The organism is Rhodococcus sp. RS1C4, assembly GCF_002258225.1.
In the GTDB taxonomy this organism is placed as follows: Bacteria; Actinomycetota; Actinomycetes; order Mycobacteriales; family Mycobacteriaceae; genus Rhodococcoides; species Rhodococcoides fascians_E.
In genome coordinates this window covers 1-57,671 of record NZ_NOXZ01000042.1, presented here as the reverse complement: position 1 = coordinate 57,671, position 57,671 = coordinate 1, and the positions used below count along the sequence as shown (strand labels likewise).

At 64.9% G+C, this 57,671-nt stretch carries 52 protein-coding genes and 1 riboswitch (1 of these 53 running past the window's edge); of the genes, 21 read left to right on the top strand and 31 right to left on the bottom strand.

Going from position 1 to position 57,671, the window contains the following annotated elements; genetic code table 11:
* The 4 genes in view from CH289_RS22165 to CH289_RS22150 are tightly spaced (each overlapping or abutting the next) and all read right to left on the bottom strand, a layout consistent with a single transcriptional unit that may run on beyond the window.
* Positions 1 to 1,189, bottom strand: the 5' portion of a protein-coding gene (locus CH289_RS22165; protein ID WP_094728612.1) for a hypothetical protein. Its footprint begins 137 nt before the window's first position; 1,189 of the gene's 1,326 nt are visible here — the first part of the coding sequence; the start codon lies at positions 1,187 to 1,189; the stop codon falls past the left edge of the window.
* Positions 1,186 to 1,599: a hypothetical protein gene (locus CH289_RS22160; protein WP_094728610.1), complete on the bottom strand. Its 414-nt coding sequence runs from the start codon at positions 1,597 to 1,599 to the stop codon at positions 1,186 to 1,188. Before CH289_RS22160 ends, CH289_RS22165 begins: the two co-directional genes overlap by 4 nt.
* Entirely contained in the window at positions 1,596 to 1,829 is a 234-nt protein-coding gene (locus CH289_RS22155) for a hypothetical protein (RefSeq protein ID WP_094728608.1), read from the bottom strand. Before CH289_RS22155 ends, CH289_RS22160 begins: the two co-directional genes overlap by 4 nt.
* Positions 1,826 to 3,724 carry a hypothetical protein gene (locus CH289_RS22150; protein WP_094728606.1) on the bottom strand — a complete coding sequence of 633 codons (1,899 nt, stop codon included), beginning with the start codon at positions 3,722 to 3,724 and terminating at the stop codon, positions 1,826 to 1,828. Before CH289_RS22150 ends, CH289_RS22155 begins: the two co-directional genes overlap by 4 nt.
* Positions 3,725 to 4,009: 285 nt before the next feature.
* Here CH289_RS22150 and CH289_RS22145 point away from each other — a divergent pair, with 285 nt between their 5' ends.
* Positions 4,010 to 5,419 carry an NAD(P)/FAD-dependent oxidoreductase gene (locus CH289_RS22145; protein ID WP_094728604.1) on the top strand — a complete coding sequence of 470 codons (1,410 nt, stop codon included), beginning with the start codon at positions 4,010 to 4,012 and terminating at the stop codon, positions 5,417 to 5,419.
* Positions 5,420 to 5,447: 28 nt separating this feature from the next.
* Here CH289_RS22145 and CH289_RS22140 read toward each other — a convergent pair whose 3' ends face one another.
* From CH289_RS22140 to CH289_RS22100, 9 genes are all read right to left on the bottom strand, one after another.
* Positions 5,448 to 5,831 (bottom strand): ArsR/SmtB family transcription factor, encoded by a 384-nt coding sequence (locus CH289_RS22140; protein WP_094728602.1) that lies wholly within the window; start codon positions 5,829 to 5,831, stop codon positions 5,448 to 5,450.
* Positions 5,828 to 6,505, bottom strand: a complete 678-nt coding sequence (locus tag CH289_RS22135; protein WP_094728600.1) for an urease accessory protein UreD — start codon at positions 6,503 to 6,505, stop codon at positions 5,828 to 5,830. The genes CH289_RS22140 and CH289_RS22135 overlap by 4 nt, the downstream gene beginning before the upstream one ends.
* A complete protein-coding gene (ureG, locus tag CH289_RS22130; RefSeq protein WP_094728598.1) occupies positions 6,495 to 7,187 on the bottom strand; it encodes an urease accessory protein UreG in 693 nt (230 codons plus the stop codon). Before ureG ends, CH289_RS22135 begins: the two co-directional genes overlap by 11 nt.
* A gap of 63 nt (positions 7,188 to 7,250) precedes the next feature.
* Complete coding sequence (locus tag CH289_RS22125) at positions 7,251 to 7,880, bottom strand: urease accessory protein UreF (protein ID WP_179276855.1); 630 nt, start codon at positions 7,878 to 7,880, stop codon at positions 7,251 to 7,253.
* A 23-nt stretch (positions 7,881 to 7,903) separates the two neighbouring features.
* The gene (locus CH289_RS22120) at positions 7,904 to 9,625 is read right to left on the bottom strand and encodes an urease subunit alpha (RefSeq protein WP_020113199.1); all 1,722 of its coding nucleotides are present in this window, start codon (positions 9,623 to 9,625) and stop codon (positions 7,904 to 7,906) included.
* Entirely contained in the window at positions 9,625 to 10,257 is a 633-nt protein-coding gene (locus CH289_RS22115) for an urease subunit gamma (RefSeq protein ID WP_094728594.1), read from the bottom strand. The genes CH289_RS22120 and CH289_RS22115 overlap by 1 nt, the downstream gene beginning before the upstream one ends.
* Positions 10,258 to 10,352: 95 nt before the next feature.
* On the bottom strand, positions 10,353 to 11,651 hold the full coding sequence (locus CH289_RS22110; protein ID WP_094728592.1) for a DUF6986 family protein: 1,299 nt from the start codon (positions 11,649 to 11,651) through the stop codon (positions 10,353 to 10,355).
* A gap of 48 nt (positions 11,652 to 11,699) precedes the next feature.
* Complete coding sequence (locus CH289_RS22105) at positions 11,700 to 12,161, bottom strand: PaaI family thioesterase (protein ID WP_020113196.1); 462 nt, start codon at positions 12,159 to 12,161, stop codon at positions 11,700 to 11,702.
* Positions 12,162 to 12,371: 210 nt separating this feature from the next.
* Complete coding sequence (locus tag CH289_RS22100; protein WP_230594196.1) at positions 12,372 to 13,088, bottom strand: hypothetical protein; 717 nt, start codon at positions 13,086 to 13,088, stop codon at positions 12,372 to 12,374.
* A gap of 246 nt (positions 13,089 to 13,334) precedes the next feature.
* On the opposite strand from CH289_RS22100, the gene CH289_RS22095 reads away from it, so the two are divergent.
* The 3 genes from CH289_RS22095 to CH289_RS22085 are packed head-to-tail and all read left to right on the top strand — an operon-like array spanning position 13,335 to position 16,782.
* Positions 13,335 to 14,810: an iron chelate uptake ABC transporter family permease subunit gene (locus CH289_RS22095; protein ID WP_094728590.1), complete on the top strand. Its 1,476-nt coding sequence runs from the start codon at positions 13,335 to 13,337 to the stop codon at positions 14,808 to 14,810.
* Positions 14,807 to 15,925: a FecCD family ABC transporter permease gene (locus CH289_RS22090; protein WP_462052416.1), complete on the top strand. Its 1,119-nt coding sequence runs from the start codon at positions 14,807 to 14,809 to the stop codon at positions 15,923 to 15,925. The genes CH289_RS22095 and CH289_RS22090 overlap by 4 nt, the downstream gene beginning before the upstream one ends.
* Complete coding sequence (locus CH289_RS22085) at positions 15,922 to 16,782, top strand: ABC transporter ATP-binding protein (protein ID WP_020113193.1); 861 nt, start codon at positions 15,922 to 15,924, stop codon at positions 16,780 to 16,782. Before CH289_RS22090 ends, CH289_RS22085 begins: the two co-directional genes overlap by 4 nt.
* Here the strand turns inward: CH289_RS22085 and CH289_RS22080 are convergent.
* Positions 16,779 to 19,319 (bottom strand): bifunctional lysylphosphatidylglycerol flippase/synthetase MprF, encoded by a 2,541-nt coding sequence (locus CH289_RS22080; RefSeq protein ID WP_371828073.1) that lies wholly within the window; start codon positions 19,317 to 19,319, stop codon positions 16,779 to 16,781. The genes CH289_RS22085 and CH289_RS22080 overlap by 4 nt on opposite strands.
* Before the next feature lie 80 nt (positions 19,320 to 19,399).
* Positions 19,400 to 20,701 carry an alpha/beta hydrolase gene (locus CH289_RS22075; protein WP_033188818.1) on the bottom strand — a complete coding sequence of 434 codons (1,302 nt, stop codon included), beginning with the start codon at positions 20,699 to 20,701 and terminating at the stop codon, positions 19,400 to 19,402.
* Between the two features lie 173 nt (positions 20,702 to 20,874).
* Here CH289_RS22075 and CH289_RS22070 point away from each other — a divergent pair, with 173 nt between their 5' ends.
* The 4 genes from CH289_RS22070 (at position 20,875) to gndA (ending at position 25,668) form a co-directional block, all read left to right on the top strand.
* On the top strand, positions 20,875 to 21,282 hold the full coding sequence (locus tag CH289_RS22070) for a BlaI/MecI/CopY family transcriptional regulator (protein WP_019667611.1): 408 nt from the start codon (positions 20,875 to 20,877) through the stop codon (positions 21,280 to 21,282).
* 24 nt (positions 21,283 to 21,306) lie between these two features.
* Entirely contained in the window at positions 21,307 to 22,269 is a 963-nt protein-coding gene (locus CH289_RS22065) for a M56 family metallopeptidase (RefSeq protein ID WP_094728588.1), read from the top strand.
* A 264-nt stretch (positions 22,270 to 22,533) separates the two neighbouring features.
* On the top strand, positions 22,534 to 24,042 hold the full coding sequence (locus CH289_RS22060; RefSeq protein WP_462052414.1) for a DEAD/DEAH box helicase: 1,509 nt from the start codon (positions 22,534 to 22,536) through the stop codon (positions 24,040 to 24,042).
* A gap of 174 nt (positions 24,043 to 24,216) precedes the next feature.
* A complete protein-coding gene (gene gndA, locus CH289_RS22055; RefSeq protein ID WP_026348219.1) occupies positions 24,217 to 25,668 on the top strand; it encodes an NADP-dependent phosphogluconate dehydrogenase in 1,452 nt (483 codons plus the stop codon).
* Positions 25,669 to 25,764: 96 nt separating this feature from the next.
* On the opposite strand, the gene CH289_RS22050 is transcribed toward gndA, so the two are convergent.
* Positions 25,765 to 26,289: a DUF4262 domain-containing protein gene (locus CH289_RS22050; RefSeq protein ID WP_230594195.1), complete on the bottom strand. Its 525-nt coding sequence runs from the start codon at positions 26,287 to 26,289 to the stop codon at positions 25,765 to 25,767.
* Positions 26,290 to 26,467: 178 nt separating this feature from the next.
* On the opposite strand from CH289_RS22050, the gene CH289_RS22045 reads away from it, so the two are divergent.
* From CH289_RS22045 to CH289_RS22005, 9 genes are all read left to right on the top strand, one after another.
* Entirely contained in the window at positions 26,468 to 27,781 is a 1,314-nt protein-coding gene (locus CH289_RS22045) for a DEAD/DEAH box helicase (protein WP_033188814.1), read from the top strand.
* Positions 27,778 to 28,644 (top strand): DMT family transporter, encoded by an 867-nt coding sequence (locus CH289_RS22040; protein ID WP_037161777.1) that lies wholly within the window; start codon positions 27,778 to 27,780, stop codon positions 28,642 to 28,644. The genes CH289_RS22045 and CH289_RS22040 overlap by 4 nt, the downstream gene beginning before the upstream one ends.
* Before the next feature lie 18 nt (positions 28,645 to 28,662).
* Positions 28,663 to 30,099, top strand: a complete 1,437-nt coding sequence (locus tag CH289_RS22035; RefSeq protein ID WP_020113184.1) for a GuaB1 family IMP dehydrogenase-related protein — start codon at positions 28,663 to 28,665, stop codon at positions 30,097 to 30,099.
* A 318-nt stretch (positions 30,100 to 30,417) separates the two neighbouring features.
* Positions 30,418 to 31,800 carry a hemolysin family protein gene (locus CH289_RS22030; protein ID WP_019667603.1) on the top strand — a complete coding sequence of 461 codons (1,383 nt, stop codon included), beginning with the start codon at positions 30,418 to 30,420 and terminating at the stop codon, positions 31,798 to 31,800.
* Positions 31,793 to 32,899, top strand: coding sequence for a hemolysin family protein (locus CH289_RS22025; RefSeq protein ID WP_033188812.1), 1,107 nt, complete (start codon positions 31,793 to 31,795; stop codon positions 32,897 to 32,899). The genes CH289_RS22030 and CH289_RS22025 overlap by 8 nt, the downstream gene beginning before the upstream one ends.
* The gene (locus CH289_RS22020; protein ID WP_033188811.1) at positions 32,896 to 33,795 is read left to right on the top strand and encodes a hypothetical protein; all 900 of its coding nucleotides are present in this window, start codon (positions 32,896 to 32,898) and stop codon (positions 33,793 to 33,795) included. Before CH289_RS22025 ends, CH289_RS22020 begins: the two co-directional genes overlap by 4 nt.
* A 62-nt stretch (positions 33,796 to 33,857) precedes the next feature.
* On the top strand, positions 33,858 to 36,062 hold the full coding sequence (locus tag CH289_RS22015; protein WP_094728618.1) for a malate synthase G: 2,205 nt from the start codon (positions 33,858 to 33,860) through the stop codon (positions 36,060 to 36,062).
* 99 nt (positions 36,063 to 36,161) lie between these two features.
* Positions 36,162 to 37,904 (top strand): substrate-binding domain-containing protein, encoded by a 1,743-nt coding sequence (locus CH289_RS22010; RefSeq protein WP_230621077.1) that lies wholly within the window; start codon positions 36,162 to 36,164, stop codon positions 37,902 to 37,904.
* Between the two features lie 3 nt (positions 37,905 to 37,907).
* Complete coding sequence (locus tag CH289_RS22005; RefSeq protein ID WP_033190248.1) at positions 37,908 to 39,047, top strand: metallophosphoesterase; 1,140 nt, start codon at positions 37,908 to 37,910, stop codon at positions 39,045 to 39,047.
* On the opposite strand, the gene gcvP is transcribed toward CH289_RS22005, so the two are convergent.
* The 12 genes from gcvP to CH289_RS21945 all read right to left on the bottom strand — a co-directional run bounded on the left by gcvP (position 39,044) and on the right by CH289_RS21945 (position 50,648).
* Entirely contained in the window at positions 39,044 to 41,956 is a 2,913-nt protein-coding gene (gcvP, locus tag CH289_RS22000) for an aminomethyl-transferring glycine dehydrogenase (protein ID WP_094728616.1), read from the bottom strand. The two genes, CH289_RS22005 and gcvP, sit on opposite strands and share 4 nt — an antisense overlap.
* Before the next feature lie 184 nt (positions 41,957 to 42,140).
* Positions 42,141 to 42,238: riboswitch (glycine riboswitch) on the bottom strand.
* A 12-nt stretch (positions 42,239 to 42,250) separates the two neighbouring features.
* Positions 42,251 to 42,940: a MerR family transcriptional regulator gene (locus tag CH289_RS21995; protein WP_371828046.1), complete on the bottom strand. Its 690-nt coding sequence runs from the start codon at positions 42,938 to 42,940 to the stop codon at positions 42,251 to 42,253.
* A gap of 297 nt (positions 42,941 to 43,237) precedes the next feature.
* Positions 43,238 to 43,711, bottom strand: a complete 474-nt coding sequence (locus CH289_RS21990) for a bifunctional nuclease family protein (protein ID WP_026348282.1) — start codon at positions 43,709 to 43,711, stop codon at positions 43,238 to 43,240.
* 116 nt (positions 43,712 to 43,827) lie between these two features.
* Complete coding sequence (gene ftsR, locus CH289_RS21985; RefSeq protein WP_019667959.1) at positions 43,828 to 44,565, bottom strand: transcriptional regulator FtsR; 738 nt, start codon at positions 44,563 to 44,565, stop codon at positions 43,828 to 43,830.
* A complete protein-coding gene (gene garA, locus CH289_RS21980) occupies positions 44,562 to 45,059 on the bottom strand; it encodes a glycogen accumulation regulator GarA (protein WP_019667960.1) in 498 nt (165 codons plus the stop codon). Before garA ends, ftsR begins: the two co-directional genes overlap by 4 nt.
* 251 nt (positions 45,060 to 45,310) lie before the next feature.
* A complete protein-coding gene (gcvH, locus tag CH289_RS21975) occupies positions 45,311 to 45,715 on the bottom strand; it encodes a glycine cleavage system protein GcvH (RefSeq protein WP_094728586.1) in 405 nt (134 codons plus the stop codon).
* A 51-nt stretch (positions 45,716 to 45,766) separates the two neighbouring features.
* A complete protein-coding gene (locus tag CH289_RS21970; RefSeq protein ID WP_094724858.1) occupies positions 45,767 to 46,525 on the bottom strand; it encodes a DUF881 domain-containing protein in 759 nt (252 codons plus the stop codon).
* Positions 46,522 to 46,836 carry a small basic family protein gene (locus CH289_RS21965; RefSeq protein WP_094653437.1) on the bottom strand — a complete coding sequence of 105 codons (315 nt, stop codon included), beginning with the start codon at positions 46,834 to 46,836 and terminating at the stop codon, positions 46,522 to 46,524. The genes CH289_RS21970 and CH289_RS21965 overlap by 4 nt, the downstream gene beginning before the upstream one ends.
* A 101-nt stretch (positions 46,837 to 46,937) precedes the next feature.
* A complete protein-coding gene (locus tag CH289_RS21960; protein WP_019667964.1) occupies positions 46,938 to 47,729 on the bottom strand; it encodes a DUF881 domain-containing protein in 792 nt (263 codons plus the stop codon).
* A gap of 43 nt (positions 47,730 to 47,772) precedes the next feature.
* A complete protein-coding gene (locus tag CH289_RS21955; protein WP_019667965.1) occupies positions 47,773 to 48,390 on the bottom strand; it encodes a CDP-alcohol phosphatidyltransferase family protein in 618 nt (205 codons plus the stop codon).
* Positions 48,391 to 48,439: 49 nt separating this feature from the next.
* Positions 48,440 to 48,844 (bottom strand): nitroreductase family deazaflavin-dependent oxidoreductase, encoded by a 405-nt coding sequence (locus tag CH289_RS21950; protein WP_019667966.1) that lies wholly within the window; start codon positions 48,842 to 48,844, stop codon positions 48,440 to 48,442.
* Positions 48,845 to 48,986: 142 nt separating this feature from the next.
* The gene (locus tag CH289_RS21945; protein WP_027499065.1) at positions 48,987 to 50,648 is read right to left on the bottom strand and encodes an FAD-binding dehydrogenase; all 1,662 of its coding nucleotides are present in this window, start codon (positions 50,646 to 50,648) and stop codon (positions 48,987 to 48,989) included.
* Positions 50,649 to 50,796: 148 nt separating this feature from the next.
* Between CH289_RS21945 and CH289_RS21940 the strand changes: the two genes are divergently transcribed.
* Entirely contained in the window at positions 50,797 to 51,984 is a 1,188-nt protein-coding gene (locus CH289_RS21940) for a M4 family metallopeptidase (protein WP_094728584.1), read from the top strand.
* A gap of 17 nt (positions 51,985 to 52,001) precedes the next feature.
* The gene (locus CH289_RS21935) at positions 52,002 to 52,298 is read left to right on the top strand and encodes a protealysin inhibitor emfourin (RefSeq protein ID WP_019667969.1); all 297 of its coding nucleotides are present in this window, start codon (positions 52,002 to 52,004) and stop codon (positions 52,296 to 52,298) included.
* A gap of 45 nt (positions 52,299 to 52,343) precedes the next feature.
* Here the strand turns inward: CH289_RS21935 and CH289_RS21930 are convergent, their stop codons facing one another.
* Together CH289_RS21930 and CH289_RS21925 are read right to left on the bottom strand one after the other, a co-directional pair.
* A complete protein-coding gene (locus CH289_RS21930; RefSeq protein ID WP_019667970.1) occupies positions 52,344 to 54,575 on the bottom strand; it encodes a heavy metal translocating P-type ATPase in 2,232 nt (743 codons plus the stop codon).
* A gap of 2 nt (positions 54,576 to 54,577) precedes the next feature.
* Positions 54,578 to 54,862, bottom strand: coding sequence for a DUF1490 family protein (locus CH289_RS21925; RefSeq protein WP_019667971.1), 285 nt, complete (start codon positions 54,860 to 54,862; stop codon positions 54,578 to 54,580).
* 198 nt (positions 54,863 to 55,060) lie between these two features.
* Here CH289_RS21925 and CH289_RS21920 point away from each other — a divergent pair, with 198 nt between their 5' ends.
* Positions 55,061 to 55,828: a PIG-L family deacetylase gene (locus tag CH289_RS21920; RefSeq protein ID WP_094728582.1), complete on the top strand. Its 768-nt coding sequence runs from the start codon at positions 55,061 to 55,063 to the stop codon at positions 55,826 to 55,828.
* A gap of 180 nt (positions 55,829 to 56,008) precedes the next feature.
* Positions 56,009 to 57,163: a lipase family alpha/beta hydrolase gene (locus CH289_RS21915; protein ID WP_019667973.1), complete on the top strand. Its 1,155-nt coding sequence runs from the start codon at positions 56,009 to 56,011 to the stop codon at positions 57,161 to 57,163.
* On the opposite strand, the gene CH289_RS21910 is transcribed toward CH289_RS21915, so the two are convergent.
* Positions 57,152 to 57,671: MCE family protein (locus CH289_RS21910; protein WP_179276854.1), on the bottom strand; the 520-nt coding region annotated here is incomplete at its 5' end. The genes CH289_RS21915 and CH289_RS21910 overlap by 12 nt on opposite strands.

Genomic DNA, 57,671 nt, shown 5'->3' with positions numbered 1-57,671 from the left:
CGTGGCCGAGCAGAACACACAGAACCTTGATCGAGGACACGACGCCGGGGTGCTCGGACAACACGTAGGACACTTCCCACCCCTGCTGCCCGAGCAGAGACCACCCGTCACCGAGCGGATCGGTCAGTAGCAGAACGGTGCTCTGGCCCTTCTCGACGAAATAGGTCAGGTAGTGAGCCAGCACGTAGCCGAACGCGATCGGGATGAGCGAATGCGCCAACGCCCCCGGGAGCGCTCGACGTTCGGTTCGGGACACTCCGCCGGTGGCCTGGCAGCAGAGCCAGAACGCGGCCCCCACGATCGACACCAGGGCGAGCAGACCGACCGTGCGGAACGCGACCGCTCCGTCGCTGGATCCCGATACGTCGTCGACGACATTGCGCCAGGCCGGTAGCTGCGACGCACTGTCGAACGCAGTCGATCCGAGGAGAACGGCCACGACCCCCACCGAACCCGGAAGCACCGGGAACGTCGGTAGACCGTCGAGCGGATTTCGCAGCACGAGCTGGCCTTCGGGTGATCTGGCGAGCGGGGCCAGACGTGCAATCGTGTCGCTGTACTTCTCGAACGGATCGCCGCTGTCGAACCACGTGTCTCCGAACGTCATAGCCCCGGCGAGCATCAGAATTGCGTACGCCGAACACCACGTCCGAATGGCGTCCACAGACCCTGGATCGGAGTACGCGAGCTCGAGCCAGACGAATGCGAACAGCCCTACGACGGCAGGCCATGCACCCAACCGAGCGGGATACTCGATCAGTCCGGTAGAGGTGGGGCGGCGTAGCGCTCTGCACACGACCGCGTGAATCGTCCGGACCGGCGACACAATGCGCCACACCGGGCCCAGGAACGCCGACGCGATCGGCAGGCCGACCCACAGGAGAACGTAGAACACCCCGGGGAGCGCGTTCGTCGCATCTTCCGGCCCTGCGTACGCAGCCCACCCTACGTACACCGAGAAAGCGAGCGCCACGAGACGCAGCGTCCACCGAGTGGCGGGTGCATCGACGAAACGCTGCGCCGTAGGAGGAACGGTTGCCCACCGCCTGCGCGGATCCAGTCGTGGTGTGCGCCAAGCGAAGATCAGAACGGCGAACGAAATCGACAACGCCCAGGCTCCGCCGATCAGGACGAACGTGACCGGCAGGGGTAGATCGGTGGAACCGCCCAACCCGTGGGCGAGGATCACGGCCTGACAGCGAGCGTCGCGACGGTGCGATCGGCGTGATGAAGCTCGATCGCCACCGAACCGGGCACGTCCACGGTGAACTCGAAGGTCTGATCGGCTTTCGCCTCCACCTCGAACGTGTGGTCCGGCACGGAATGTATGTGCAGTTCGTCCGTCGTGTCGCTGTTCACCCGCAGCGTGATGGGCTCACCTACGACTGCGTCCAGACGCTCGTTCGTGGGTGAGATGTCACCGCCCGTGATGGTGACATCGATGACCGTGCCGACAGGTTGCGGATCGGCCACCGAGGACTCCTCGGCGGCCGAGGACGTCGCCGCGGTGCTGCTGCCGGTGTCCGAAGCGGACGAGCATCCGACAGAGAGGAACAACATCGCAGCGCCCGTCACAGCGGCGCAGCGGACGTACTTCATTTCTTCTTCCCATCGTCGTGGTTACTGGGCAGGTCGTCCGAACTCCGGTCGGGCAAGTCGGCGGATTCGTTCTCGGCGTTCTCGTTTCTCTCCGCACGTCGGTCCTTCGCGACGATGTACAGAACGACTGCGACGATGATGAACGCCGGTATCAGAGCCGGCAGCGCCAGCACGACCGAGTGATCCGCGAGGTAGACGACGTCGTGCGAGCTCGAACGATGAACTGTCATGTGCGACTGGGTGTTCTGTGCTCACTCGAGGTGCGCAGCGAGTTTCGGGGGGTCACCGAGCTGATACGCACCGTGCCCCAGGAAAGAGCCCAGACCAACAGCAGTGTGCACACGAGAACTACGAGCGACGCCGCGGCGAACAACCACGTCGGATGGTCGAAGTTCCGTTCTCGCTGCAACAGGGTGATCTCCGAGACCAGGTCACGAGTGAACGACGCGTCGGCGGACACCTCCTCTGCTCCGATGCCCTCGTCGGCCGCCATGAACACCGGTGCCGCCGTCAGGGTGCGACCGTCGTGAATGCGGAGGACGGTCTTCCATGTGCCGTCGACCGGGACCGGCTTCGTGGACCGGAAGGTGCCGGGTCCGGTGGCCTCCAGTCGGTCGACCACCAAGCCGCGTAACGTGTCTCCCCCGCCCTGCCACGCGAGAATCGATACCCATTCGGGGTCGTCGCTGACGAGATCGACCGGATCGATCTCCACCTCGGCGGTCACCATGCGGAAACCATCGACAGGTTCCGCGTCCGTCAACCGCACTGTCGCAGTGGCGTCCGTCGGCACCTCGAAGGAAAGGCCGTTGGCCACGGTTCCGCCGAGGGCGAGAATCATCGCGAACACGACAGTTCGGCGAACGGCCGGTCCGGGCAGCCCGTCGCCGCTCAGCGCTTGCGCGAACAGACCCGCGGCGAGGCCGGTGGTCACACCGACCGGGACGGTCATCAGCAGCGTGTCGAGCCACATGCTCGATGTCCACGGAAACAGATGAACGGCGTCGACCCAGAGCGATTCGCCCCAGATTCCGACGGTTCCGACTCCCAGGCCGGCGACTGCACCGAACAGCAGACGGCGTTTCACCAGCGGGGTGAGCGCGATAACCTCGACGACGATCGCTGCACCCAGGTACAGAGCGAACACGTTGTGAGGCTCCCCGAACACCGGTCCGACGAGCAGAGCGGTGATTTCCCGAACGACGGCGGCGAACGCCACAGCGAACACCGCGGCACCGGGCCCGACCATCAAGCGGGCGGCGATCAACGCGAAGGCACCCGCACCCGCGATGAGCATCGGCTGGAAGATCAGCTGGAACTGCTCGACGCCGAAGTCGTATTCGATCTGGAACACCGACAGACCGATAAGCAATCCGCCGAACGCGGAGCTGCGCAACAACCACGTCAGGACCGGACTCCGATGCCAGCGCGGATCGGGGCCATCGGCGTCCGAGCCCATGGAGATTCGACCTTCGTGCTCGAGCAGAATCACACCGACGAGGGACAGTCCGGCGCCGCCGATCAACATCAGGTGAGTCGGTCCCCAGAGCGTCACGTCCTGACCGAAGATGCGGTGCCAGATGTCGTCGAGAGGAAATCCGATGAGGGCGTACAGGCCGGCCCCCATGATGAGCACTCCACCGGTCGGGACGTACCACGTGCGGGTCAACTTGATCGCGGCGCGGCCGGGCTTCTCGTCGAGCGGCAGGATCATTGCGAGCGCACCGGCGATGAACAGGAAGAACAACCCGACCAGGATGAAGTAGTGCGCCGGGTTGGCGAGCGGCCCCTCGTCGCGTCCGCGTCCGATGTGCAGGCTGACGTCCCAGATGAAGCCAAGGAACGCGGTCAGAATCGTGGATATGAACATCACCAACGGCAGAGCTGCCCACCCGGGGAGGTTGGTCTTCGCGCCGGCGTAGTCCGCAAGTCGGCCCAGCCAGGTGATGCGGCGAGTACGGTGCAGAAAGGCAAGGTAGAGCAGGCCGAGTGAAATCACTCCCGCCGCGGCGCTCATGCCGAAGACCTGGTCGAGTGCGGCTCCCCCGCCCTGACCGCCGCTCCCCTGAGCGACGGTGACGACCGACGTGTTGAGGTTACTCTCGGTAACACTTATCTCGAACATGGTCAGAGTATGAACCCCAGCGAACCGAAAAACCAGGCTTTGGGCCAATCACGTCGACTCCTTGTGTTCCGCCACAGAATCGGAGCCGCTTCTGAAGCGATCAAGAGCGCACTCACCACACATCCTGCCGCTTTCGCAACCACCGAGGGTCGGCGCATCCCAGGTCACCGCGTGTGCGAGCCGAACTGCCGGGCGTGACGAGCCGCCGCATGGGAACCTTGCCGAGACGCCCTGATCGGCGGCGACTACCGTTGCAGCTACATCTAATTTTCAAGGGAGCAGGTAATGAGCATCCAACCGGTCGAATCGAAGCGCCATCACGTCGTTGTCATCGGTTCCGGGTTCGGCGGTCTCTTCGGCGTCAAGGCACTCAAGAAGGCCGACGTCGACATCACCCTCGTGGCCAAGACCACGCACCACCTCTTCCAGCCACTGCTCTATCAGGTCGCGACGGGCATTCTCTCGGTCGGTGAGATCGCTCCCACGACTCGAGTCATCCTGCGCAAGCAGAAGAACGCCGAAGTACTCATGGGTGAAGTCCTCGACATCGATCTGTCGGCGAAGACGGTGACGTCCAAGCTCCTCGAGCGCGTGACGGTGACGCACTTCGACAGCTTGATCGTCGCAGCGGGCGCTCAGCAGTCCTACTTCGGCAACGACCACTTCGCCGAGTTCGCGCCGGGCATGAAGACCATCGACGACGCTCTCGAGCTCCGCGGCCGCATCCTGGGCGCATTCGAGCAGGCCGAACTGTCCAACGATCAAGAAGAGCGCGACCGACTGATGACGTTCGTCGTCGTCGGCGCCGGACCGACCGGAGTCGAACTGGCAGGCCAGATCGCCGAGCTCGCAGACCGCACGCTGGACGGGGCGTTCCGCAACATCGACCCCCGCGACGCTCGCGTGATCCTTCTCGACGCGGCCCCCGCTGTGCTCCCACCGATGGGCGAGAAACTGGGCAAGAAGGCCGCGGACCGGCTCGAGAAGCTCGGCGTGGAGATTCAGCTCAACGCGATGGTCACCGACGTCGACAACGACGGACTCACCGTCAAGGAGAAGGACGGCACGACGCGCCGCATCGAAGCACAGTGCAAGGTGTGGTCCGCCGGCGTCCAGGGAAGCGCGCTCGGCAAGCAGCTCGCCGACCAGTCGGAGTCCGAGACCGACCGTGCAGGCCGCGTCATCGTGGAGCCGGACCTCACGGTCAAGGGCCACCCGAACGTGTTCGTCGTCGGTGACCTGATGTCGGTCAAGGATGTTCCCGGAATGGCGCAGGGCGCGATCCAGGGTGCGAACTACGCGGCCAAGCAGATCAAGGCGTCGCTCAAAGGCGAGGATCCGAGTCAGCGTCAGCCCTTCAAGTACTTCGACAAGGGATCGATGGCCACCGTCTCGCGCTTCAACGCGGTCGCCAAGGTCGGCAAGCTCGAGTTCGGCGGTTTCATCGCGTGGGTCATGTGGCTCGCGCTGCACCTGTACTACCTCGTCGGGTACCGCAGTCGCATCACCACCGTCATCTCCTGGTTCGTGACCTTCCTCGGACGCGGACGCGCACAGATGGCGTCGACCGAACAGCAGGTCTTCGCGAGGTTGGCCATCGAACAACTCAATTCGATCGAAGCGTCGGAAAGTCCGGGCGACAGCGAATCGGGTCGCAAGGCCAGAGCGGAGCAAGAAGAGAAAGCAGCCGGCTGACCCCGTCTGCAATCACTCCTCCTCGGCGTCACTCGTGCACTTGATGTGCATGGGTGGCGCCGAGTTCGTGAAGCATGCGATGAACGGTGTCGTCGTCGAGTCGGTACGTCATCTTCTTGCCGTCCCGCTGCACTGCAACCCACCCCTCGTTCCTGAGCAGTCGCAGCGCGTGCGAGACCGAGGTCGACGTCATCGACAGCGCAAGCGCCAGGTCGGTGACGCAAATTCCCGGCGCGCGGTGCATGCAGAGCAGAATGCGCAGCCGCGTCGGATCACCCAATAGATCGAACCGCTGCACCCAATCGTCCAGATTGTGTACCGCGTCCACCGCGGCGCGCGCTTGCTCCACGTGCTCGGGTTCGAACGGGGCAGTGCCGGGCGACTGCGCGTTGCGCACATCTCCGTCCGTCATGTGGGCAACGCTAGCGTGTCTATTCTGCTGCCGGTTGCGGTGGAGAGGCTGCCGCCGGCCGCCAGTGGCATCCGAACCCACGATCGTCCGGCTTCCGCAGTGCGATCGTCTGGGAAACGGATGGTGCTCGACATCGCCATCGGTGCGGAGATGACGTCGTGTCCCGATGTTCCGACGCCGAGTTCCACACGGTGCCGCAAGTGCGGGCGGACTCGGCCCTCGCCGCAGTCGACATCCGAGAAGACTGTGCCGTACCAGGAACCTGCACGCTCCCCGGCCCGGCCGATCTGTATTCGCTCACGGATGTGGAGCGACCCCGAGTCCGAGAAGCGAACGTCGGTGCGCGAGTGGTGCCGCGCGTCGGCCGCGACGATCATGGGTTCCGGGTCGAACAGCAGCCTGCCACCGTCCTCGACGTGGAACGACCACCACGAATGCGACTCGGTAGTCGCGGCGCTCGGCAATGCCAGGGTCGCCGCAACACTGTGGACTGTCAGGCTTGCACCTTTTCCCACCTCGACGCGGATTCGCATCTCGTCGCCACCCAAAGGTGTTGCGGCCGTGCCGATCATGTGTACTGTGTCCGGACCGGTCAATCGCCCGGACAGTCCGCCGGACGAGATGATCCGCGGACTGCGCTCGGCACTGGCGACGATGACGAGCTCAGTGCGCATCGGCCGCGGCCGTCTCCTTCAGCCGCGCCCGGACCCATTCGAGCACTGTCGATGCCGACGGGTCGTCCGTCAGGGAGATCATCGCGGTCGGTCGGCCCTCGCGTACCTTTTCCGCATCACCTCGCATGACCTCCAGATCGGCACCCACGTACGGCGCCAGGTCTGTCTTGTTGATCACCAGGAGATCCGAGAAGGTAACGCCGGGACCACCTTTACGCGGTACCTTGTCGCCGCCGGCAACGTCGACGACGAAGATTTGGACGTCGATGAGACCGGACGAGAAGGTCGCCGTCAGGTTGTCACCGCCGGACTCGACCAGAATCAGATCGAGTGGCGGGTTCTCGTCGACGAGGTCGTCGATGGCATCGAGGTTCGCCGTGATGTCGTCGCGAATCGCGGTGTGCGGGCATCCGCCGGTCTGAACCGCAGTGATTCTCTCGTCGGGTAGGACGGCGTGCCGACGGAGGAAGTCGGCATCCTCGGTCGTGTAGATGTCGTTCGTCAGCACTCCGAGCGACAGTTCGTCGCGCAGTTCGCGGCACAGCGCAGCGACCAGAGCGGTCTTACCGGATCCCACCGGACCGCCGATACCGATGCGGAGTGCTTCGCCGGGGACTCGAGTGCGCTTCGGTCGGTCGAGGGTGTGGTCGTGCGGCTCGCCGTCGATGAGATGCGGAGGCATTGTATTTCGGCCTTTCGTGACTCGGTGATGCAGAGGATGTCGTTCGAACGAACGGGTCGGTCTTCAGGATACGAACAGCGGCCGCTCGCGCGCCGCGTGGTTCTCCGCCAGCACGTCGAGCAGCGGGTCGGACAGATCCACCAAGGTGGGCAGCAAGGCGCACACCTCGTCTGCCACCTCGTCGCAGGTGCGAGCGAGCCGCAACGTGCATGCCGCGACGTCCGACGGATCGAGGGCGAGCAGTCGCTGTGCTGCGATCGCGGACCCGGTCATCGTGGTGTACACCTGCACCGACGCGATGGCCTGGCCCGGCAGTGTCGCAGCGCGACCGACGAGACCGGCGACGACGGCCAGGTGGGGTCGACGCGGTACCGACCCCCACTGCTGATGCGGCCAACTCGCACGGGCGAGCCTGAGCAATCCTCTCCCCTGTGCCCGCGACGCGGCCCGCGCAGCCGGCGACGGAATACGTGCGTCGCATTCGTCCTCGGCGACGTCCACGTCGAGAACCGACTCACATACCGCGGCCGCGAGGGACGCCGTCACCGCACCGCTGGTCCTGAGTCGACGGATCAGAAAAGCTTCCACGGTGTCGATGTCCCGCACGAGCCCTTGTTCGATGGCTTCCTCGATGCCGCCCGAGTGGACGTGACCACCGGTAGGCAACCGTGAATCCGCCAGCGACATGATCATGGAGATTTCGTGCACGACCGCGCTCAAAAGAGGAAGTACCTCTGCGCCATCGGAAGTTCGGTAGCAGGCTGCTCGGTCCAGACGTCGCCGTCGATCTTCACGGTGAACGAATCGGGATCGACCTCGATGCGGGGCTGCGCGTCGTTGAGCGGCATGTCGGCCTTGCCCACCGCCCGAACGTTCCCGACCGCAACCAGCCGTCTGTCGCAGTCGAGTCGATTCGCCAAACCGTCCTCGATCGCCTGAGGGGCGACGAAGTGCACCGATGTGGCTGCTGCGGCCTTGGGTGATGCGCCGAACATCGGTCTGGGCAGCTCCGGCTGAGGGGTAGGGATCGACGCATTCGCGTCCCCCATCTGCGCCCATGCGATCATCCCGCCCTTGATCACCGCGTGCGGCCGGACACCGAAGAACGCCGGATCCCACAGCACGAGGTCGGCCAGCTTGCCTGGTTCGATGGAACCGACCTCGGCGTCGAGGCCGTGCGCGACGGCAGGGCAGATCGTGTATTTCGCGATGTAGCGCTGCACACGATTGTTGTCTGCGCGGGTGTCCCCGGGGAGGAACCCCCGTCGTTTCTTCATCACGTGGGCCGTCTGCCAGGTGCGCAACACGACCTCCCCGATCCTGCCCATGGCCTGTGCGTCGCTGCCGATCATGGAGATTGCTCCGATGTCGTGCAGCAAGTCCTCGGCGGCGATGGTGGACGGCCGAATTCGGCTCTCGGCGAAGGCGAGATCCTCCGGGATGGACGGACTGAGGTGGTGACACACCATCAGCATGTCGAGATGTTCGTCGAGCGTGTTGACCGTGTGCGGCCGAGTGGGATTGGTCGAACTCGGCAGCACGTGCCCGTACGACGCGACGGTGATGATGTCGGGTGCGTGCCCACCTCCCGCACCTTCGGTGTGGTACGCGTGAATGCCGCGACCCGCGATCGCATCCAGGGTGGTCTCGACGAACCCGGCTTCGTTGAGCGTGTCCGAGTGCAGAGCGGCCTGCACGCCTGCGTCCTCGCACACACGAAGGCACGCGTCGATGGCAGCGGGAGTGGAGCCCCAGTCCTCGTGAAGTTTGAAACCCGATGCGCCGGCGCGCAGCTGCTCCCACATCGCTTCGGTGCTGACGGTGTTGCCCTTGCCGAGCAGGACGATGTTCATCGGCCAGCCGTCGAGTGCTTCCAACATTCTCGACAAGTGCCAGGCACCCGGGGTGACGGTTGTAGCTTTGCTGCCCTCTGCAGGTCCGGTTCCTCCGCCGATCACGGTGGTGATTCCGCCCGCCAACGCTTCGTCCATGATCTGCGGGCAGATGAAATGCACGTGGCAGTCGATTCCACCGGCCGTGACGATCTTGCCGTTGCCTGCGATGATCTCGGTCGACGGACCGATGACGAGGTCCGGATGGACACCGGTCATCGTGTCGGGGTTGCCGGCCTTGCCGAGCGCGACGATCCGCCCATCGCGAATACCGATGTCCGCCTTGATTATTCCCCAGTAGTCGACGACGACGACTCCCGTGATGACGGTATCGGGGGCTCCGTCGGCCCGCGTTGCGCGCGACTGCCCCATCGATTCGCGGATCACCTTCCCGCCGCCGAAGACTGCTTCTTCCCCGGCCAGTCCTGGACCACCACTTCGGTCCTCGGTCACTTCGATCAGAAGGTCAGTGTCCGCCAACCGGATTCGATCACCTGTGGTGGGGCCGAACAACTGCGCGTATCGAGAACGACTGAGCTGGGCCATCAGGCATCGAGCTTTCCGGGAGGATTCGAACTCAGTCCGTACACTTCTCGGCTTCCGCCGAGAGGAACGAGTGAGACTGTCACGGTGATGCCGGGCTCGAACCGCACCGCAGTGCCGGCGGGAATGTCCAGCCGTCGTCCGTGCGCCAGCGCGCGATCGTACGACAGCGCCTCGTTCGCCTGGGGAAAATGGACGTGGCTTCCCACCTGCACCGGACGATCACCGGTGTTGACCACCTCGAGCGTCACGAGGTCAGCACCCTCGTTCAGTTCGATGACGCCGTCCTCGGTGAGGACTTCACCTGGAATCAGATGCCCGTCACCCCGTTTCGGAGAAATGGGTTCATGGACGGTGATCAATTTGGTGCCGTCGGGGAACGTCGCTTCGACCTGAACCTCGGGAAGTAGTTCGGGAACTCCGCTGATGACGTCGTCGGCCGACAGGACCTCGCGTCCCGATGCCATGAGCTCGGCAACGGATTTTCCGTCGCGTGCGCCCTCGAGAAGGTGATCGGTGATGAGCGCGACTGCTTCCGGGTGATTGAGCAGCCGACCTCGACTACGACGCCTACGTGCCAATTCGGCTGCGTAACTGAGGAGCAGCCGGTCCTGCTCGTGCGGAGTCAGCCGCATTCGATCTCCATCCGTAACCCGTCCTGCCCGACGCAGGCAGTACCGGACATTCTGGCACGTGTGCTCGTTTGCGGCAGGGTACGGCCGGCCGACCGCTACGACTGGGCCGAAGGCCCGCCGACGGTACGAGCCAGCAGTCCGTGCAGAACGTCCCGAGTGACGAGAGGTGACAGCGACTCGAGCTCGGCGGCGTCGACCGCCCCGCAATCCAGACCGCGAACGAGGACTGCGGCCAGTGCCTGAGCGGTGGCAGGCTCGTCCATCATGCCGCCCGACGTTGTGTCGAGGTACGCCGCAACCCGCGACGCGGCCGTCGGCATCGCCGACCGGAAGAACGACAACGTCGCAGTCCATCGCGTCGCGAGGTGGGTCGGGTGCATGTCCCACCCTTGGTAGAAGCCGCGCTCGAGGGATCGGGTGACCAGGCCGGCGTGGCGCCGGATGGCGCTGTCGACCTCGGCCGGTGTCCCACTCGGAACCACCTGCGTCGAGCCGTCGCTCACCCAGATCCCCGTTTGTGCCGTGGCTGCCAGCATCACCGCCTTCGCGTGGTCCGCCACCGGATGTTCGAGGGATTGCTGAGCGGACGTGATTCCGCATGCCGCGCTGTAGTCGTACGTCCCGTAGTGCAGTGAGGTGCACCGACCGTCCGCGCGTGTCAGGGCACGCGCGAGTGTTGCGGTCCCGTCGCTGCCGACGACGGCCTGAGGACTCTCGATCTGAAGCTCGAATCGAAGCGCTCGGTCCGGAAGTCCATGTGCTCGCTCGATCTCCTCGCACAGAGCGACCACTGCGTCGACCTGCTCGGCAGCTCGTAGTTTGGGCACCGTGAACACGAATCCCGACGGCACTCCCCCGGCTCCGTCGAGAACCAGCTCCAGAGTCCTGATACCCCGGCGGCGTTCGTGCGGTGCCAGTCCCTTGGGGCGGATTCCGCACCACTGCGGGCCCAAGGGGTCGGCAGCCAGGGATGCGAGAATGCGTCCCGCCTCGCGGGCGTGTGCGTCCTCGGTCTCGTCCGCACGCCAGCCGTAGCCGTCCTCGAAGTCGATGCGCAGATCTTGAATCGGGCGCGTCGCCAACGCTTCTCGAACGCGCGGCAGCACACCGACCGAGTCGATCGAATCGAACACCTTCTGGTTCTCGTCGATCAGGCTCAGCGCCTGCTGTCCCCACCTTGCCGGAATGTCCACCCCGGCCGCAGATGCGGCTACGTAGATCGTGTGGATGGGCTGCCCACCGATCCGGTCACCGGGGAAATCTGCGGCGAGAGCGTCGTCGACGGGACCGAGAATCGACTCGATGCGGTCGAGCGCAGCGTCGGACAAGCGTGCTTCCTGCCGCGCGGACTCGTTCTGGTCGTCGGGTGATCCGAAGATGGGTGCGTTGCTCACCGTGTCAGTGTCCCAGAACGCCTACCGATGGTGCGGCTCGTCCGGTCTTCACTCGGTGGTTCCGTGGCCGAGCGCTGCGGTGTCGGTGATGTTGGCCAACCGAACCTTGCCCTGCGCGACGGCTTTTCCGGCCTCGTTGGTGATGTCCACCTGCCACAACTGCTGGGTGCGACCGCGATGGATCGGACGCGCTTCGGCGACGAGGGTTCCCTCTCTCGATGCCCGCAGGAAGTCGGTGTTGTTGTTCACGCCGACGACGTGTCCGCGCGAACCGAGCCAGACGCTCGCCCCGATACTGGCCATCGACTCCACGACGGAGCACAGGACGCCGCCGTGCATGATCCCGGCCGGCTGGTGCAGCCTCGGCGTCACGTCCCACGTTGCGCGTACGCGGTCTGCGGACACTTCGGTGTACACGAGTCCGACTGCGCCGTCGAAACCCTGCGCGCAGAGTTCCGTCATCTCCGCGGGATCGACGTTCGGGGTGATGGGGCTGTGCGTCTCGCTCATCGACTCTCCTGATTCGCCTGGCGTCGTCGCGTTCGACGCGCAGATCAGGACTACACCAGAAGGTCGAGACAGAAATCGGCGGGCCTCACATTCGAAGGAATGTGAGGCCCGCCGTGGCAAGGACCGGGAGTCTCTGCAGCCCTCAGGACTCCGGCGCGGTCCGGTGGTTCACCCAGAACTGTAGGCTAGCCTTACCTGAATTGGCAAGGGCTAGGAGGCACGTAGTCGCGTACGTGGCCAGGGACGGGCGCGGACCGGTGCGCCCGCGGCGACGAACGCGTCGAGCAATGCCTGCCCGCGCCGCGCACTGTCGGAAGCAAAGGTGTTCGCAAGCACCGGAATGTACGTCGAGGCACCGAGGATCGAATCGCCGACGAGGCTCCAGAACGTGGACGCGTCGAACGGTGCCCGGGCAGAGATGGACCTCAGAACTGCAGTCAGCGAGGTGATGCAACGGTGCGCGGTCCACACGAGCAGCGCTTCCTCGCACGGGAGAGTAACCGTGCCGGGCGTCGACTCGAGCGGGTCGTCCGGCAGCACGCGCAGAATCGGTGACCCCACGCCCGCCCAGTCGATACCGCCGTCGCTGTCCATGTGAATCCAGAGGTTGTCGATTCCCGGGTCCCACGCTCGCCCCTCGAGTACCACCAGCGCGGCGACGCGGCCGACGACCGCGTGCACCAGCGCCGTCGCGACCTGATGGGCCGCAGCCTCCATCGAGCCGAGATCCTCCAGCGATCTGCCGAGCATCGAGTCGACCCGGCCGTCCTCGAGTCCGGTCGCGAGGTGCCACCACCGCCGCTTGCCTTCGGTGGCCATCGCGGCAACTGCGTACATGCGCGGGTAGTCGGGATTGAGCGCCCGAAGGCGCGTGCACGACCGCGCCAGGGGGCTGCCCCCTCCGTTGTGTTCGTACGAACGGTGCACATCGGCCCAGGCATCGGACGCAGCTGTTGCAAGTGACACCGGAACACTCCTCTCATGACGGTCGATCTTCGTTGCGTTGCTTTAGGTAGGTTAGCCTAACCAAGTGCTGATCCGGCGAGAAGGCTGCGCAATGTACGGCATGTCACCCCATTCGGCTTGGCTTGCCTTACCTGGACGCGCAGAATGAACAAGGGTTCCGTAACCTAACGATTGATCCATCAACCACAGTGAGGAGTCACGAACACAGTGACGACGGCACCATTGCTGGGTTCGGGAAACACTCACCCCGCCCCGGACGACGATTTCGCCAAGGAAGAGATCCCCCGCGGGCCGGCGCCATGGGCTCCGCGCGTCGCCGCGACGATCGTCGATCTCGCGATTGTGCTTCTTCCGTTGGGTATCGGATGGTCGATCGTCGACTCGCTCCGTGACGACAACGGTGGTGGGCAAGCGGACCGGTTCGTCTTCGGTGCAATTGCAGTCGCGGTTGCAGTCGGCCTCTTCCTGTGGAATCAGGGATATCGGGAAGGCAAGGACGGCCAGAGCACCGGCAAGCGCTGGACGAACCTGATCGTTCGGGATGGTGCCGATGGCAATGCACTCGGTGTACGCCGGGCCATGCTGCGCCAGTTCGGCATCGGGCGAAGCGGTACCGAGGTAGTTCGTGAGAAGACGGCCGCCGACGAACTGTTCGAGCCGATAGCACGCGACAATTCCGTTGCGGGCATCCGCAAACGACGCATCCTCGGCCTCGTGATCCTGGCGGTTGCTCTCGCCGCCGCGATCCTCGCGAGCATCGCGATCGGAGCGCGCCCGCTGACGTTCGCCGAAATCGGCCACGCCTTGTGGAGTTCGACGGGAACCGACACCGACATCATCGTGCGCAGTCTGCGGATACCGCGCACACTCCTCGCGCTCGTGGTGGGAATCGCGCTCGGCATCGCAGGCGCACTCATCCAGGGCCACACCCGAAACCCACTCGCCGACGCGGGTCTGCTCGGACTCAATGCCGGTGCAGCGTTCCTCGTGGTCCTGTCGATCTACCTTTTCCGCTTCAACTCGCCCAGCCAGTACCTGTGGTTCGCTTTCGCCGGCTCGGCCATCGCCAGTGTGGTGGTGTTCGGTCTGTCCTCCGCCGGAAACGGCAAAGCCAGTCCACTCAATCTCGCGCTCGCCGGCGCGGGCGTGGCGTTCTTCCTGTCCGCGATGACCAATGCCATCGTCCTGTTGGATCAGACAAGTCTCGACGGCTACCGCTTCTGGTCGGTGGGCTCGGTCGCCGGTCGAGGGCTCGACGTCCTCTGGCAGGTACTGCCGTTCCTCGTCGTCGGAGTTCTCATCGCGCTCGCCAGCACGCCCGGCCTCAACGTGATGAGTCTCGGTGAGGACGTCGCTCGCTCCCTGGGCACCAACATCGCGCTCACCCGCACAGTCGGGATCATCGCCATCACCCTGCTCACCGGTGCCGCCACCGCCGCGTGCGGTCCGATCGCCTTCATCGGCCTGGTCGTGCCGCACGTCGCGCGGGTGGTCACCGGCCCGGACTATCGATGGCTGGTTCCGTACGCCGGACTCATGGGAGGCGTCATGCTGATGATCGCCGACGTCATCGGCCGCGTCGTGGTTCGACCCGGAGAACTGCAGGTCGGGATCGTGCTCGCCCTCTTCGGCGCTCCGTTCTTCATCGCTCTCGTTCGTCGTCGGAAGTTGGCAAGCCTGTGACCCCGTCCTTGACCAAGAACGCGTCGGCGAACGGCGCTGCCGGACCCGACGCCGTCCGTACGGTCCCGTCACGTCCGCCGTTCCGGCTCGGGCCGCTGTCTCTGGTTCGGCGTCCCCTCATGGTTCTCGTCAACCTCGTCATGCTCGCGGCGCTGTTCCTGGTCGTCTGCATCAACATCGGCCGCGGCGACTTTCCGCTGTCGATACCTCAGGTGACAGAAGTGCTGTTCGGGGGCGGTTCTCGCATCGACAGGTTCATCGTGATGGACCTTCGGCTGCCTCGTTCACTCACCGGACTCCTGGTGGGAATGGCTCTGGGCATCTCCGGCGCGGTGACCCAGTCGATCTCGCGCAACTCACTCGCCAGCCCGGACATTCTGGGCATCACCGCCGGTGCGAGCGCGGCCGCAGTAGCGCTCATCGTTCTCGGTGGCGGCGGCACGTTCGTCGGCATCCTGGCTACCGTCGGCCTTCCGCTGGCAGCGCTCGTCGGTGGTGTCCTGACTGCCGTGCTCATCTACACGCTGGCATGGAAGCGTGGCGTCGAAGGATTCCGGCTCATCCTCGTCGGTATCGCCATCAACGCGATGCTCACCGCGGCCATCGGCTGGCTGCTGATCAGTGCGGACATCAACGACGTCTCCCGCGCCCAGTTGTGGCTCAACGGGTCCTTGAACGGTGCCGACTGGAGCAAGGTCTGGCCGGTTCTGTGTGCACTGGTGCTGATCGGCGGCATCACCATCATCTCCACGTTCACTCTCGGCGCCCTCCGACTCGGCGACGACAACGCCCGTTCGCTCGGTGTGCGCCTCCAGTCGGGTCAGGCCACGCTGCTCCTGGCGTCGGTGGCGCTCGCGGCCATCGCTACCGCCGCTGCCGGTCCCATCGGATTCGTGGCGTTGGCGGCACCTCAGATTGCACTGCGCATTCTGCGCACGCCCGGCCCGCCGATCATCGCGTCCGGGTTGATGGGCGGCTTGCTTGTCGTCGGCAGCGATCTGATCGCCCGCACGATCCTTCCGGTCGAGTTGCCTGTCGGAATCGTGACCTCCGCGCTCGGCGGGCCGTTCCTCCTCTACCTGCTCGTCCGCAGTAACCGAAAGGTCTCCGCATGACCACAACCGAACCCTCCCGCCTCGTCGCCGAAGATCTCACGCTCGGCTACGGAGACCGGATCATCGTCGAGAACCTCGATCTCGACGTGCACACCGGCGTGATCACCACGGTCATCGGACCCAACGGCTGCGGCAAGAGCACCCTCCTCCGCTCCCTCGGACGACTGCTGAAGCCGAAAGCGGGCAAAGTCGTACTCGACGGCAAAGCGATCTCGTCGATGCGCACGAAGGACGTCGCCCGTGTCCTCGGCATGTTGCCGCAAGCACCGACTGCGCCTGAAGGACTGACCGTCGGCGATCTGGTGTCCCGCGGCCGGCACCCGCACCAGTCCTGGGTGCGGCAGTGGTCGTCCGACGACGAGTCCGAGGTCGCCAACGCGCTCGAACTGACCGGCGTCGGAGACCTGGCGGACCGGCCGGTCGACGAGTTGTCCGGCGGTCAACGCCAGCGAGCATGGATTTCGATGGCGCTCGCGCAAGGCACCGATATCCTGCTGCTCGACGAGCCCACGACCTACCTCGACCTCGCGCATTCCGTCGAGGTTCTCGACCTGGTGGATCGTCTGCACGAGGAGATGGGCCGCACCGTCATCATGGTGCTGCACGACCTCAACCTCGCCGTACGCTACAGCGACCAGCTGATCGTCATGTCGCAGGGCAAAATCGTCGAGTCCGGGAAGCCTCAGGACATCATCTCCGAGAAACTTCTGATGGACGTGTTCGGTCTCGAGGCGAGCGTCATCGAGGACCCGGTCTCCGATCGCCCCCTGATCGTCCCCATAGGAACGCGCCACGTGTACGGAGCGGTCGGAGGTCCGACCAAGACCGCGGCTGCATCCGCCGAGCCGGACGCCTAACGTTCGATCATCGTGCGCACCAACCGGTAGCCCTGGCCGAGGGACACATCCGGGAGATAGGCCCGTCCGATCGCATTGCCGATACTCGGCAACGCGGCCGGGTCGGCGAACGTCATGTGCATCGGCTCGTACCGCGGCTGGAACTTCGACTTGAAGGCCAGCAGCGACCTGAACCCGTAGACGGGTTCGAGCGTCTTGCCCAGCACGTCGAGAAGTCGATCGAGCAGCGTGTAGAAGGTGACTTCCTCATCCGACGGTGCATCCGACGCACTGCCGTCGCTCACCTTCGCGAGCGGCGCACCGGACAAGCTGAGGAATCGAACGCCCTCCTCCTTCAACATAATTGCAGCGGATGCGATCAAGAACTCCATCGTCGGTCTGAAACCTTCCGACCGCCTCCGCATGAAATCGAGAGTCCAACCGACGACGACGCCGTCCTCGTACACGGGCATCCACGACGTGATTCCGTGGACGGTCCGGTGTTCGTCGACAGCGACGAGGCAGCGCACCTCTCGATCGTCCACCTCCTCGAGACCACCGAGCGTGAACCCCATCTCGGGCATCCCCTTGTCCGCCACCCACTCCTCGGAGATCGCTGTGATCTGATCCGTGATGGCAAGCGGTGCGTCGGGGAAGCTGATCCACTCGGCCTCGATTCCCACCTTCTTCGCCCGGTTCAGCGCGGTACGGACGTCCTGAAATCTCTTGCCGGTGAAGGCCAGATCCGCGAGATCGAGGACAGTCTCCTCCCCCACCTGGATGCCGCCCCAGCCGATGCTGTCCGTGATGGCACGAACGTCCGGTGTTACCGAGTAGAAGCACGGGATCCACCCGTTCTTCGATGCGAACTCCGCGAAGTCGACCACCGCCGATCGGAGTTCCCCGCGCGGTCCCACCGGATCACCTGTCGTCAGCGCCACACCGGAGATAACCCGGTAGGCAACGAAACTGGATCCGTCGGCGGAGAACCAGTAGGAATTTCCCTTCCACAGCGTCATCCACGACAGCGCGCTCCCGGAACTGGTCGTCAGCAGGGCGCGTGCACGTTCGGCAGCGGCGCTGTCCGCGCGTGAGACAGGGGTAAGGAACGTCGAGAGCACGAACACGCACAACGACACCCAGAAGATGACCCCGGTCCATTCGAACAGCAACGTGGTGAAAATGCTGTCCGGAAGCAATCTCGGTTCGAGCCACTGCAGATACACCGGCGGCACCAGACGCTGCGGGAAGTCCGCGATCAAGCCGAGGAAGGATGCCTTCTGATCGAAACCACCGCGTCCGACGAACCCCAACAGCACGTACAGAACCCACAGGATCACCGCAGTACCCAGCACCGAGATCGTGAACTTTCGATAGGTCCCGCGCGGTGCGCGGACATCGAAGTACTTCCGCGTGAGCGCCAGAACGACGAGAATTGCCAGCGGAAGCAGAAACGGCACGATGGTGCGATACGCGGTCGGCGACTCCAGCCCGTAGAACACCGACTCGTCGTCACCTGCGTCGATGAACCGGATGGCGTAGTTCGCGACGGACACGATCAGCAACACCACTTGCGCCACCACCGCTGCACCCCACGCGAACTTTCGGCCTCGTCGGAGTCCATCGGCGAGGAACAGCAGAAAGATCGAGGGCATCAACGACAGGATCGTCGGACCGACACCACCGAGTCTCAGCTCGAGGAGGCCGGTGCGGCATTCGGGGTCGGTTGCCGAATCGGCGCAGATTTCCCGGACCTCTGCCGGCGTGTACGGCACTCCGCTGACGACGTCCCGCAGCACTGCGAACGGCCCGACCGCGTCCGGGCTCAGCGCAGCCAGTACGGGACCGAGCGCGCTGGCGGCGACGACCAACGCCACCAGGACGCGGCCTTCACGCTGTGTGCCCGCCAGACGCGGCCCGCGAGCCGACCGCCCGACGATCGCCGGTCCGAGCACGAGTCCGACGACCGCCGCGGCAAGTCGCACCACATCTTGAAGGTGCCCGCTGAACAGTGCCGACGTGATCAACAGAGCCAGAAGCCCGACGCGTATCCGTCGCCGCCACAACGTGTCCATGCGAGCGCTCGCTACCATCAGAACTCCGACGATCCACGTCGTCGGGCCCACTGCCGTCCCGACGTGCAACCGGAAACCCCAGTCCGCGTCGAACGTCTTCGCCAGCGCCGCGATCCCGAGGCCGAACACGGCACCGAGCACCTGGGTGCAGACGGCCGCGAGGGCGAACTTCGCCGACCCGATCCGGCGCTCGATCGGCGCGGCCGCGACGAACACCGCAACCACGAACACCACGTAACCGAAGATTCCCGGGGCGAACAGACCGGCGGTGAGTACCGTCCACAGTTTCCATTCCTCGACCGGCATGATCCCGAGAGCCAGGGCGTGGTGCACCGTGTTTCCGCCGACAACGGCTGCGATCACACCGAGCGCGAGCACCACGACGAGCAAACCCAGGCTGACCGGTGCTCCCTTGATTCCGAAGCCGATCAGCGAGGCCAGCCGAACGGCCTGCCTGCTGAATCCGCGCCACGCCGCGGACAGTCGCTCTTTCCGCTTCGCCGTCCACGACGGTCCGGACGGTCCCGACGGTTCGGTCGCCTGAGCGTCGTCGATGATGTCGTTCACGAGATGAGTCCTACTCTCTGCATCAGCCAGGGCAGTTCTTGCTTCAGTCCTTCGGACCACACGGCGAAGCTGTGTCCCCCCGGCACTTCGAGATACACCACGTCCATGCCTGCGGCTTTCGCGGCCTCGTACATCGCCTTCTGGCCGGGTTTGTAGTCGTTGTCGTCGGCACCGACGACGAATGCTCCCCCCGACTGCGGGAACTGTCGGGTCTTCAGGAGATCCATCGGGTTCACGGCGACGAACGCGGCCTCGTTCCCGCCGAACGCCTCGGCGACGGTGCGGCCGCGGTCACCGAGAGTGGGCTCGGCCTGCCCGGACAGGTCGAGGAAGGTCGGGTAGACGTCGGGGTGGTTGGTCGCCACCTGAATGGAACATGTCCCGCCGTAGGACAGTCCTCCGATGACGCGACTGCGCGGATCCGGATTCACCTGGAGCGTCGATCCGATCCAGTTCGGAACGTCCGTTGCGAGATACGTGTCGACGTTTCCGAGAGGCGAGTCGACGCACAACGGGTTGGCCAGTGTCGAGCCCGTGGCGTCGGCGACGACGACCACCGGCGCCAGACCGGAATGATCGGCGGCGAATGCGTCCATCGTGCTCGCGAGCTGTCCGCCGTTCAACCAATCCTCCGGCTCCCCCGGCTGGCCTGCCATCAGCACCATGGTGGGCAGAAGGGGGCGTGGATCTGCGAAGTAGGCCGGGGGCAGGTAGATCTGTGCGGGTCTCGCCGAGAATCCGGACACCGTCCCGGGGATGGTCGCCGACGTCAACCGCCCTTGCGACGGCATGGATGCGGGCGCCGTCCACGAAGCGTCCAGTGGATCGCCGGTGACCGGATTCGATTGGGTTCCTGGCACGTTGCTCAGATCGACACGATCCGATTGCTCCAGACCGAGCAACGTTCCCACCGTCGGGTAGGCGGCGAACACGAGGTTCACCTGCGCGGCGGCGGCCGCCACCACCAGAACGGCAGCAACCACCGTCACGATCCTGCCGATCAGCCCACTGGATGCGACGGCGCGCGGGACGACCGCGAACAGAGCCGCGAGTCCCACCCCGATCCACACGTAGATCGGGATCTCGATCGGATCGGGGAACGGTCGCCACACCTTCTCGACGACGTAATAGAGCGCCACTGCGACGAGGGCCGCAACGAGTAGACAGATCGGAAGTGCTCGGCGGACGTACCACTTCGTTCGGCTGACGATCAGCCACAGGGCGCCGAGTGCACCCAGAGCGAGGGTGATCCAAGACGTCGTGTCGTCGACGAGCGAAGCTGACACGAACCAGTTCATGACTGCAGAATAAACACAGAGTGGATGCGGTTCGGTGAACGCGATCGAAGTCCACCGGAAAGTCATCCTCCGGGTGGGCGGAACGTCGGATATGACGCATCCCACACGCCCAGGGCGACCTTACTACCGGCAGTAGTACGCATTTGTGTCGGACTAGCCGTAGACTCGGACGAATGGCAGGTCTAGGCGAACTCGAGCGTGCAGTGATGGATCATTTGTGGGATTCATCGGAACCGCAAACCGTGCGGCAGGTCCACGAGGCGCTCGCGACTCATCGTGAACTCGCCTACACCACCGTCATGACGGTTCTTCAACGTCTGGCGAAGAAGCAACTTGTCGTCCAGCAGCGAGACGACCGCGCGCACCGTTACATACCCCTGCACGGGCGGGACGAACTGGTTGCAAGCCTCATGGTCGACGCCTTGGCGCAGGCCCCCGAGTCCGGTGGGCGCGCGGCCGCCCTCGTTCACTTCGTCGGGCAGGTAGGCGCAGACGAGGCCGCGGCCCTCCGCGAAGCACTCGCCGCACTGGAAGTGGCACAATCGGAATCGCCCACGATCGAAGATCGCAACACGAATTGATTCCTGCCCTCGGTTAGTGAGGAAATGAACTCCACCACAGCACTGGTCTTCGCGGTTCTCGCCCTGTTGCTGACGGGTCCGATTCCCGCATTCCTGAGCAAAGCCACGTGGCCCTATCGGGCCCCGCGGGCGGCCCTTGTGCTGTGGCAGGCAATCGCCGTCGCCGCCGTGTTCTCCGCCTTCAGCTCCGGCCTCGCCATCGGTGGACTGTTGCTGGTTCCAGGCCCGGACGGTCGGCCGACGACGGCGCCCACCGACGAAATAGAAGCGCTGGGCCTCCCGCTGTGGATTCTGTACGTGGTGGTGCTGGCGATCACTCTCGGAATCGGCGCGAAACTGATGTTTTCCATCGTCCAGGTTGCGGTGAAGACCAGGCGGCGGCGTGCCCGTCACCGCATGCTCGTCGACTTGCTGGACCGCGGAAGCGACGACGAGCGGCCGTTTCCCGGAATCCGAGATGCCGATGTTCGTGTTCTCGACGCCGTCGAGCCCATTGCCTACTGCCTTCCCGGTCTCAGGCAGAGAGTCGTCCTCAGCGAAGGGGTACTGACCAATCTCAGCCGTGCCGAAGTGAAAGCGATCCTCAGCCACGAACGGTCGCACCTCCGATCACGGCACGACCTGGTACTCGAGGCGTTCACCGCAGTCAACGAGGCGTTCCCGCGGATCGTGCGTAGCAAGTCCGCACTCGGCAGCGTGCAGCTTCTCGTCGAACTTCTCGCGGACGATTCGGCCGTGAAAGTCACCGGACCCACTCCCCTCGCCCGAGCGCTCGTCACGTGTGCCGGTTCCACAGCGCCGCGCGGCGCGATGGCGGCCGGCGGGCCGAGCACTCTCATTCGAGTGAAGCGCCTCAACGGACCCAGGACGGACGTCAGAACGTCGGTGGCCGCGTATGCCGCAGCTGCGGTCATTCTGGTCGTACCCACGATCTTCGTCGCCATGCCCTGGCTGGAAGAACTCAACCGTCTCATGCGTCATTCCTGAGGGGTCGGCCAGCTCACAGTCGTTCGAATCGGCGAATCGAACGCTTGTCTTGTAGACTCGATCATCGGTCGCCATTGCGGCCGAGCAACTCGAAAAGGCACAAACAGCCCCACTCTGCGCATTCGATTCAGCGCACGGATGGCCAGGTGACAGTGCCCTGGCTCGTCAGATATTTGTTCCAGCTGTTGTTTGTGCCCTCTTTCCGTGGGCGTTCTCCCAGCTTGTGCTTCTTGGCGCGCCCGTAAACCGGAGAGGTTCAACTGCGTGACTCACGCTGTTTCGACTAGTACATCCACCCCCGACGCGTCGGACGCCACGAGCGATCCCGCCGTGGTCACCTTCGCCGAACTCGGCCTACCCGAACCTGTGGTAGCCGCCTTGGCGCGCAACTCCATCACCGTGCCCTCGCCCATCCAGGCAATGGCACTCCCGGACGCAATCGCCGGCAAGAACGTCCTCGGCCGGGCTCAGACCGGCTCGGGCAAAACGCTCGCCTTCGGCCTTCCCATCCTGGCCAGGCTCGCTCGCCACACCGACAGGCCCGCAGCCAAGCGTCCCCGTTCGCTCGTTCTCGTACCGACGCGCGAACTCGCTTTCCAGGTTGTCGAGTCCATGACTCCCTACGCAGGCGCGCTGGGCCTCACGGTCCGTGCAGCCGTCGGCGGCATGCCGTTCAACAAGCAGGTAGAACAACTCCGCCGTGGCGTCGACGTACTCGTCGCGACCCCGGGACGCCTCGCAGATCACCTCCGTCAGAGCACATGCATCCTCGATTCCATCGAGATCACCGCTCTCGACGAAGCAGACCAGATGGCCGACATGGGCTTCCTGCCCGAGGTGCGCGCAGTCCTCGCCGACACTCCGTCGGACGGCCAGCGCCTGCTGTTCTCCGCCACGCTCGATCGTGAAGTGCAGTCACTCGTCCGTCAGTTCCTGCCCGACCACGTCGAGCACTCCACTCAGGACGGCAAGGCAAGCGTCCGCACCATGGAGCACTACATGCTCATGGTCGATCGCGGCCAGAAGGACATCGTCCTGTCGGAGATCGGCGCCCGCGAAGGTCGCACCATCATGTTCGCTCGTACCAAGCTCGGTTGCGACGGAATCACCGACCGCCTTCGTGCACTCGGCATCGCAGCCGAGTCCCTGCACGGCGGCAAGGCTCAGAACCAGCGCACGCGGGTCCTCGAACGCTTCAAGAGCGGGCGCACACCTGTGCTCGTCGCTACCGATGTCGCTGCACGCGGAATCCATGTGGACGGAATCGACCTCGTCGTACATGTGGACCCGCCCGCAGACCACAAGGACTACCTTCACCGCGCCGGGCGTACCGCCCGCGCGGGAGAGAAGGGCACAGTCGTCGCAATCGTCCTGCCCAACCAGCGTCGTCAGATTCAGCGTCTGACCGGCATGGCAGGCGTGAAGTCGACTTCGGTGAACGTGTCACCCGGATCCGACGAACTCGCTCGCATCACGGGAGCGCAGAAGCCGTCCGGCGAGCCGCTGCGCGCGGTGAGCTCCGCTCCCCGTGACCGCCGCGACAGCCGTCCCCGCACCGGCGGCTACCAAGGCGACCGCCCTCGCACCGGCGGCTACCAAGGCGACCGCCCTCGCACCGGCGGCTACCAAGGCGACCGCCCTCGCACCGGCGGCTACCAAGGCGACCGCCCCCGTACCAACGCAGTGCACGACGCTCCGCGGTCCGGTGGTTTTCGGAGTCGCACCGACCGCCGCGAGTACGAAGGTTTCGACGGGCCCGCTCGCAATCGCTGATCGGCCCCAAAGTTACTGACGAGTAACGCATTCCGACGCCGGAGGGCGCTGTCACGATTCTCGTGGCGGCGCCCTCCGGCGTTTCGGTTCGAACGGTGTCCGGGGTGACGACACTCGCACCACGGATATCGCCCCCAACTTCCATTGCCGGGCGTCGCAGGGAAAGCTGTACCTATGACTTCAGGAGTGGAATCGTCAGACCTCGCCCAGATCGGTGTCACCGGACTTGCCGTGATGGGTTCGAACATCGCCCGCAACTTCGCGCGCAACGGTCATACCGTTGCCCTTCACAACCGCAGCATCGCCAAGACGGATGCTCTTCTTGCCGAGCACGGCAGCGACGGCAACTTCGTTCGCACCGAGACCATCGAGGAGTTCGTCGCGGCACTGCAGAAGCCGCGTCGGGTTCTCATCATGGTCAAAGCCGGTGACGCAACCGACGCGGTGATCGAGGAGCTCGCCGGAGCGATGGAAGAGGGCGACATCATCATCGATGGTGGAAACGCTCTGTACACGGACACGATTCGCCGTGAAGCTGCGCTGAAGAAGCGCGGCCTGCTGTTCGTCGGAGCGGGAATCTCCGGTGGTGAAGAAGGTGCACTCAACGGCCCGTCGATCATGCCCGGTGGACCCGTGGACTCGTACAAGGCACTCGGCCCGTTGCTGGAGTCGATTGCTGCTCAGGTCGACGGAACGCCGTGCTGCACGCACATCGGCCCCGACGGTTCGGGTCACTTCGTCAAGATGGTGCACAACGGTATCGAGTACGCCGACATGCAGTTGATCGGTGAGGCCTACAACTTGTTCCGCGATGCTCTGGACTACACGCCTGAGCAGATCGCGGATGTTTTCACGGAATGGAACAAGGGCGACCTCGAGAGCTACCTCGTCGAGATCACGGCCGAAGTGCTGAACCAGGTCGACGCCAAGACGGGCAAGCCGCTCGTCGACGTCATCGTCGATGCAGCCGAGCAGAAGGGCACCGGTCGCTGGACGGTCAAGGCCGCCCTGGATCTGGGCGTTCCCGTGACCGGCATTGCCGAGGCTGTGTTCGCCCGCGCACTCTCGGGATCGCGTGGGCAGCGCAAAGCAGCTGTCGGTCTCGCGTCCGGTGAACTCGCAGCCAAGCCCACCGACGCGGAGCAGTTCACCCACGACATCTCTCGTGCTCTGTACGCATCCAAGATCGTCGCGTACGCGCAGGGCTTCGACCAGATCGCAGCCGGCAGTACCGAGTACGACTGGAACCTTCACCCGGGCGACCTCGCCACCATCTGGCGCGGCGGTTGCATCATTCGCGCTCGATTCCTCGATCGGATCAAGGATGCGTACGACGACAATGCCGAGCTGCCGAGTCTTATCCTCGCGCCGTACTTCCGTGAAGCCATCGAGAACGCGATCGACAGTTGGCGACGCGTTGTCGTCACGGCAGCCTCGCTCGGGATTCCGGTCCCGGCGTTCGCTTCCTCGCTCGCGTACTACGACGCGCTTCGTGCAGAGCGTCTACCCGCTGCTCTGACGCAGGGACAGCGTGACTTCTTCGGCGCCCACACCTATGAGCGCGTCGATGCAGAAGGCAAGTTCCACACTCTCTGGAGCGGTGACCGCAGCGAAGTCCAAGCCTGACGCGTAGGCGTTCCGATCGTGGTGCACCGAACCGTGCGCGGTCCGGTGTACCACGATCGTCGCCGTCGTGAGCGGCGCTGTTCGCCTCCATCGCCACTACCACCCCGGCGGCGGACCGAGTATCGGTTGCACGATCGTCGAGGGGTACTCCCCTTCCCATGGCAGATTGCCGTAGTGATCCCGCCAGACAGCCTGTACGGCGCGTAGCGCGCCGTCGGGATAGAGACGTCGGCACATCAGAAGCCACTCCTCCGGATAGGCGACGTCGACGAACGACACCTCGAACCCGCCGGCGGTGCAGTACTGGCCTGCCTCGAAGTGCTGCCCTCCGAATTGAATTCGACGAGCGAGTACGTTGAGCACTGCTGCCGACTCACCCGGTGACCGACCCGTCATCACGATCTCGGGGTGGCCCATGCCGGCAAGTCCCACCGTGTAGCAGAACGCAGGATCGACCATCCCGTCACCGGCGTAGTCGTCGTCGGTGTGGCCGCTGTTCCCGAATTCACCGTCCAGGGCGGTGGCGGCGCTGGACGACACGTATTGCAGCGCCCACCCGTATCGCCCGATCAAGGTCTCCACCGAGTCGACGTAGTCGTCGATCGACTGCCCGTTGCACATCCCGCACATGCTGCCCCCTGAAGTCGTGTAGCCCCGTCGTGTTCGAACTACTGTTCGAGCGGGTAGATGATGACGCAGAGGTCCGACAGAAACGCCGACACCGACGAGGTTCGGTCGGCGCGAGGAACGGATGGGAATGTCCCTCGGCCGGGTGGATGAGGAGCGGTACTGTTCCGCTATGCCCGACCACCACTCGACATTTGCAGACCTGGGGCTGAAACCTGTCGTGGTACACGCTCTCCGAAGGAGCGGTGTCGAGTCACCGTTTCCGATTCAGGCCGCGGTGGTACAAGATGCGTTGGCCGGCTCGGACATTCTCGGGCGTGCACCGACCGGGTCGGGTAAGACCTTGGCGTTCGGGTTGCCGCTGCTTCAACGGCTGAGCGGAGGCAGTAGCCGACCCTCCCGTCCGCGGTCGGTGATACTGGCTCCGACGCGAGAACTGGCGCTCCAGATCGAGAAGGCTCTCGACGAGGCTGCTCTGGCCTTGGGGGTGCGAGTCGCGGCTGTCGTCGGTGGCGTTCCCGTCCGGCGTCAGGCGGAGCGCCTCGCTCGAGGTGTGGATGTCGTGGTGGCGACACCCGGGCGTCTGGACGATCTGGCTGCCCGAGGCTTCGTCGATCTGAGTTCGGTGACGATTTCCGTGGTCGACGAGGCCGACAGGATGGCGGATCTGGGATTCCTGCCCCAAGTCGTCTCTGTGCTGGATCGTACCGACTCGACGGGTCAGCGAATGTTGTTCTCGGCCACCCTCGACGGCGACGTCGACGACCTGATCCGTCGATATCTCCGTTCTCCGGTCACGCACACCGTCGACGTGCTCCCGATCGCGGAGCGCACAGCGCGACACCATTTCTTCCGTGTCGTCGGATCGGAGAAGGAGTCCGTGGTGGCGTCCATCGCTTCGCGAGACGGACAGACCATGCTGTTCGTCCGAACGAAGTTCGCGGTCGATCGCCTGACCGAGTCACTGCGTTCGGTGGGGGTGAACGCAGCCGGCCTACACGGCGACAAAACGCAGGCCAATCGCATCCGAACGCTGGCGTCGTTCGAGGCTGGACATGTCCCGGTCCTGGTTGCAACGGATGTGATGGCACGGGGAATCCATGTCGATTCCGTCTCGGTCGTCGTCCACGTCGATCCACCCGCCGATGCGAAGGAGTACACCCATCGCGCCGGCAGAACAGCACGAGCCGGCGCCTCGGGGGTCGTGGTGACGTTGGCGACCGAGTCCCAGGTGCCTGCTGCCGTGGCCGCGGCTACCGCGGCAGGCATCGACGCGCACTTCGTGGCTGTGACCGAACACGATCCGGTTCTCGTGTCCGTCGTCGGCGCGCGGCGACCCCCCGGGCGACCGGTCACCGACCCGTTTCCGGCGACTGCGACCGGAACGAGCACCGCTGCGCCCGGCAGGTCGCGCCCCGGCCGAACGCCCGGATCTTCGCGTGCGTCACGCCGAGGCGTGGCCGGGCGTCGTAGCGGACGCCGATGAACGGGTTTCCGGTATTGACCGTGGCACTCGCGCTCGTCGCGGCGATGCTGTTCGCGTGCGCTTCGGTGGCGCAACAGAGCGCCGCGGCCGCGGTCCCGGAAGGCCGATCCTTGATGTCGACGCTCCTCCGAAGCCCGCGGTGGTGGGCAGGGGTTGTCGGCGACGTCGGTGGCTATGCGGTTCAGGTCGCCGCGTTGTGGGTGGGAAGTGTGCTGATCGTCCAGCCGTTGGTCGTGTCCATGCTGCTCTTCGCACTCCCCTTGTCCGCGAAGTTCTCCGGCTTCAAGATGACCCGATCGACGTGGCTGCTGGCGATTTCTCTGGCGCTCGCACTTGCGGTCTTCATCGTCGTCGGTGATCCGACCGAAGGCCACTCCAATGCACCGTTCGCCGAATGGCTGGTTCCGCTGCTGGTGACGACGGTCGTGATATCGGTGTTCGCGGTGGCCGGATTCGTCCTGCACAACCCCGGATACCGAGCGCTGTTGCTCGGCGCCGCCGGTGGGCTTCTGTTCGGAGTGGCGGTGGCGTTCACCAAGTTCGTGACCGACCTCGTGGAGAAAGACCTCGTTTCTGCCATCACCGCGTGGCAGACGTACGCACTCGTCGGGTGCGGCGTTCTGGGTTTCTACCTTCAGCAGGTTGCGTTCCAAGCTGGTCCACTCTCCGCGTCCCTCCCCGCTGTGACCATCGGAGAACCGTTCGGGGCGGCGTTCCTGGGAATCACCGTGCTCGACGAGCGCGTTCGCGACGACCCCGGCGCTTTGGTGATCATCGGCTGCTCGGTCCTGGTCATGATCGTCGCGACGATCGCGCTGTCTCGGTCGCAGGCCCAACTGGCCGAGAGCGTAACCGGCGCCTGACAGGTAAGCTGGCGCAACGTGCAGTTTCTCGATGGCCACCGGCCCCCATACGACCTGACGTACGACGACGTGTTCTTCGTCCCGAACCGAACGGATGTCACCTCCCGTTTCGACGTCGATCTCTCGACCTCCGACGGCACGGGTACCACCATTCCGATCGTCGTGTCGAACATGACCGCGGTGTCCGGTCGGCGGATGGCCGAGACCGTTGCGCGACGCGGTGGGATCACTGTCCTACCTCAGGATCTGCCCATCGAGGCAGTCGCGGACACAGTTGCCTTCGTCAAGAGCCGCGATCTCGTCGCGGACACCCCGGTAGTGCTGGCGCCCGACGCCTCGGTGTCCGACGCACTCGCTCTCGTACACAAGCGCGCTCACGGCGCCGTCGTCATCACGGAGGAGGGACGTCCTGTCGGTGTCGTCACCGAGGCGTCCTGCACCGATGTGGACCGCTTCGCTCGCGTGCAGTCCGTTGCGGCAACGGATTTCGTGACGGCACCGGCAGATGCGTCGCCGCGTGAGGTGTTCGATGCCCTCGAGGCCGCCCACGAGAACCTTGCCGTGCTGGTGAATCCGGACGGGACTCTCGCCGGTGTGCTCACGAAGACAGGCGCGGTGCGCGCGGGGATCTATGCGCCTGCCGTCGACACGAACAATCGGTTGCGTATCGCCGCAGCGGTCGGCATCAACGGTGACGTCACCGCGAAGGCGCGTGCACTCGTCGAGGCCGGGGCCGACGTTCTGGTCATCGACACTGCGCACGGTCATCAGGAGAAGATGCTGGACGCGTTGGCTGCGATCTCCGCGCTCGACCTCGGTGTTCCTCTGGCTGCGGGCAACGTCGTGTCCGCCGAAGGCACTCGCGATCTGATCGGAGCCGGAGCGGACATCGTGAAGGTCGGCGTCGGACCTGGCGCGATGTGCACCACCCGGATGATGACGGGTGTGGGTCGACCACAGTTCTCCGCTGTTGCGGAATGCTCTGCGGCGGCAGCTGATCTCGGTGGATCGGTCTGGGCCGACGGCGGCGTGCGGCACCCCCGCGACGTGGCTCTTGCGCTGGCTGCGGGTGCTGCGAACGTCATGATCGGGTCGTGGTTCGCCGGAACGTACGAGTCTCCCGGTGATCTGCGTACCGATTCGTCGGGTCGCGCCTACAAGGAGAGTTTCGGAATGGCGTCCAAGCGTGCGGTTGCTGCACGGACGGCCACCGACAGTGCGTTCGACCGTGCACGAAAGGGCTTGTTCGAGGAGGGGATCTCCAGTTCGAGGATGCGCTTGGACCCGGACCGCCCCGGGGTCGAGGATCTGATCGACCACATCTGCGCTGGTGTGCGCAGTACCTGCACGTACGCGGGTGCTCGTAACCTCTCCGAGTTGCACGACCGCGCCGTGCTCGGGGTGCAGTCGGCTGCAGGTTTCGCCGAGGGAAGGCCATTGCCGACAGGTTGGTAAGTATCCCGACCGGCTGGTGAACGTGTCGAGGCTGTCCGCGGGCGCTGCCCGAGCCGTGTTCTCGGCGGGAAACCGTTAAGATCAGGGCTTCGGCAATACGCGGACTTCCTCCGCACAGTGTCCGCTCGAGGCGGGCGGGGGGAAGCGAGAGAAAGGACCAAGGTGCCCGAGGCACCCGTTATCAGCACTGTTGTGACCGCTCAGGGCGAGTCCAACGACGAGGGCTCCACTTCGGAGGGCTCCTCTATCGAGCCGGGTGAACGACCCGGCGAAACTCACGGCGCGATGCGCCTCTCCCAACTCCGGCGGCGATGACCGGTGGAGATTGCGATCAGCATCCTCGGCCTACTCGGCTTCGTGGCGTTGACCGCCGGCACAGCGCTCTTCGTGGCAGCGGAATTCTCACTGACCGCGCTGGAGCGAAGTGCAGTCGATTCGGCGGCCGCCGATCTCGGTGACATGCGCGCCCGGCAGGTCCAGCGTGCGCACAAGACGTTGTCCTTCCAGCTGTCCGGTGCACAACTGGGCATCACGATCACGACGCTGATCACCGGTTATCTGGCCGAGCCGATCCTCGCGGGATTCTTCGTTCCGCTGGCGACGGCGGTCGGTGCCTCCGACACCGTCGCCTCTGCGGTGTCTCTGGCGGCAGCCTTGTTGATCGCCACGTCGTTCTCGATGATCTTCGGTGAGCTCGTACCGAAGAACATCGCCATCGCAATGCCCATGGCGACTGCCCGTGCGACCGCCGGAGCGATGTCAGGGTTCTCGGCGGTCTTTCGATGGGCCATCAAGGGTCTGAACGGGTCGGCGAACTGGCTGGTTCGGCGACTGGGCATCGAACCTGCCGAGGAGTTGAGGTCGGCGCGTTCGCCGCGCGAGCTCGGCTCGCTCGTGCGCACGTCGGCACAACTCGGAGCGCTGGACGAGGGAACGGCCCGCCTGGTGGACAGGTCGTTGCAGTTCGGCGAGCGCACAGCCGAGGAATTGATGACTCCCCGGGTGAAGGTGGAGTCGTTGTCGGTGTCGGACACTGCGTTCGACTTGATCGAAACCGCCGCGCGTACCGGCTTTTCGCGCTTTCCCGTCGTCGACGGCGACTTGGACGACACGGTCGGAGTGGTGCACATCAAGCATGCATTCGCTGTCGGGAGCGCACACCGCCGCACTACCCGACTCGCCGACCTGGCTCAGGACGTGCCGGTCGTGCCCTCGAGTCTCGACGGGGACACCGTGATGGAACGGGTGCGGGCGGACGGAATGCAGGTTGCCCTGGTCGTCGACGAGTACGGCGGAACCGCCGGGATGGTGACGATGGAAGACCTCATCGAGGAAATCGTCGGAGACGTCCGCGACGAGCACGACGAACCGGAAGTCGACGTGCAGCGGGTGGGTGACAGTTGGATCTGTTCCGGGCTGCTGCGCATCGACGAGGTAGCTACGGCCACCGGTTATCGAGCCCCTGAAGGGGAGTACGAGACCATCGGCGGACTCGTACTGACCCGACTCGGGCGGATCCCCACCGAGGGAGACACCACCGTCCTTCCTGCTGGTCCGTTCGAGGAGCCGTCGGAGTCGGACGGTGGTTGGATCGCGAAGGTCACGCGCATGGACGGTCGGCGTATCGACCGAATTCTGCTCCAGCCGGTAGACGCCGAACGTATCGCGACGGTGGGCAAGGAGGCGAGAATCCGTGGGTGACGTATTGGCTGTTCTGCTCGCCGTCTTTCTGCTCGCCGGCAATGCGTTCTTCGTCGGTGCCGAGTTCTCGCTGATCTCGGCGCGCCGCGATCGTCTGGAATCCCTTCTCGCACAGGGCAAGAAACGGGCGAAGTCGGTCATCGAGGCGGGCCAGAACCTGTCGCTGATGTTGGCTGCCGCCCAGCTCGGCATCACCATCTGCTCGATTCTGCTGGGTAGGGTGGGTGAGCCGGCGGTTGCGCACCTGTTCGAGAAACCGATGGACTGGGTCGGCATTCCCGACGCCTTCCTTCATCCCATCTCGTTCACCATCGCGCTCGGTCTCGTGGTGGTGTTGCACATTCTCATCGGTGAGATGGTTCCGAAGAACATCGCCATTGCTGGTCCGGAGCGGACTGCGATGATTCTGGTGCCGATCCATCTCATGTTCATCAAGTTGGCCAAGCCGTTGATCTCGTTCTACAACGTGTGCGCCAACCTGACGCTGCGTGCGCTGAGGATCGAGCCCAAGGACGAGCTCGATTCCTCGGTCTCCGCGGACGAGTTGTCGCAGATGATCGGCGAGTCGCGATCGGAAGGTCTCATCGACGAAGAAGAGCATCGGCGTCTGACGCAGGCTCTGGACACGTCGGGCCGGACCGTCGCGGATGTTCTCATTCCGTCTGCGCAGGTACGTAGTGTGCGTCTCGCGGTATCGGACAGGGCAGCCGGACCGACGCTCGGTTCCGTGGAGGAAGCAGTGACCGCTACGGGATTCTCGCGGTATCCGGTGCAGGCTCCCGACGGTTCGCTGGTGGGATACCTGCACCTGAAGGACGTTCTGGAATACATGGTCGACGACGCGGCAGGCCCCGAGTCGGTGATTCCGCGTTCCGAGGTGCGCCCCCTACCTGTGGTCTCGTCGGACACGACGCTCGACGATGCGCTGACGCGTCTGCGGCGGACGCGTAGCCACTTGGGTGTCGTGCACGATTCGACTGGCTCGACCATCGGGATCGTCGCACTGGAGGATTTGGTCGAGGAGTTCGTCGGTACCGTTCGAGACGGCACACACCGGATCGCGGGTCCTGCCCCCGGTGGAGTCCTTCGGCGACCATGACATCGGAGTTGCGAGAGGCGGAGTGGACGGCGTCGAGGGAGATGCATTTCGCGCGCGTCGAGCACCTGATCGGCGATTATCTGGTGCAGCGCGCGGAGGGTGCGTACCACCCGGTCCTCGACTTTCTGTTCACGTACTATAGCTTCAAGCCGGGACACCTGAAGCGATGGAGTCCCGGTTACGGCGTCACGCTGACCGGGCCGAGAGCCGACGAATATGCCCAGTTCGCAGCCTACGAACCGGCGCCGAGCGGAGGCTATCGGGTACGCGAGTCACTGCTCGAGCGCAGGCTGTCCGCGGTCGAGTTCACGCACGGCCTTCTGTCCGCGACGACTACTCGCCCACCGAACCTGGGGTGTTTCGGCCTGCACGAGTGGGCGATGGTCTACCGGGGCGGCGAAGCCGCCCTCCGGCACGGAACGGTTCCACTGCGCCTCGGTCACGCGGGTACCGACAGCGTCGTGGAGAAAATGAACCTTCGGTGCACGCATTACGACGCTTTTCGCTTCTTCACCGACGACGCGGTACCTCGCAACATGTTGCGCCTCGAGCCGAGCGGCAGAGTGGACCGTGAACAGCCGGGGTGCGTCCACGCCAGCATGGATCTGTACAAGTGGAGCTACAAGCTGTCACCCCTCGTGGACTCGGCCCTGGTCACGGACTGCTTCGAGCTCGCACTGGACGCACGAACCGTCGATATGCGTGCAAGTCCCTACGATCTGTCGGATTACGGCGTCGACGCCATCGAGATCGAAACCCCGTCAGGACGAGCGGAGTACGTGCGTGCGCAGACTCGACTGATGGACAGGGCTGCCCCTCTCCGCTCGGAACTTATCCGCCGATGCCAGAATCTACTGGTGAGCGGCGGTGCCACCGCCCGAGCTACCGCCGAGTAACATAGGCGGAGTTGTCGCCGAGGCGCCTTGTGCGCGTTTTGACCGGAAAGAGCGAGGGATTCATGACCGATCGTGTTTCTGTTGGTGGTCTTCAGGTTGCCCAGGTTTTGTACGACTTCGTGCAGAACGAAGCGCTTCCGGGCACCGGTGTGGATTCGGAGAAGTTCTGGAGCGGCGTGGAGGCCGTGATCACGGATCTGGCCCCGAAGAACAAGGCCCTGCTGGGTGTTCGTGACGAAATCCAGGGCAAGGTCGATGCGTGGCACGGTGAGCACGCCGGACCGAATTACGACAGGAGCGCATACACGGCGTTCTTGAAGGAAATCGGGTACCTGGTCGATGAGCCCGCGGACTTCCACATCACCACCTCCGGTGTCGACACCGAGATCACCTCCACCGCGGGCCCGCAACTCGTGGTCCCGGTTCTCAACGCCCGCTTCGCGATCAACGCCTCCAACGCACGCTGGGGATCGCTCTACGACGCCCTGTACGGCACCGACGCCATCCCGGAGGACGGCGGCGCGGAGAAGGGCACCAGCTACAACAAGGTCCGCGGCGACAAGGTCATCGCCTTCGCCCGCGAGTTCCTCGACGAGGCTGCTCCCCTGTCCTCCGGTTCACACGTCGGCACCACCAAGTACGTTGTCGACACCTCCGCTACCGGGGCCGCATCGTTGACGGTCACCCTCGCCGACGGATCCACAGTCGGTTTGGCAGACCCGGCGCAGCTGCTCGGATACCAGGGCGCACCGAATGCGCCGACGGCGATTCTTCTCGTGCACAACGGGTTGCACTTCGAGATCCAGATCGACCCGCAGTCTCCGATCGGCGCGACCGACGCCGCAGGCGTCAAGGATGTCCTCCTCGAATCCGCGGTGACCACGATCATGGACTTCGAGGATTCGGTCGCGGCGGTCGATGCCGACGACAAGGTTCTCGGCTACCGCAACTGGCTCGGTTTGATGCGCGGCGATCTCACCGAAGAGGTCTCCAAGGGCGGCAAGACCTTCACCCGCAGCTTGAACCAGGACCGCAGCTACACGGCGGTCGACGGCAGTGCAGGTGACGGCGGTGAGCTCATCCTGCACGGTCGGTCGCTGCTGTTCGTCCGCAACGTCGGGCACCTGATGACCTCCGATGCGATCCTCGACGCCGACGGCAACGAGGTCCCCGAGGGCATCCTCGATGCCCTGTTCACCTCGCTCGCGGGTCTGCATTCCCTCGGTGCGGACAATGTCCTGAAGAACAGCCGCACCGGATCGTTGTACATCGTCAAGCCGAAGATGCACGGTCCCGACGAGGTCGCGTTCACTGCGGAACTGTTCGGCCGGGTGGAGCAGGTTCTCGGGTTGCCGGTCAACACCCTCAAGGTCGGCATCATGGACGAGGAACGCCGCACCACGGTCAACTTGAAGGCCGCGATCGAGGCTGCGAAGGAACGTGTGGTGTTCATCAACACCGGCTTCCTCGACCGGACGGGCGATGAGATCCACACCTCGATGGAGGCCGGACCGGTCGTGCCGAAGGGTGAGATGAAGGCCCAGGGCTGGATCAAGGCGTACGAGGACTTCAATGTCGACACCGGCTTGGCTGCCGGGCTGGAAGGCAAAGCGCAGATCGGCAAGGGCATGTGGGCGATGCCGGATCTGATGCACGACATGCTCGAGCAGAAGATCGGGCATCCACAGTCCGGTGCCAACACTGCGTGGGTGCCCTCGCCGACGGCAGCGACGTTGCACGCCTTGCACTATCACAAGGTCGATGTGTTCGCCCGTCAGGAAGAGATCGCGAAGTCCAAGCGCGCCACTGTCGAGGAGATCCTCGAGATTCCGTTGGCACCTGCGACCGACTGGTCCGAGGAGCAGAAGCAACGCGAGCTCGACAACAATGCCCAGTCGATCCTCGGGTATGTGGTGCGGTGGATCGATCACGGTGTGGGATGTTCGAAGGTTCCCGACATCAATGACATCGCGTTGATGGAAGATCGGGCGACACTGCGTATCTCGAGTCAGTTCCTGGCGAACTGGTTGCGGCACGGCATCGTCACCGAAGATCAAGTGCGTGCCTCGCTCGAGCGGATGGCGCCGGTGGTGGACCGACAGAACGCATCGGACCCGACGTACAAGAACCTCGCGCCGGATTTCGAGTCGAACATCGCCTTCCAAGCGGCCAGTGACCTGATCTTGCAGGGCACCAGCCAGCCCAACGGCTACACCGAACCGATCCTGCACCGCCGCCGCCGCGAGTACAAAGCAGCAACACGCTGACGAGCCCGCGGAGTGACCGGGCAGTTACAGGAGCGGAGCCCGCGGAGTGACCGGATGACACTGTGCGGTCACTTGGGGCGCGACAAGTAACCTCTTGTCGTGGGCGAACATCGAACCTCCGGCGGATCCCGTGGAGTGAGCAAGGGACCCGTCGTCGCGGCGGGCACCATCCTCGTGGTGGTGCTCGCTGTGTTCGGTTGGTTCCAACTCCGCGACCGTATTGCCGATCAGGGCACGGAAGCGGCCGATACCTGTGTCGAAGGTCCGGCGGTGGTGCCGATCGTCGTCGACCCGGACATCTCGTCGCAGGTGACACAGTTGGCGGCGGCGTTCACCGACAGTTCTCCTGTGGTACGCGATCACTGCGTGTCGCTCGAGGTGTCCACTCACGATTCCGCTGTGGTGGGACCTGCCCTGGCTGCGGGCGAAAGCGCGTGGGACGCTGCTGCGTTGGGTCCGCAACCGGCGTTGTGGATCCCGCGGTCGTCGGATTCCGTTGCCGATCTACCGGCCGGCGCTGTGAACGGCACGCCTCGTTCTGTCGCGTCGTCACCGGTTGTCCTGGCTGCACCGATCGCTGTAGCCGATGCGCTGGAGGCCGCGGACATCGGGTGGGCCGATATTCCTCGCCTGCAGGCGGCACCCGACGGGCTCGACGCGATCGGACTTCCCGGGTGGGGCGGGCTTCGCCTTCTCCTTCCCCTCGGGCCGGAATCCGATGCGTCGACGGCCGCGCTGCGAGCGGTAGCGGCAACCACCTACGACTCCTCCGTGTACGACGAATCGGGCGTTGCCAGTGCGGACGTCGCCCGAAGCGCGCCCACTGTCTCCGCGATGTCCGCGCTCGCGACCACCGATCTCGGAACGCCCTCCACGACGAGCGATTCGACCGATTCGGCACTTGCCCGGCTGAGCGCCGACACTTCACCGACAGCCGACGCGCACACTGTTCCGGTGTCTGCGAGGCAACTCACCGCGTCGTCCCAGAGTGGTGTCACGGCTTTCACTCCGCGAGGTGACGGGCCCGTGTTCGACCACCCGGCCGTGGTGCTGGCCGGAGCGTGGACGGACGACACGGCGAGCCGCGCCGCAGCACAGTTCGTCGACTTCATGTCCGGGCCGGACAACACTTCGGTGTTCTCCGACGCGGGGTTCGATGTTGCCGCTCGGTCGCCGGTGTCGCTGCCACCGCAGAACACCGAGTTCGGCCGAACGCTTGTCGATGCAGTTCTCGAGCCTGCTACACCTCGGCGAGTGACGACACTTCTCGACGCATCCGGGTCGATGGACACGGCGGAGGGTTCGGAGACTCGGTTGCAGAACACAGTTGCAGCATTGGATCGCCAGTTCGACTCGGTCATGGATGCCACCGAATTGGGGTTGTGGATCTACAGCAAGGATTTGGACGGCACACGCGCGTTCCGAACCCTTGTGCCGACCGGCCCGGTCGAGGAAGTCCTGGGTAGCGAGACTCGTCGGGAACGTCTGTTGGCCGAGGCCGCGGCGGTTCGACCCGCCACTGCGACGTCGACGTACGAGTCGGTGCTCGCCGCCTATCTCGACGCTCTGTCGACGTACGTCCCCGGCAAGCCGAACAGCGTCGTCCTCATCACCGACGGTCCGAACGACGATCCGACCATCTCGGCGAGTCGATTCCTGGAGATGGTGTCGGATCTGATCGATCCGGAGCGTCCGGTGGCAGTCGATGTCGTCGCGATCGGAACCAATCCGGACAGTTCGACGTTGCAGTCAGTGTCCGATGCCACGGGCGGCTCGTTCAACACCGTTGCGTCGTCGGACGGTGAGGAACTCCCCGACCTTCTTCGAAAGTTGCTGTACTGAAACATGATTCGCCTTCTTGCCTTCGGCACGTTCCTTGCCGTCATCGGTCTCGTGCTCCATTTTCGCTACATTCGGGCCACCAAGCTTCGTCGTCCGTACTCCACTGCAGCGGACACTGTGCTGGTCGTCATGTGGCTACTGGCTCTGGTCGGCATCGGATCGGGCGAGGTCTTCGATCCGGCATGGGCGCGAGTTCCGGCGTTCGTCGGTCTCAGTTGGCTCGCTGTGGTGCTGTACCTGGTGCTGGGCACAGTGCTGGTCGGCGTCGTCACCCTCCTTGTACGCATCGTGTCGGCGGCACGCCGTCGTGAGTCGCGCGCGCTTCGGCTACGCATTCACAGAATCGGCTCCGCGATCGCGGCGTCCGTCGCTGTGGTGGCCGTCGGGTACGGCCTCGTCGAGGCTGCACTCCCGAAGGTGACCGACACTCGCGTCGCGCTCGATCGGTTGCCCTCCGAATTCGACGGTACGCGCGTGGCTCTGGTGTCCGATCTTCACGTCGGACCGGCCCGTGGAGCCGGCTTCGTTCAACGCGTGGTGGACGACGTCAATGCACAGTCGCCCGAACTCGTGATCCTGGACGGCGATCTGATCGACGGCACCGTCGACCTCGTCGGAACAGACCTCGCTCCGCTGCAGCAGCTCGACGCTCCCCTCGGAGTGTTCGCCGTGAGCGGTAATCACGAGTTCTATGCGGACGACGGTGGGAAATGGTTGGACCTGTGGGAGACGCTGGGTGTGACCGTTCTGAGGAACGAACACGAGACGATCAGCAAGTCCGGTGCCTCCATCGACATCGCCGGCATCAACGACGCAACCGCACCGGCGCCGTACGAACCCGATCTCGGTGCTGCCCTGGACGGGAGGGATGCGTCTCGGTTCGTGTTGCTGTTGGCACATCAGCCGCTGCAGGCGTTCGAGGCATCGGACATGGGGGTGGACTTCCAGGTCTCCGGTCACACGCATGCCGGACAGATCTGGCCACTGCGGTATCTCGTCCCGTTGCAGCAGCCGAGCGTCGAAGGCCTCGATCGTGTCGGTGACACCACGCTCTACACCACGCGTGGGGCCGGCGCCTGGGGTCCGCCCGTCAGGGTTGCAGCACCGCCCGAGATCGCGATGCTGAACCTGACGTCCAGCTAACCCCGAGGCGACGCCGAGTCGCTCCGGGGGCTCCACTCGAGGTCCGCGATCGGCGGGCACGAGCACACCAGGTTGCGATCGCCGTGGGCGCCGTCGATGCGGCGTACTGCAGGCCACACCTTGGCCCGTCCCGCAGCGATCGATCCTCTCTTCGCGTTGGCTTCCCACGGATACGCGGCTTCTTCGCGTGTGTACGGGTGAGTCCATTCCCCGACCAGGCACCGAGCCGTGTGGGGAGCGCCGCGCAACGGGTTGTCCGTCGACGGCCACTCCCCCGAACCGACCCGATCGATCTCGCCGCGAATTGCGATCATGGCATCGCAGAATGCGTCGATCTCGTCCAGATCCTCGCTTTCCGTCGGCTCGACCATCAAGGTTCCCGCCACGGGAAAGCTCATGGTCGGAGCGTGGAATCCGTAGTCGGCCAGCCTTTTCGCTACGTCGTCCACGGTCACGCCCGTCGCCTTCGTCAGCCCGCGGAGATCGAGAATGCACTCGTGCGCAACCATCCCGTTCTCTCCCGTGTACAGAACGGGGAAGTACTCGTCGAGGCGTCGGGCGATGTAGTTGGCCGACGCGATCGCGGTGAGGGTGGCGCGTCGTAGACCCTCGGCGCCCATCATCCGCACGTACGCCCACGTGATCGACAGAATGGACGCGCTTCCGAACGGCGCGGCCGAGATCGTCGCTCCGCTGCCCAGTTCCGGTCGGAGCGGGTGCCCCGGCAGATACGGTGCGAGATGCGATCGCACGGCGACCGGACCGACTCCCGGTCCTCCTCCGCCGTGCGGGATGCAGAAGGTCTTGTGCAGGTTGAGGTGGCTGACGTCGCCGCCGAACCTCCCGGGACGTGCGAGTCCGACGAGTGCGTTCAGGTTCGCGCCGTCGACGTACACCTGACCTCCCGCGTCGTGCACAGCAGCGCATATCTCGTCAATGTCGTGCTCGTACACGCCGTGAGTCGACGGGTAGGTGATCATGATCGCGGCGAGGGAATCCGCGTGCTCGCCGATCTTGGCGCGCAGGTCGTCGACATCCACGTCGCCGTTGGCGCGGCACGTGACGACGACGACCTTCATACCTGCCATGACCGCCGATGCCGCGTTGGTGCCGTGCGCACTCGACGGGATGAGGCAGATATCGCGGTGAGAATCACCGCGGCCGAGGTGATAGTCACGAATCGCGTGAAGGCCGGCGTATTCGCCCTGACTTCCCGCATTCGGTTGCAGGCTCACCGCGTCGTAGCCGGTGATGTCGACCAGCCACTTCTCGACGTCCGCTATGACGGCGCGGATTCCTTCGGTGTCGCTGTCGGGTGCGAACGGATGCAGCCGGGCGAATCCGGGCCAGGTGATGGATTCCATCTCGGCTGTCGCGTTGAGCTTCATCGTGCACGACCCGAGTGGAATCATGCTGCGGTCGAGGGCGATGTCCTTGTCCGCCAGCATCCGAAGGTATCGAAGCATCGACGTCTCGGTTCGGTGCCGGGTGAACGCAGGGTGGGTGAGGAATTCGGACGTTCGAATCAGCGAGTCGGGCAACGACGAACGTGCGGAGTCCGCGCTCGGCGCGGCGTCGAACGCGGCCAGTACCTGCTCGACGATGTCGGTGGTGGTCGCTTCGTCGCATGCGATCGAGACACGGTCGTCGTCGACCGTGAGCAGGTTGATACCAGAGCGCTGCGCTGACTCGACGACGCTCCGAGCTCGACCCGGCACGAGCGCGGTGATCGTGTCGAAGAACGACGCGGATTCGACGGAGATGTTCGACGCTGCGAGCCCGTCGGCCAGCGCGACAGCGTGGGCGTTGACTCGGCGAGCGATGTCGCGGAGTCCCGAACTTCCGTGATACGCGGCGTACATGGCGGCCACGATCGCGAGAAGGACCTGCGCGGTGCAGATGTTGCTGGTCGCCTTCTCGCGTCGAATGTGCTGTTCGCGGGTCTGCAACGCCAGTCGGTACGCGAGGTTGCCGTCGGCATCCACCGACACGCCGACGAGCCGTCCCGGAAGCTGACGTGCGTGGCCGTTCCGTACGGCGAGGTAACCGGCGTGCGGTCCACCGAATCCCATCGGGACACCGAATCGTTGGGTGGTGCCGAAACATGCGTCCGCTCCCATGTCGCCCGGGGACGTGAGCAGGGTGAGCGCCAACAAATCGGCTCCGACGGCCACCAGGGCACCACGGGTGTGTGCGTCGTCGATCATGGCGGAGTGGTCGACGACGGCTCCGGATGCGCCCGGGAACTGAACGAGGACGCCGAAGAACTCTCCGTCGGGAAGTCCGCCGGTGACGTCGTGCCGCACGAGCTCGATACCGAGGGGCTCCGCGCGCGTCTCGAGGACTGCCCAGGTCTGCGGGAAGACATCGTCGTCCACCACGAACCGCGGGGACGTCGAGCCCCGGTTGGCGCGCCTGAGCAACGTCATGGCCTCGGCGGCGGCCGTGGCCTCGTCGAGCATCGACGCACCGGCCACGTCCATTCCGGTCAGGTCGGACACCATCGTCTGGAAGTTGAGGAGCGCTTCGAGCCTGCCTTGGCTGATCTCCGGTTGATACGGGGTGTACGCCGTGTACCACGCGGGGTTCTCGAGGATGTTCCGAGTCAGGACCGGCGGTGTCAGGGTGTCGTAATAGCCGAGACCGATCATCGACGTGGCGACCACGTTCCGTGCGGCGAGGGCCGCGAGTTCGGCCAGCGCTTCGTGTTCGCCGAGTGGAAGTGGGAGTCCGGCGAGTCCGGCGGCAATGCCGTCGACGGACCCATCGAGAATCGAGGCAGGCACCGCGCGCTCTGCGAGTTCGTCGAGCGATCCGGCGGCGACGACGTCGAGTATTCGGGACAGTGCCGCACCGTCCGGTCCGATATGTCGGTCGGAAAACGACGGGCGAGAACTCTGTTCGGTCATGAGACGCTCCGGTGGATGCATGCTGACGGGTGGAGTGACCACGCGCACTGCGCGGCCGATCCTCCCCCTCTGTCGCATGCTCACCCGGGGCGAGCGCCTGAGAGATTCGCGCTCCGCGCACGCGATGCTCGGAGGTGCTTTCCCCTTGGGCGGGTGGGTGATCCCACCACTTTCCAGAGACGTCCAAGCTCACACGGTCCGTGTGCCTGAGAGATTGACGGGGAGGTATTGCTCCTTCGGCGTCCGGAACTGGCTGCCCCGGAACTCTCCCGCGCGAGCGCGACGGTCTCGATCCTAGCCGGTCTTTCGATTTGCGCGACTCTTGCGGCGTGACGCCAATTCGTCTTCCGGACTGGGCTCGGATTCTCCGCCGTCGGCTCGTTCTGCAGGGAAGTCGGCTATCAGGCCGGTCAGTTCACGCATCGCGCCGTTGACTGCGATGCCGAATACTCCCTGACCGCCTTGTAGCAGGTCGACGACCTCTTCGGCGGACGTGCATTCGTAGACGGTGGTGCCGTCGGAGAACAGGGTGATGTTGGCCAGGTCGCCCACACCGCGTTGACGCAGGTGGTCGACCGCGACTCGGATGTTCTGAAGTGAAATTCCGGTGTCGAGCAGGCGCTTGACGATCTTCAGGACCAACATGTCCTTGAAGGAGTACAGGCGTTGGCTGCCCGATCCCGCAGCACTCCGGATCGAGGGTACGACCAATCCGGTGCGTGCCCAGTAATCCAGTTGGCGGTAGGTGATGCCCGCGATCTGGCATGCGCTCGGCACTCGGTATCCGACCAGCTCGTCCGGTACCGAATCGTCCGGAAACAGCCCTGGTTGGAACTCGCGGGCGGGCGCGCTGGACGGCTCCGGTCGAGTCGATTCGGAAGGGGTGGTGTTCACGGACCCGTCGGGGGTGGCGGGGACCTGCGGCGCAATCGTTTCCGACACAGCGGACTCCGACACCTGACGATCCTGCGGCTGATCTCGCACGAGGCGATCCTGCGGCTGATCTCCCACTGACTGCTCCCTCTTCGGATGTCTCGACACTGCGTACGTCCCGGTTGGCCCAGGCCGACCGGGACGGGTCCCGGCGGTGTTCTCGCGTGAAGTTCCACTCCGCGTTCGTAAGCCAGACTACGCCCAGGTAGGGACGAGCGACATACGATCGAGGACTGCTTACCTCACGACGGGAACGCTATGGGTCCACCGAGGCAAGGTCAACGCAACGCGCCGTAAACCTGAACCTAAAGTTGAGGTTGAGACTCTTCCGTTACCAAGTCGAGGCTGTCAGCCGTCCGTAGCCTTGAAGTCGTCGGGCGAGACGGACTCGAGGAATTCCTTGAACTTCTCCACCTCGTCCTCACGCTCGTCCGGCATGAGCAGACCGGCTTCCGCCAGAACCGGTTCCTCGGCGATGATCGGCACGCCGACTCGGAGGGCGATCGCGACCGAATCCGACGGACGTGCCGACACACGGATGTCCTTGTCGAACACGAGATCCGCGTAGAAGGTCCCCTCTTGCAGATCGACGATTCGCACTTCCTTCAGGCGATGCCCCAGGGCACCGATCAGCTCCTTGATCAGATCGTGCGTCAATGGACGAGCAGGCTGAACCCCCTGCTGTTCCAGCGCGATCGCCGCGGCCTCGGTCTGCCCGATCCAGATGGGCAGGTAACGCTCACCGTCGGACTCACGGAGCAGAAGCACAGGTTGGTTCTGCGGCTGCTCCACGCGAATACCGACTACACGCATTTCACTCATGGCGATTGCCTCCCACATGCGCTTGAAGATTCGGCCCCGGCTGTGTCTCGACCCGACTACAGCCGATTCTATTGGAATCGATGACCATGCGGCGCCACCATCGGTTCTGCGTCAGGTCATTTGTCCAGCGCGCCGCGCACCGCTGCTTTGACCAGGCAGGTGTGCAGAGTCAACGACAGCGCGGCCAATTCGCGGATCATTTCTTCCGCGCGATCACGTGCACCGGCATCCCGCCCCTTGGCGACGGGACCTGCGATCTGAGCAACCAGTCCCGCCTCGCGGTCGGCTGCCAGCTTGAACGCACGCAGATGCCGCACCTCCAGACCGAAGCGCGACATCGCGTGTGCTGTTCGAGCCAGAATCACGGCGCCCTCGTCGTAGAACCCGGCCTGGCCAGGAACCACGAGCCCTGCGCGCAGTAACTCCGTCAGAAAAGTGTCGTCGATTCCCGCCCGTTCGAGCAGGTCCACCTTGGACACACGTACTTCCCGGTCGACGAGGAACTCCTCGGGAGACACTTCGCCCGGAGCGATCGACAGGGTTCGCGGCTTGCGCGGTGCGGGCTCAGCGCTCTCGACGCGTGCCACTCCGCTGTCGATCGCCTCCAGCTGCTCCTTGATCACCTTGAGCGGCAGGTACTGATCTCGTTGTGCGGTGAGTACGTACCGAAGACGCTCGCAGTCCGCAACAGAGAAGCGCCGGTATCCCGATGGCGTGCGCTCCGGAGAAATCAGGCCCTCGGCCTCGAGAAACCTGATCTTGGAGATCGTGACATCGGGGAAGTCGGGCCGAAGTCGATCCAGGACGGAGCCTATCGACATCCCCCCGGGAGACTGCTGCCCGACGGCGGTCACTGGCTGCCTGCACCTGCCGACGAATCGCCTGCAGGTGCATCGGCACCCGCACGTGGGCCGGTGAGGAACACGAGACGGAACTTGCCGATCTGGACCTCGTCACCGTTGGCGAGGACTGCCGAATCGACAGGCTCGCGGTTGACGTAGGTGCCGTTCAGGCTGCCGACGTCGACGACCTGGAAGGAGTCCTCTTCCTGGCGGAACTCGGCGTGGCGACGAGACACGGTGACGTCGTCGAGGAAGATGTCGCTGTCGGGGTGGCGTCCGGCCGACGTCGTCGGCTGATCGAGCAGGAACCTCGACCCGGCATTGGGTCCACGCTTGACGACGAGAAGAGCCGAACCGACCGGCAAGCCTTCCACGCCCGACACCGGAGCCTCGGAGCTCTGGCTGGTCGCCGAGTTGTCCAGCTCCTGGAGGAAGTCTGCACGAAAAACCGAAGTGGTTTCCGCCGGCGACTCTCCGTAGATGCCGTCGTTGTCGTTCTCGCTCACCGTTTCTCCTTCTCAGTCCGATCGCCCGGGTCGATTGCACCCGAGTTACGCAGTAACCAACTTGCACGTTCTGTACTTCTTGCGGACCTACGTCGCCTCACCCGATTGGCAACCCACGGTTGCCCCGGAAGGGTCTACAGGCCCCCACGGCGCAGCGGACTCGCCACGGCAACCACGCGTGCAGCTACACAAACCGTACCTTGCCCGCCCGTGCGGGTGCATACGGTTGCTCACGCTGCGTTCGCGTGCGGTTACTCAGCCGTAATTCCAGCATATCCGGCGGCATCGAGCATCTGAGACAGCGACGCGTCCAAAGCCTCCGATGTCTCCGTCTCGAGCTCCACGAGCCACCCGTCCGAGTACGGACCCGAATTCACCTTCTCCGGGGACGTGTCCAGATCTGCGTTCACGGCAATGACTTTCGCGGTGAGGGGCGAGAACACGTCGGACACACTCTTGGTCGATTCGACCTCTCCGAGCGACGTTCCGGCCGTCACCTCGTCCCCGATCGACGGCAGCTGAACGAACACCACGTCACCGAGCTGTTCCTGCGCGTAATCGGTGATTCCGATCCGTACGGCGGTGGGGCTGATCCGCTGAACCCATTCGTGTTCGGGGGTGTAGAGCAAGTCGCCCGAGGGCTCGGTGTCGGTCACTGTTCGGCTGTCCTTTCGAGGAGGGCAGGTGCTCGTGCACCGACGTCCACACTAGTTTCCGGGCTGAGAGTATTGAGGTGACCGCAGATCCCGCAAGGCGGAGACAGTCACCTGCTGAGACTGAGCTATGCCGCACTGTCCGCCGAAGCGAGACACCGTGTCCACGACGCCACCGGGAATGTCGAGCGCTGCGGCCAGTGTCGCCGGGTCGCCGATGGCGGAGAACACGAACGGCGCGGACGTGGGTCGGCCGTCGACGATCACATCACCCGGCCTTCCCGCGATCCACGAGTCGACTCCGATGCGGATGGGCGGCTGTCCGCCACCGGAGAGCTGCACGGCTTCCGCTCCCGCGGCCCGCAGTTCCTGCAGCGCGTCGAGCAGAACGTCGGATCCGACCCCCTTGTCCGGATCCGTCACGGTGACGGTGACGCCCGGCCCGGCGGCGGCAACGGTGCCGACCTGAATGGACAACGACGCAAGCCGGTCCTGCGCCTCGGCGAGGGCAGCGCCCGATCCACCGTCTGACTGCCGAAGCGCAGACAGCGTGGTCTGCAACTCGGCGATTTCGCTGCGCAGCGCGGCCTCTCGCCTCCCGACGTTGTCGAGGACGACCAGGAGGTCCGCCGGACGGGCAGCATCGAGTGCATCACCGCTGCCTGTTTCCCTGACCTGCACCACGATGCCGAATCCCAGAACAGCCATCAACAGAACAGCGAGGGCGCCGAACCCGCGGGACGAGCCCTTCCGTCGGAATCTGTGCCGTCCGTCGGAAGGCTGTGCGGACCGTGTGTTCATTCGCTCGCTCACGCACCGAACAGTCGCCGACGGAGAGCTGCGGCGTTGCCGAAGATCCTGATGCCCAGGACGACGACGATGGCAGTCGACAGTTGAGTGCCCACGCCCAACTGGTCACCGAGCCAGACGATCAGTCCCGCGACGAGGACGTTGAACACGAAGGACACGACGAAGACCTTGGCGTCGAAGATGCCGTCGAGAAACGCACGTACACCGCCGAACACCGCATCGAGTGCGGCAACGACCGCGATCGGAAGGTAGGGTGCGACGCCGACGGGGACCTCCGGTCCGGACACCGATCCGATGACGATGCCCACGATCATCGCGACGCCCGCCAACACGAGAAGTCCGGATCCTCGGCCCGACGGTCTCCGATCGTTCCCGTCGACCGTACGGTCGGCCGCCGCGTGATGCTGGTGTTCGCTCAACGTCCTTCGTCCTGTCCTGCTGTGGTGACTGCGCGTACGGCCGCGGGTGGCACGCTCAGAGAGTCCGAGGCCTCCGTCGCGAAGCCGATTCGATAGAGCTGCGCAAGCCCTGCCATGCGCAGGTAAGCGTCACTGACCGAGAACTGCGCTTCCAGGCGCGTCGGCGATCCGATCGCGGTCACGGTGTAGGGAGAGAACACCGGCCGGTTGTCCACGAGCATTGCGCCTCCGGCTTGGCGGATCGTGACTCCCGGACCGACCCTGACGTCGTCGACCGCGATCGCCTCGGCGCCGCTGACCCACAGCGAATTCACCACTGTCTGGAGGTCTCGGTCCAGCACGGCCGAATCAGATGAGCCTCGGACAGGAACCGACACGTCGGACAAGTCCGACGGTGCGGGCGGCTCGGCTACGGTCACCACGATTCCCGGTCCGGTCGCACTGTCGGCGCCTGCGGCTACTTCGAGCGCGCGCAGATCCGTGAGAAGCGCTGTGCCGCGATCGTCGTTCCTGAGTGCGTCGTCGCGCGCGCGGTCGACCTGAGCGCTGAGGTCCTGTCGTGTCGAATCGAGTTCTGCGGCTCGCGATTCTGCGTCTCGGACGCGGTGAAGGGTGTCCTGCCGGGACTCGCCACCCGAGGTGTCGAAGACCTGGGACAGTGCGATGCCGAACACGCACCCGACCAGCACGGCGCCGAGCACCAGCATCGCGATGTCCTTGCCGCCGCGTGGCGTCCCCCGCCTGGACGCCGATGCTGCGGCGTAGCCGGGGTCGAGATGCTCGGACATCAACGAGCGAAGCAGCGACGGAACTGGGTTTCGAGAAACCGGTTCACGCACTTCGTGTTTCCTCACGCGAGGGCGGTGCGGTGTGCCGTGCGACCAAGGATGCTTTGTACAGGTACAGACCGCCGGTCCACACGTACAGCGCGGTCCCCCAGACGAGCAACGCCGTGCCGACGGGCCACAGCAGATCCGCGACTGGGGACTCACCCGTCGACGCGAGCAGCACCGGAAGCGTGATCATGATGACGAAGGTGGCGGCTTTGCCCAGATAGATCACCTCGGGTGGCGGCAGACCTCGCCGGCGATAGATGAACATGGTGCCCGCGAGCACAAGATCCCGGCCGACGAGGATCACCGCGACCCACCACGGAATGATCCCGCGCACGACGAAGGCAGCCAGGGCCGTGACGACCGAGAGACGGTCGACGAGCGGGTCGAGCATCGCGCCGAGCCGTGACGATTGGTCCAGAACACGGGCTAGTTTGCCGTCGAGCCAGTCGGTGGCACCGCTGGCCAACAGCACGGCGAGAGCCCATCCGTCGGATTGCGGACCCAACAGAAGATAAAGGAACAGCGGAATCAGCAACAGCCGGATCACGCTCAGGGCGTTGGGGAGCGTGAGCACGCGGTCGCTCAGGACTCCGCCCTCGTTGTCGGTGCTCACCGGTTACTTCCGTTCCCGCTGTCGACCGCGTGTGCAGGTGAACGTGCGATCACGATGCCGAAAGCGCAACCACCGGTATGACGCGCGTGGTCTTCTTCTCGTAGTCGGCGAATCCCGAGTACAGCTCCGCCTGCTTCCGGTAGAGGGCGTCTCGTTCGTCGCCTTCGATCTCCCGGGCGACGACGTCGATCGTGTCGTCTCCCACTTCGATTCGTGCGGCGGGGTTGGCGAGAAGGTTGTGGTACCACGCCGGGTTGGTGTCCGCCCCTGCCTTCGAAGCGAAGATGACGTACCGATCACCGTCGGGAAGGTACATGAGCGGGCTGAGCCTGTCCGCACCGGATTTCGCGCCGACGGTGTGCAACAACAGCAGCGGCGCCCCCTCGAAGGGGCCGCCGACCTTACCGTGGTTGGCACGGAACTCCGCAACGACCTGATCGTTGAAATCCGGCATCGATTCTCCTGACGTCGCTGCTGTTGTCCACGGTGATCCGCTGCCACCGCGTCCGCTGTCCAGTGTGACTACCCTACCGCCGGACTCGATGCCGGAAACTCCGTTCTTCCAGTCCTGCCGCGGGGCGGGCGGACGGTCGGCGTCATCGTGCAGCGGCGCGTCCGGCCGCACGGCCCGAGAAGATGCAGCCGCCGAGGAACGTGCCTTCCAGCGACCGGTAGCCGTGCACTCCGCCGCCGCCGAAGCCGGCGACCTCGCCGGCCGCGAACAATCCGTCGAACGGCGTTCCGTCGGTGCGCAACACCCGTGAATCGAGGTCGGTTTCGAGTCCACCGAGGGTTTTCCTCGTGAGCAGGTGCAGCTTGACCGCGATCAACGGGCCCGACGCCGGATCGAGGAGTCGGTGCGGGCTGGCTATGCGGGCGACTCTGTCGCCCTTGTACTTGCGTGCGGCATGAATGACCGACACCGACAGGTCCTTGCTGAACCCGTTGACCATTTCTCTGTCTCGGGCGATCAGTGTGGCCTCGACGGCGTCGGCGTCCAGATCGACCGATCCGATCTTGTTCATGCCCGCGACCAGCTCACGCACCGAGTCCGCGACCACGAAGTCCTCTCCTCGACGCTTGAACGCTTCCACGGGACCGGGCGCACCGGGCCGAATGCGCTCGAGCAGCTTGCGCACGCTGCGGCCCGTCAGGTCGGGATTCTGCTCCTGGCCCGAAAGCCCGAACTCCTTCTCGATGATCTTCTGATCGAGCACGAACCACGAGTAGTCGTATCCGGTACGGACGATGTGTTCGAGGGTGCCGAGCGTGTCGAACCCGGGAAAGAGCGGCGCGGGGAGCTGCTTGCCGGTCGCGTCGAGCCACAGCGACGACGGCCCGGGCAGAATCCTGATTCCGTGGTTCGGCCACACCGAGTCGTAGTTGGTGATGCCTTCGGTGTAGTGCCACATCCGGTCGGAGTTGATGAGGCTGGCTCCCGCTCGACGGCTGATCTCGAGCATCCGACCGTCCACGTGCGCGGGAACGCCCGTCAGCATGTGCTGCGGGGGTGTGCCGAGGCGTGCGGGCCAGTTCTTCTTGACCAGATCCCAGTTCGCGCCGATTCCGCCCGACGTCACGACGACTGCCCCGGCAGTGAACTCGAACTCGCCGACGGCGAGGCGGGACGACGGAACGCCTCGAGCGACGTCCGACGGCTCCAACACCGATCCTCGGACTCCGGTCGCCACACCGTCGCTCACGAGAATCTCGTCGACGCGGTGACGGAACGCGAAGTCGACCAACCCGCGGTCGGCGCCGTCGCGCACCGTGGCGGCGAACATGTCGACGAGAGCGGGACCGGTCCCCCAGGTGATGTGGAATCTCGGCACGGAGTTGCCGTGACCGTCCGGCCCGTAACCACCTCGTTCGGCCCAGCCGACGAGAGGGAATATCTTCAGCCCTCGCTGTCGTAGCCAGCTACGCTTCTCGCCCGCGGCGAACTCCACGTACGCCTGCGCCCACCGTCGCGGCCACAGATCCTCTTCTCTGTCGAAACCCGCAGTACCCATCCAGTCCTGGAGAGCGAGGTCGTAGGAGTCCTTGATTCCCAGTCTCCGCTGCTCGGGGCTGTCGACGAAGAAGAGGCCGCCGAACGACCAGAATGCCTGCCCACCCAGGTTGGCTTCGTTTTCCTGATCGACCAGGATCACCCGTTTTCCCTTGTCGACCAATTCGGCTGCGGCAACAAGGCCCGCCAGTCCACCCCCGACGACTATCGCATCGGCGGTGCGTGTCGATTTGGCGGTTCCGTTCACCACTGTTGCCCCCGAGTCCTGGATGCTCACCTGTGTCGGCGATCACTTCGATGTCGGCCTCGACTCTAACCCGACCGTCGGATCGCGCGACCACACGATGTCGTAGCCGTCGTCTAGTGTCTACGGAACTCGACTGGAAGGTGCTCGTGTGGCAATCGAATCCAACTCGTACTCGGAATCCGGTTCCGGTTCACCCTTCAACCGAAACGTCTCCGGCTCAGGCACTTTCCCGTCCTCGCAGCTGCGAACGGTCGTACCTCCGTTCCTGCTGGAGCGGATCGCGGAGAGCGCGTCGTCCGGCCGCGGCCAGGGAGTGGTGGCAGACCATGCGTCGTCGAGCGCGGCACGCACCCTCGCCATCGACCGTCAGCTCGCGCGTGGACGTTCTCCCCTGCGGTCCACCGTTCGCGCCTCCTCGGCCGCAGCTGCCGAGGGTCCGGTTCGGTCGATCCACGATGCGCAGAACCGTGACGCGCTACCCGGCCGCCTCGTCAGGTCCGAGGGTGAGCCCGCCTCCGGGGACGTCTCGGTCGACGAGGCCTACGACGGCCTCGGCACCACGTTCGCCTTCTTTCGGGAGGTGTACGGCTACGAGAGTCTCGACGGAAAGGGCCTCCCCCTCTCCGCCACCGTGCATTTCGACCGCGACTACGACAACGCGTTCTGGGATGGCGAGCGAATGGTGTTCGGAGACGGGGACGGCGAAGTGTTCGGCCGGTTCACTGCCTCGCTCAGCGTCATCGCCCATGAACTGACGCACGGTTTCACTCAGTACACTTCCGCGCTCGAGTACTTCGGCCAAGCGGGCGCGCTCAACGAGTCTCTGTCGGACGTGTTCGGCGTTCTCGTGGAACAGTATTCGTCGAAGCAGGACGCGAAGACTGCATCGTGGCTCGTGGGAGAGGGTCTGTTTCTCCCTGCGGTCGAGGGACGGGCGCTTCGGTCGATGATCGACCCTGGCACGGCCTACGACGACGACATCCTCGGGCGAGACCCTCAACCGAAGGACATGGACGGGTACGTCGAGACCACGGCGGACAACGGAGGTGTCCACATCAACTCATCCATCCCCAACCGCGCATTCGCGTCTGCAGCCAGGGCGCTCGGCGGACCGGCGTGGGACAGGGCGGGGCAGGTGTGGTTCGACGTCGCCACCGATTCGTCGTTGCCGTCGACCGTCGATTTCGAAGGTTTCGCAGCAGCCACGGTGTCTGCGGCAGTCACGCGTTACGGCGCCGAGTCAGATGTTCACCGGGCCGTTGCCGCAGGTTGGGCTACCGTGGGAGTGGTCGTGGACGCGCAGGAACCGGCGGAGTCGTCCACGCGTCGAGTCTGAGACGTGAGGACGGTGGCATGTTCATCGAAGTCGTTCGTGTAGGTGGCGTGGCCGGCCTCACTCGCCGAGCACAGATCGACACCGATGTGCTGGACGACGACGCATCGGTGCGCGAGTGGCAGGAACTCGTCGAACAGGCACGGCCGATGCTCACGTCCACCGAAGACCGATCCGGGAGCGCGTCGAGGCGTCGGGACGCGTTCGAATGGACTGTGTCGGTGGACGACACGACGTGCCGTCTGGGTGATTCGTCGATCACCGGGGCGCTCCGCACCCTCGCACAACGCACGCTGCGCGAGGGTCGGACACCCTGATGGTCTCAGTTCGGGCAGCCGGTGAGGTTCAGGTGGCCGGGCGCGCTACCCGGCCCGTCGACCCGGTGGATCCATTCGGTAGGTGATCAGCCTGGAGCTGTTGGCCACGACGGCGACGGACGATGCGTTGTGCAGTATCGCAGCCAGGACCGGCGACAATCCGCCGGCAGCACTGACGAGCAATCCGACCGCGTTCACCGCGATGGACATGCCGTAGTTCTGCTGGATCACGTCGACAGCGTGTCCACCGAGGTCACGAACGTCCAGGAGGCGATTCAGATCGTCGCTGGCCAGTGCAACATCGGCGGTTTCCACGGCAACGTCGGTTCCGGCGAGACCCATCGCGATGCCGATGTCGGCGGCCGCCAGTGCAGGCGCATCGTTGGTCCCGTCTCCCACCATTGCCACGATGTGACCTTGCTGCTGAAGATCGTGAACGACCGTCAGTTTGTCCTCCGGCATGACCTCTGCTCGCCACTCGGTGATACCGAGTTCCGCAGCGACTGCAGCCGCGGTGTCCTGGTGGTCGCCGGTCAGCATGATGATGCGTTCGACGCCGTCTGCACGCAGCCGAGCCAGCACGTTCAGCGCTTCGGGGCGGACTTCGTCGCGCAGACTGATGAGCCCGACGAGGGTGCCGTCGACCGCAAGCAGAAGCGGCGTTTCGGCCTGGCGCTGCAGTTTCTTCACCCACGATGCGGCGTCTTCGGACACCTCGACGTTCTCGCTCCTGAGCAGGGACGGACTTCCGAGAAGCAAGGTCCGTCCGTCGGCCCATGTCCTCATTCCCAGTCCGACGAGCACCTCGCATTCTTCGTGTGGAGGAATTTCGATGTGACGCTCTTCGGTGGAGCGAATGACGGCTTCGGCCAAAGGATGTCGTGAGTGGATCTCGGAGCTCGCGGCGTACGCCAGGACCTGTTCCGGGAGCCAATCGTCGGCGAAGGCAACTACATTGGTCACCACCGGTCGGCCGACTGTGAGCGTGCCGGTCTTGTCGAACACGACAGCATCGACGCGGCCGGCAAGTTCGAGGTGCGACCCGCCCTTGATGAGGATGCCGCGGCGGGCACCGTTTCCGATGGCCGCACTGATAGCGGTGGGTGTGGACAGACCGACTGCACAGGGACACGCAACGAGCAGCATTGTCATGGCGCGCCGCACATCCCGTGTGACGATCAGTGTGAGAGCCGAGAGCAGGAAGGACGTCGGCACGAAGCGCCGCGAGAAGTTCTCGCCGACGGTTTGAATCGGTGCTCGATCTTCCTGAGCTTCTTCCACCCGCGAGATGATGCGGCCGATTGCGGTGTCCTTGCCGACGGCAGTGGCGCGTACGACGAGGCGTCCGCGTACCACGACCGACCCGGCGTGAATACGTGCGCCCGGAACGACGGACACGGGCAGCGTTTCTCCGGTGATGGCCGATTGATCGACGATGGATTCACCGTCGACGACGATGCCGTCGACCGGGGATGCAACGTGGTCGTACACGACGACCTCGTCGCCGACGGTCAAGGACTCGGTGTCGACGGAGATCTCACTGCCGTCGGCCAACCGTATCCATGCGGTGTCCTGAGTCCCGCCGAGGAGGTCGGCAATGGCGCGTCGGGTCCGCCGAAGGGTCAACTCCTGCAGATACTCACCGATGTTGAGCAACCAGAGGACGGTCAGTGCGACGACGTTCTCGCGCAGAACCAAGCTGGCTACGGTCGCGGCCGACACCAGAGCGTCGGTGCCTGCGCCCTTGTTCCCCGTGATCGACCGGAGGGCACCCCTCAGGAACGGGTATCCGGTGAAGACGGTGGCTCCCGTGGCCACGAGCCGACTGGTGGGACCCAGAATCGGCGGACGTCCGAGTCCGTAGCGACGGATGCCCAGCAGAACCAGCGCGGCGCCGCCGACGGCCATGCGGAGAACTTCGGCGCTGGCGATGTCGGCGGACCGTGGAGTGCGGTCCGGCACGGCGGACCGAGCCGTCGACTTGCCCTCCTGGACCGCGGCGATAACGGCATCGCGGTCGACCCGAGTACGAGACACCCACACCACGACGGAGCCGGTACGCGGATACGCATGCGCTGCACGGACACCGACCACTTTGTCGAGGGCGTTCTCGATTGCCACTGCCCGGCCCGGGCTCGAACGGAGCCAGGGAACGTCGAATCTTATTCGTCCTGCCGCGTCGGACAGCACACGAATGTCAGCCGACGACGTTGCTGCCGATGTGCTGTTGCCCGCCCGGTTCGGGGCGAAGTCGATGACGTCGGATTCGGTCGCCACGGTCAGTGGCTGTGTCCGTGACCGGTCTCGCCGACAGCGGGCGGCGGAACTTCTTCCCCGAGTCGTTCCTTGGCCTCGGCGACGACGTCCGATACCTGCAGACGTGCCGATTCGGCACCCTCCTCGGCCTTGCGCACACCGCGAAGGCCCCACTCGGTTGCGGTCACAGCCGCTCCCCTGATGGGTGCTTTCGCGATCAGGGTTCTTGCGCCGTTGTACGCCGCGACGCCGACTGCTCCCGTGACGACGGTGGTCAGTGCCTTCGACAGAAGTATCTGGAATGCCATTCGTTCACTATATGACGGGCGTAGGCGTGCTGTCCCACCTGTGTGCTGGCGTTTCTCGTGTGCGAACGTGCGCATCGACGCATGCGGAATGCCCTGTGGACTGGACCGTGCACAAGCGGCGGTTCGCGGTGTTGTGATTTGTCGGCCGACATTCTCGGTCGGGGACGCGCACCGGACGGGTGGGGATATTCTTGGGATGTGCCCAGCGTTCCCAGTGTCCTGTGCGTTCACGCTCATCCCGACGACGAGGCACTGTTCACCGGCGGGATTCTGGCGCGAAGCGCTGCGGCGGGTGCACGCACAGCCGTGGTGACGTGTACGTGGCGTGACGGCGAGGAACGTGTCGAGGAACTGCGCCGTTCTCTCGAGGTTCTGGGTGCTGGTGAACCTCGCCTGCTCGGCTACACCGACAACGCCCTGTCAGGCGGTGTCCTCTTCTGTGCTGCGCCGTTCGACGAGGCGGTCGGCAAACTCGTTGCGCACATACGATCGTTTCGGCCCGACATCGTGGTCACCTACGACGGATTCGGGTCTTACGGACATCCGGATCATGTTCACGCGCACAGGGTGACACTGGCTGCGTTCGAAGCGTCCGGTTACGAGCAGCTGTTTCCCGAGGCCGGCGAGCCGTGGCGTCCGGACCATCTGTGCTTCGCGACTTTTCCTCGAACCGCCATCGAGTCGAAGTGGCAGACCCTGTTCGGAACGGCGGCCCCGGCCCCCGGACCAGGAGTCCCCGGCATTGCCGACAGTGACGTCGACCTGGCGATCGACGTCAGCGCCTGGTTCGACACCAAGTGGTCGGCGTTCAGCCAACACCGTTCCGAGATCGAACGCGGTGGTGGTGCGTCGCAGTTCGCGAACATGGACGTTGCGACTCGTCGGGAAGCGCTCGGTACCGAATGGTTCGTTCATCGAGCGCCCGTCGGGGTCGACCCTGCAAGGGATCCGTTCCTGCCTCGCTAGGATTCCGTCGTAGCAGCACACCGCGTGGACAGCCGAATCACTCTGCAGCGCACCGGATATCGAGTCGACCGCGTTCTTGGTCCGGGTGCGGTCGGGACATCGGCGCGTACGGTGGACGATGTATCTGATCAGGACTCGACGTGGGGGCGTCGGTCGAGAAACGAACCGGAGATTCTTCCCGTGGACTGGGACGACGAGCGCCGGAAGGCGCGGTTGATCGAGACTCGATGGGGACGCGATTGGCGAGTACTGGGGAGAACGCGTCGGTGCCTGCTTCGCGTGTCGCTCGCGTCGATTCCATTGCTCGTCCTGTTCGGTGTGTACTGGCGTGTCGATGTCGCGCCGGAGCAACGGCGCCTCGCCGACACCCGCCCGAGCATCGACGAGATCTACGGGCCACGTGATCCCGCTGACGCCACGACGGCTGTCGTGGACCTGGTCGGCTTGGGTAATCTCGATGCGGCGCCCACGGCGGCGACTCTGCCTGCGTTGGCGGACCTCGGCCGGGTCTGGTCCGTTCGGTACGACAATCGTGGCCTCGACACGCGGGTGATCAGCGACCTCATCGACAGACGCGCAACTGCTGTAGGAGTGAGCAACATCGTTCTCGTCGGACACAGCATGGGTGGAGTCGTCGCACTCGAGGCTGCGCAGCATCTGTACGAGGACTCCGACAAGACCGTGGGGGGTGTCGTGCTCGATTGCACACCGGTCGACCTGCACGCTGTCCGAGAGGCCAGTCGAGACGCGGGCGAGGACTTGCTGCGGTGGATCGGATGGTTGCCGGGGGCGCGTGAGAGCCGATCGCTACGGACGATCGTCGAGATGGCTGCGCGACAGGACAGGTTCGTGGACACGCAGTCGTCGTGGCTCCCGCATATCGAGTGGGAGGAGGCTGCTTCGGCGTTCGACGAAGTGATGCGCGACAAGGTGTTGAATCCGTCGGCGGCCAGCAACGGTTTCATCGAATCGCAGTTCAAGACAATTGTCGCCTCCGGTGCTCTGGACAACCTCGACGCGTTGTCGGACGAAGTCGACGGCAAGACCGCTCCGGCGATCGTGTTCTTGCGTCCGCGGGACGGGGCTGCGGACACCGTGGTCGACGTCGACTATTCCCAACGCATTCTGTTCGAGCGATCGGGAGGGCCCGACGGAAACCTTCGCGTGGTCCGCATGCCGGGTACCGGCCACGCCAATCCGCGTCAGGCTGCCGACATGTACAACTCGGCGATCACGACGCGGGTCGTGCCGATGGTCGACGCCAGCAGTTCGCGCGCGTGGAAGTCCTCGGCCGGACCCGACCCCACCGAGCGGGGTGAGGTGTCACCGCGGTGAGTTTCCGGTTGCCGTCATCCGGACCTCGGCACCTCGGAGTGCGGGCGCTGTCGCGGATGTGACCCAGGAAGGAACGTCCTGCGGAGCGGTTCCCGTTGCTCCGCCGTAGATCACGGCGAGCGTGTCACGTTCGAAATCCGAGCCCGCGTAGGACACCGGCGTTTGCTCGACGATGCCCGGCAGCGGCGAGTACTGCGGCGCAGGCAGTTCCGGAACATCCTGCGGTCCGGGGTTCCTCGACGGCACCTGGTAGGAACCGTCGTTGACCGATCCGCCCGGGTACTGCGGGAAGAACTCGCCGGCAGCAGCGTCCGCCGGAGCGTGGCATGTCGGTCCACGGTCGTCGAAGAAGCGCGGCTCGTCCTGATTAGGCAGGTACCGTCCACGTGGATTGATGAGTGGCATGTCCACGTTGATGCCGCGGTACTCGTCGCCGACGCCGATGACGTCCTGCGCGCGTTGCACCACCGGCACGAAATTGGCGAACGTGCACCCGAACGACGGCGAA

Bases quoted from the DNA above. Each gene is read 5' to 3' on its own strand.
- CH289_RS22160 (WP_094728610.1), bottom strand. From the start codon at position 1,599: ATGAAGTACGTCCGCTGCGCCGCTGTGACGGGCGCTGCGATGTTGTTC.
- CH289_RS22155 (WP_094728608.1), bottom strand. From the start codon at position 1,829: ATGACAGTTCATCGTTCGAGCTCGCACGACGTCGTCTACCTCGCGGAT.
- CH289_RS22150 (WP_094728606.1), bottom strand. From the start codon at position 3,724: ATGTTCGAGATAAGTGTTACCGAGAGTAACCTCAACACGTCGGTCGTC.
- CH289_RS22145 (WP_094728604.1), top strand. From the start codon at position 4,010: ATGAGCATCCAACCGGTCGAATCGAAGCGCCATCACGTCGTTGTCATC.
- CH289_RS22140 (WP_094728602.1), bottom strand. From the start codon at position 5,831: ATGACGGACGGAGATGTGCGCAACGCGCAGTCGCCCGGCACTGCCCCG.
- CH289_RS22135 (WP_094728600.1), bottom strand. From the start codon at position 6,505: ATGCGCACTGAGCTCGTCATCGTCGCCAGTGCCGAGCGCAGTCCGCGG.
- ureG (WP_094728598.1), bottom strand. From the start codon at position 7,187: ATGCCTCCGCATCTCATCGACGGCGAGCCGCACGACCACACCCTCGAC.
- CH289_RS22125 (WP_179276855.1), bottom strand. From the start codon at position 7,880: ATGATCATGTCGCTGGCGGATTCACGGTTGCCTACCGGTGGTCACGTC.
- CH289_RS22120 (WP_020113199.1), bottom strand. From the start codon at position 9,625: ATGGCCCAGCTCAGTCGTTCTCGATACGCGCAGTTGTTCGGCCCCACC.
- CH289_RS22115 (WP_094728594.1), bottom strand. From the start codon at position 10,257: ATGCGGCTGACTCCGCACGAGCAGGACCGGCTGCTCCTCAGTTACGCA.
- CH289_RS22105 (WP_020113196.1), bottom strand. From the start codon at position 12,161: ATGAGCGAGACGCACAGCCCCATCACCCCGAACGTCGATCCCGCGGAG.
- CH289_RS22085 (WP_020113193.1), top strand. From the start codon at position 15,922: ATGACCACAACCGAACCCTCCCGCCTCGTCGCCGAAGATCTCACGCTC.
- CH289_RS22075 (WP_033188818.1), bottom strand. From the start codon at position 20,701: ATGAACTGGTTCGTGTCAGCTTCGCTCGTCGACGACACGACGTCTTGG.
- CH289_RS22070 (WP_019667611.1), top strand. From the start codon at position 20,875: ATGGCAGGTCTAGGCGAACTCGAGCGTGCAGTGATGGATCATTTGTGG.
- CH289_RS22065 (WP_094728588.1), top strand. From the start codon at position 21,307: ATGAACTCCACCACAGCACTGGTCTTCGCGGTTCTCGCCCTGTTGCTG.
- gndA (WP_026348219.1), top strand. From the start codon at position 24,217: ATGACTTCAGGAGTGGAATCGTCAGACCTCGCCCAGATCGGTGTCACC.
- CH289_RS22050 (WP_230594195.1), bottom strand. From the start codon at position 26,289: ATGTGCAACGGGCAGTCGATCGACGACTACGTCGACTCGGTGGAGACC.
- CH289_RS22045 (WP_033188814.1), top strand. From the start codon at position 26,468: ATGCCCGACCACCACTCGACATTTGCAGACCTGGGGCTGAAACCTGTC.
- CH289_RS22040 (WP_037161777.1), top strand. From the start codon at position 27,778: ATGAACGGGTTTCCGGTATTGACCGTGGCACTCGCGCTCGTCGCGGCG.
- CH289_RS22020 (WP_033188811.1), top strand. From the start codon at position 32,896: ATGACATCGGAGTTGCGAGAGGCGGAGTGGACGGCGTCGAGGGAGATG.
- CH289_RS22015 (WP_094728618.1), top strand. From the start codon at position 33,858: ATGACCGATCGTGTTTCTGTTGGTGGTCTTCAGGTTGCCCAGGTTTTG.
- CH289_RS22005 (WP_033190248.1), top strand. From the start codon at position 37,908: ATGATTCGCCTTCTTGCCTTCGGCACGTTCCTTGCCGTCATCGGTCTC.
- gcvP (WP_094728616.1), bottom strand. From the start codon at position 41,956: ATGACCGAACAGAGTTCTCGCCCGTCGTTTTCCGACCGACATATCGGA.
- CH289_RS21990 (WP_026348282.1), bottom strand. From the start codon at position 43,711: ATGAGTGAAATGCGTGTAGTCGGTATTCGCGTGGAGCAGCCGCAGAAC.
- CH289_RS21965 (WP_094653437.1), bottom strand. From the start codon at position 46,836: ATGATCGTGGGCATCGTCATCGGATCGGTGTCCGGACCGGAGGTCCCC.
- CH289_RS21960 (WP_019667964.1), bottom strand. From the start codon at position 47,729: ATGTCCGAGCATCTCGACCCCGGCTACGCCGCAGCATCGGCGTCCAGG.
- CH289_RS21950 (WP_019667966.1), bottom strand. From the start codon at position 48,844: ATGCCGGATTTCAACGATCAGGTCGTTGCGGAGTTCCGTGCCAACCAC.
- CH289_RS21935 (WP_019667969.1), top strand. From the start codon at position 52,002: ATGTTCATCGAAGTCGTTCGTGTAGGTGGCGTGGCCGGCCTCACTCGC.
- CH289_RS21925 (WP_019667971.1), bottom strand. From the start codon at position 54,862: ATGGCATTCCAGATACTTCTGTCGAAGGCACTGACCACCGTCGTCACG.